We start from the raw sequence: 57,671 nt of genomic DNA on the forward strand, positions 1-57,671 counted from the left end.
ATTCTTTTACCGTTTTGATGCGACATAACAATCTTTGTTTAATTTTTAATTTGTTATGTTATGCTAAATTATGCAGTAGTACAAAGCCAATGGAAAACACATTTCCATTCCCTTTCTGATGAAGAACTCATCGAAGCATTCAATCAGGAAACCCAAAAAAAAGGCTGGACAACAGCTAGAACCTATTTCCTGAAATCCTGTATTTCGGAAATGTTGGAACGGAAATGGAACCTCAATTCATTCGTTGAATTCCATCAAAACGGCACAGTAAAATCCGTGTCATTACAAAATCCAATTCAGTTAGTAAATCAACCCCTTATTTTAAAATCGCATCAAAATGAAAACAACTAATATTCACTTCATAAGCTTACATCACAATCCAGTTCATAACAATACACACAAAGAATATAAAATCTTTGGTGCGCAACACGTCATCATCCAAAAAACAAACGTAAGTCTTAGCGATATAACGTTTGATAAAACACATCCTGTATTTTTAGAAATACAACACGACCAACTCACCACACTTTTAGATTGGACCAATTGTAAACCATACGAAATCTGGTATTTCAACGAAAAGTTGGAATTTACAGGAAAAGCTTTCAGTATCGGAGAGGCTTCAGGTAGTTTTATCATCCAAACACAAGCAAAATACATTTTGTTATGGAATACAGAACTAAATACCAAAACAAGTGAGTATTTAGCCAATTTCCGTTGCTCGTATTTCGAATGGCAAGAGACAGCCGAACACCAATTCACTAGTCAAAATTTTCCCACCCATTATGGTAGATTTCCTTATGTGATTATCAAACAGGAAAATTCACCATGTTTTACACAAATTCCGGTTCACATCAATCCAGTTTCCAATACATTACCAGGTATTTCGATTGTTATAAATGCAGAAGTAGAAATGACAGCTGAGGAAATAGAACAAATCATGGTAGAGCATGTCACTTTGGTACAACAAAAAGAAAGTGAAAAACAAAAAAGAAACGTAAAAGTGGCTTTAGTCATTAATGCAAACAAAGCCTACTATTTTGAACAAGATAAAGAACCAATACTAAATAATGTTATTACTTCGGGTGGAGTTCTTTTAGATGTAGAGGGACAAATTATCGCAAAAAATACTGAGCATTACAACCAACTGTAAAAAGCATATCAACATATGGCAACAGTAACAGAAGAAAAAATTGATTTGGCTCCAGAACTTCTGGAGCAAATCAACACCCAAGAGGAGAAACAAGTAATTGTGCATGCAAAAGCAAAAGGGATACCAAACGTTCATACCATTCGTGTATGGCCAACCATTTACTTGATTCCGAAAGGGACTTCGCATAAATGCAAATTACTGCATCACTTCAATATCGTAATGTATCCCAAATGGCAACCTATTGGACCATCTGGCCAACACAGTTTTACCTTATTGTTTGAAGGCTTACCTGCCGATTGTACCACTTTTGATATTGTTGAAATTATTGATGAAGAAGGAGCATTTGAGTACAGAAACATGCCAAGAAACGTATCTGATGTCTATCATGTAACATTTTAAGTATGAACTGCGAGTATTTAGCATATAAACCAAAAGAAGTCACACCAGGTATTTGGTTACCTGAAGATGGTATTGATTATCATTCAATATACACTTCTGTGAAAAAATACAACCCAGATGGTTTACTTTTTTATGAAATTAAAAACGGTTATGAAGAGAAAACAGTCTTTATGGATTTATTGCCAACGGCAAAGCTGATACATCATATGTTCAGTTATTTGGAAAAGAAAATAATGTATCAATATGAAAAAGGAGGTGTTTTAAAGAAAACAACTTTCATTTCTTACAGTGATAATTTTGAAGTGGAGCATACAGAAAAGAATTTTTTTTATGATAACGATAGTACCATTTGTTTACATTTCTTATACGACAAACCTTCCTATTATGATAAAACAACGCTTCTAAAAGACAAAAAAATAGTGGAATATTGGAATGCAGATAAAAGACCTTATCTAAGATATGAATATCATTATGATAATGACAAACTAATGACTTTGGTCGAATTTGAATTACCATCCAACCGAATTAAACAATTTTGGGAACACAAGTACGATGGTAATGGAAATTGTGTTGAAATGCAACGTTTCAATTATAAAAAAGAACCAGAGCATTGTTGGTTGTATTTTTTCGACGAATACAACAACTGCATCAAAGAACAAATGGTATTCGGTACTTCAAAAAGATTAGTTGAGGATATCAATTTCATACATGAATATGACGATGATGGGAATTGGAACAGGAAAGTAATTTATAAAAATGGTAGTATTCAATATTTCGTTGATAATAAAACCAACCTACTCATCAAATAAAAAAGACAAACAATTTGTAATGAAAACTATTTACATTTTAATAGCACTAGTAATTCATGTAATAACTTTTGCACAGGACGACAATCCTATTTTCGGAGCGGTTCAAGTAACCTACAGCAGTCATAACAACAAAGAAGATAGTTATTATTCTTATGAGAATGAGAGGTATTTACTTTGGGAAGAGTCCAATGGGAATATTGATTTTGCTAATGTAATTTTAGTTCAAAACTCACACAGTATGGGCAGCGTAACAAATATTAAAGTAGATAAGGCAAACCAATTCCATACGATTTATTATTTCGATTGGAAGTATTCCAATAGTTATGATGCAATAAAAGGAGTGGCTAATGTTAAATTTGAAATACATAAAAGAAAAGGAGTGGAAGAATATGACCAAGCTGTTGTTGCTATTACCGACTCAAAGGGATTAAACACTTTGTACAAAGGAAATTTAGTGTATTACAAAAACGAATTCATATTCCATTACAATTTTAAAAAAGCAATGGATAATCAAAATAAGAAGATGAAAATAAATAGAATTTTAAGAGCTGCAGTCATTGCAGTGATGTGTTTAGCTGTAGTTTTAATGTTAAAATGCATTACAAAAAAATACATTTTAAACCAGCCTAAAGTTGGAGAAAAAATAGACAGTTTCAATAACATTCCAGTCTATTACAATGGCAGTACAGCTACGAATTTAGGAAGAAATCGAAGCGCAGAAGGCTACAATTACGGACTTAAATACCAATGCGTAGAGTTTGTAAAACGCTACTATTACGACCACTTAAACCACAAAATGTCAAATACGTTCTGTCACGCAAAAGATTTTTATAATCCAAATCTGAAAGATAACGAACGCAATTCCGATAGAAATTTGCTTCAGTTTTCCAATCCAAGTAACACGAAACCAAAAATTAATGATATTCTGATTTTTGATGCCAATAGCTTTAACGCTTATGGTCACGTTGCCATTGTTTCCAAAGTAACAGATGATGAAATCGAAATTATCCAACAGAATCCAGGACGTTTTGGAAATTCAAGGGAAACAATTGATTTGATAAAAGTAAATAACAAATGGAAATTAGACAACGCATCTATTTTAGGGTGGTTACGTAAAAATTAAAGAGTATGGATAAAAACAAACATCATATCGTTTTCTTTACGGGAGCCGGCATCAGTCAAGAAAGTGGCATTAGTACTTTTCGTGATGCCAATGGATTATGGAACAATCACAAAATTGAAGAAGTAGCTTCTCCTGAAGGTTTTGAAAAAAATCCGCAGTTAGTATTAGATTTCTATAATGCAAGAAGAAGGCAACTCGATGAGGTTTTGCCAAATGAAGCACATCATTTGATTGCGCAATTAGAAACCAAATACAACGTAACCGTAATCACACAAAATATTGACGATTTACACGAAAGAGCAGGTTCCACAAACGTACTTCATTTGCATGGCGAATTAAGAAAGTCTAGAAGCAGTAAAAATCCCAATCTGATTACTGATTGTAATCAAGACATAAAACTAGGCGACCTAGCTTCCGATGGGAACCAACTCCGACCACATATTGTTTGGTTTGGAGAAGAAGTCACAGAAATTGAAAAAGCCATAGCCATAACACAATCAACCGACTTGTTTGTAATCGTCGGAACATCAATGGTAGTACATCCAGTCGCTTCGTTGTTACTAGCCGTTCCCTTTGATGCACAAACCGTTTACATCGATACAAACCCAGATGTAGAAGAAGGGATTAACCTATTGGTAATTAAAGAAAAAGCTACAATAGGAGTCAGAATGTTAGTAGAAGAATGTTTACCATATTAATTTAAAAAAGATGATTAGAACGAAAGACCATTCAGTTATAAAAGAGGGATTGCTCACAGCACAAGAAACCCAATTGTTTATCAAAGAAATGGAAGAAAAGTGTATGGAAGTAGATTTTATAGGTCTTATTGAAATACTTAATAAATATTCATTGAAAAATATAAACCAAGAAGATTATAATGACTTTATTTCCCAAGCCTTAAAGGAACATCAATTTTGGCATGAGAACGCAATGGAAATAAAAATCAATTCGGTTCAATCATTTGAATCAAAATGTATTGCTTGTTCGTTTGGTAAAACAATAAAAGCTTTTAGTGTAGAATTCCGTAAAATGAATGAAACTAAGTTACCAGGGCGTATTGTATACCAAAAAAGCTTTGCCTTAAATTTTGAAATAAATAATAACGAATTGATAGATTTTGGTTGGTGTAATGCTTTTTTGGAGCAGGAAGAAATGAAGGTGCTATTAGAGTAATATAAATCTTTGTTATTTAAAGATTTTAAAAACAAGAACTCTAATTTTTTTTCTTTTATGAAATAAGACAACTTCATTTAAATAGTACTTTAAACCAATATCCTTTAAAAAAAACTGAAATGCGGTTTTCCACATTTTTTTCTTATTATACTTTTTTATGTTTGCTAGGATATAAAATATTTGGAACAAAATCCTAATATAAAACAATCCAAAAAACTAAAATTTGAATAGTTATACAAAAAAATAAACTTGCATATCTCAAATTTTATTTGTAATTTTGAATATCAATACAAAAAAATAAAATGCAAACTAAAGTTAAAGAGATAGCAAAAATACAATTTGGACATTACAGTATTGCGGGTAAAAGTAACGATGTGCCATATCTTCAAGCGAAGCATTTTGATGATCAAGGGCAGTATTCTTATGACTGTGATACATTTCTTGAGAACAAACAAGTAATCCCTGAAAACGAATTAAAAGAGGGAGATGTGCTATTTGTTGCAAAAGGTTTTAGATTTTTTGCAACAGCTTACAAAAAAGACTGGGGTCGTGTGGTAGCTTCTTCTGTCTTTTTTGTTTTAGAAGTTGACAAGTCTAAAGTTTTGCCTGAATATTTAGCAACGGTTCTCAATTTACCGCAAAGTCAAGCTTATTTTCAGCAAGCAGCTTCATCCAGTACCATTCCATCAATCAGAAAAAATGAAATAGCCGATTTTGCTTTCAACTGCGTATCTTTAGAACAACAAAAAAAGATTGTAGCGTTAAAGCAATTACACTTAAATGAAATCAATATTGCTAAAAAAATAATCTCAGAAAAACAAAATCAAATTCAAGCAGCACTTATAAAATTAATAAATCAATAATCATGGCAGAAAATAAAATCACACAAAAAGAAATCAACAATATTGTTTGGAAAGCATGCGACAGTCTGCGTCCTGTAATGGGATCAGGTCAATACAAAGATTATGTTTTAACATTGTTGTTTGTAAAATACCTTTCAGATGTATGGAAAGATAAAGTTGTGCAATACCGTGAAAAATATCCCAATAATGAAGAAATGGTGCAACGTCAATTACAACGCGAACGCTTCATTTTACCTAAAGAAAGTAATTTCGAATTTTTATATGAAAACAGAAACGAAAACAATATTGGGGAATTAATAGACATGGCATTGGTAGCCTTAGAAGATGCCAATCGTTCAAAATTAGCTATGGTATTTCGTAGTATTTCTTTCAATGCTGAAACTGCTTTTGGGCCTACTAAACAACGAAATCAAATCCTTAAAAATTTGTTAGTTGATTTTGCAGGTTTAGATTTACAACCATCACATTTAGAGGGTAATGATATTATCGGAGATAGCTATGAATACCTAATCTCTCTTTTTGCTGGTGAAGCAGGTAAAAAAGCCGGGGAATTCTATACACCAGGCGAAGTGAGTACGTTACTAGCAAAATTAGTCGACCCGCAACCAGGGAATAGAATATGTGATCCGGCATGTGGATCAGGTTCATTATTGATAAAAGTGGCACAAGAAGTAGAAGGTAAAAACTACTCACTTTATGGGCAAGAAAACAACGGAAGTACTTGGGCACTATGCCGTATGAATATGTTCCTGCACGAGCAAGATAGTGCAACCATAGAATGGGGTGATACATTAAACAATCCAAGATTAATTGAAAACGATGGATTAATGAAATTTGATATTGTAGTAGCTAATCCTCCGTTCAGTTTAGATAAATGGGGAGCTGATAACGCAGCTGCCGATCAATACAACCGATTTTATCGTGGTGTTCCTCCAAAAGTAAAGGAGATTATGCCTTTATTACACACATGATTGAAACTACTTATGAAGATAAAGGGAAAGTAGGTGTTATTGTGCCTCATGGTGTTTTATTTAGAGGAAGTAGCGAAGGTCAAATTCGTAAAAAATTAATAGATGATAACTTATTAGAAGCAGTTATCGGTTTACCTGCCAACTTGTTTTTTGGAACTGGAATTCCGGCAGCAATATTGATTTTTAATCGTGCAAAAGGAAGTAATAAAGAAATCTTATTCATTGATGCCAGCCGAGAGTTTGAAAGTGGTAAAAATCAAAACCGCTTAAGAGATATAGACATAGAACACGTAGTTTCCGTTTATAAAAACTTCAAAGCGGCACAACCTCTAAACACAGAAAAAGGAATGGTAATAGAAGATAAATATGCATACCGAGCTACCATCTCCGATATTCAAGAAAACGATTACAACTTAAATATTCCGCGTTATGTAGATACTTTTGAAGAAGAAGCTCCTGTGGATATTAAAGCTACTCAAGAAAATATTGTGGCGTTAAAGCAAGAGTTGGTTCAAGTAGAAACGCAAATGGAAAACTATTTAAAAGAACTTAATCTGATATAAGTATGAATTCATCCATTTCATTATTACCCATTAAGCGCGATGTTGAAAACAAAGTTATCCTAAAAAAAGTAGCTAAAGCCCATCAAGCATTAGCCGAGCTAAAAGGAGCTGCAAATACGATTCCTAACGAATCCATTTTAATAAATACTTTGTCGTTACAAGAAGCAAAAGACAGTTCGGCAATAGAGAATATTATTACAACTCACGACGAATTGTTTCAAAGTGATTTCTTGGCGTATCAGTTCAAATCCATGGCTGCTAAAGAAGTTTATAATTATGCAACGGCTTTGCAATCGGGTTTTAAAAAAGTAAGACAGAATGGACTTTTGATTAATTCTTATATTCTAGAAATTCAAGCAGAACTCGAAGAAAATAACGCAGGTTATAGAAAAGTTCCTGGAACAGCTCTTAAAAATGATAAAACGGGAGAAGTAGTTTATACGCCACCTCAACATGCTGACGAAATCCTAAGTTTGATGAAAAATTTAGAGGAATTCATCAACAATCCCGAAATAAGCGACCTTGATCCTTTAGTAAAAATGGCAATCATCCACCACCAGTTCGAGAGCATTCACCCGTTTTATGATGGCAATGGTCGAACAGGACGTATAATTAATATTTTGTATTTGGTTAAAGAAGACCTTTTAAAAATTCCGATTCTATATTTGAGTAGATACATCAACGAAAATAAAGCAGATTACTACCGTTTGTTACAAGATGTAAGAGATAATGACAATTGGGAAGATTGGATTCTTTTCATGTTAGAAGGGGTAGAGCAAACATCAAAACAAACAATTGTATTAATTGAAGGCATTAAAAGAGATATGCAGCAATTTAAAAATAAAATGCGTACGGAATTACCTAAAATATACAGCCAAGATTTGCTCAATAATTTGTTTCGCCATCCCTATACCAAGATTGAATTTGTTATGAAAGAGCTTAATGTATCCCGTATTACAGCAACTCGATATTTAGATGAGTTGGTACGTATAGGATTATTGGAAAAACACAAAATAGGTAGAGACAACTACTATATTAATAATACGCTGTACACTTTGCTAAGCAATGTAAACGTAAGAGAATAAAAAAAACATATATAGAAAATAGCTTTTTTCTATATATGTTTGCCCTAATATGTATAGAAAAGTCAATCTTTCTATAGATATCAGGATGCATATGAATCAAAATTCAAAATTTCTATATATATAAAAACAACATGTATAGAAAACACAAAAAAATAAGAAAACATACTTCTTTAGATCTTCTTGCAGGAACTGGAGGAGTGGTAATAATCGACCGTAATATTAACCAATAGAAAAGTATACGCTATGCTTACAACACAACAAAAACAACAATTCAGTGAAATCCTTAATGAGTTAGGAAAATCACTTGATATTTCTGAGACGGAATTTAATGCAGCAGTTGCTAGTTATAACGCAGTTGGAAATTGGCTTTCGAGTGAAAATTCAGCACTAGCACCATACAAACCAGAAATTCTTCCACAAGGTTCATTTTTATTAGGAACTGCTATAAAGCCTATTTCAGAAAAAGACGATATTGATATTGATATTGTATGTAAATTAACAGGTAAAAATCCTATTTGGACGCAAGCTCATTTAAAGAAAATTGTAGGAGATCGATTAAAAGAAAATGAGACTTACAAGCAGATGTTAGATAAAGAAGGAAGAAGATGTTGGACTTTAGAGTATAGAAAATATTCTCAAAAGAACGACCAGTACCATATGGATGTGCTTCCAGCTATAATTGCTAGTGGATATAGTATTCTATTGGAAAAAGCATTTACTAATATGCATGACAGCAATGTAGACGCTCTCGCAATTCGTATTACAGACAATTTAGAACCAAACTATCCTAGCGAAACAAATCAAGAAAATTGGTTAAAAAGCAATCCGTTTGGATATGCAAAATGGTTTATAAATCAAGCTACCATTTCAGCTGAGAAAATGTTTTCGTTAAACGAAGCGGTTAAACCAGTACCAAAATATCAATCAAATAAACTTCCGTTACAACGTGTAGTGCAAATTCTTAAGCGACATAGAGACATAATGTTTGATGGTGATGACGAAAAACCGATTTCAATTATCATTACAACTTTGGCTGCAAGAGCATACAAAAAACAAACTGATATTTTAGAAGCTTTATTAGATGTGATTGAAAATATGCATGATTTTATCTTAGACAAACAAGATGAAAAAACTGGCGAGTGGTATAAATTTATTGAGAATCCAGTTAATAAAGTTGAAAATTTTGCCGATAAGTGGAGAGAAAATCCACGTAAGCAAAAGAAATTTTATGATTGGTTAACAGCAGTTAAAAAAGATATTCAAGAAACAACACAGCTAACAGGAAGTCACAATATAATGACCAGATTATCTGAATCATTTGGTGAAAAAGAGGTTAAAAAAGCATTCAATAATATTGGAGATAGAGCAAGATTATTAACAGAAAATGGAAATAATCGTTTTGATACAAAATTAGGAGTTATGACTGGTGCAGCTAATGTAATTAAACCACATAATTTTTATGGTGAAGAAGAATAATCACATATCAATAGCAATTCAAGCAGCAAATATTAAGAGGATGTTTCCGGATTCAACAGTTACAACTTTTCATGACCAAGAATTAACGTGGACTCACACGATTACGCCTTCTCCTTTGGGAGATAATTATGAAATTAAGTTGGTCTACAAAATAAACGGTTCAAGAAAAAGATTAGGAGCACAAAAAACAAACAGTGCACCTAAAATATATGTGTTAAATCCAAAACTGGCATTAGCAAAGGGAAAAACAAAATTACCACATTGTTATGATCAAAAGAAACAGCATTTGTGTTTATATTATCCGGATGGAAAAGAGTGGAATAAATCAATGTTATTGACATCAACGATTATTCCTTGGGCTTTTGAATGGCTATACCATTATGAAATTTGGTTAGGTACAGGAGAATGGATGGGTGGAGGAATTCATACTATTTCAAAAGTACCTAAGCTTGCGGATAATAAGTAATAAAAATTAACTAAAAAAAATAAGCAATTGATTCATTAAGCTAATAATAAACAATATAGGGTATGATTTTTAATAACAAGTTCAATTTTGAAGAATATTTAAGTAAAAATGATTTAGAAATGGTTGGTAATTATCCAGCAAGTTATCTAAAAGATCATAGAAATTATAGAATAGCTGTTTTATTAGGGACTCAAGATTTACCTCAATATCATATAAAAATTGATACTGATGCAGGTTTTCCTCTGGGAGTTATTTTTGATGAAGATAATAACCAAATAAATATAATTTCACTAAGAGAAAAACAGATATGATCAATATAAATAAAGGTCAATACAAGAAAACACCTATTGGATTAATTCCTGAAGAATGGGAGATTAAAGAATTAGGAGAAGTTACAAATTACATAAAAGGTTATGCCTTTAAATCAAATATGTTTTCTGATAAAGGTGTAAGAATAATTAGAATATCAGACACAACTTCAAATTCTATAAAAGAAGAAGGTGCTATGTATATAGATTCTAAAAATGCTTTTAATTATAAAAAATGGGAACTAAAAAGTGATGATTTAGTATTTACTACTGTTGGTTCTCGTCCTCCAATGTATGATTCAATGGTTGGTAAAGTTATTAAAATTGAAAAAAAACATGAAGGCTCTTTATTAAATCAAAATGCTGTAATTATAAGAACGAAGGATATTGCTAATCAGCAATTTGTTTTCAATCAATTTAAAGAAAAAAGATACTTAGATTTTATAGAAACAATTGTTAGAGGAAATGCAAATCAAGTTAGTATAACACTTGAAGATTTATTCAAATATCCTCTTGTATTCCCACCACTTCCAGAACAAAAAAAAATCGCCGAAATCCTTTCCACATGGGACAACGCCATTGATAACTGTAAAAAAATAATCAAAAAACTTAAAAAAAGAAACAAAGGCTTAGCGCAGCAGTTACTTTCTGGGGAAACTAGAGTTAGTGGGTTTGTAGACAGTTGGAAAATGAAACAATTAAGCGAGTGTTTAGCTTATACTCCAAGAGAAATCGACAAACCAAAAGAAAGTTTTTTAGCACTAGGTATTAGAAGTCACGGAAAAGGGGTATTTCATAAACCAAATTTTGAACCTTCTGCAATTGCAATGGAAAAATTATATGAAGTTAAAGAAAATGATTTAATAGTAAATATAACTTTTGCATGGGAACAAGCAGTGGCAATTGTATCTAAAGAAGACGAAGGTGGTTTGGTATCTCATCGTTTTCCAACTTATACCTTTAAAGTCGATAAAGCATCTCCTACATTTTTTAGGTATTTTATTCTTGAAAAACGATTTAAGTTTTTACTTGAATTAATCTCTCCGGGAGGAGCCGGTAGAAACAGAGTGATGAGTAAAACAGATTTCTTGAAGTTGGAATTAAAACTACCATCTGTTCAAGAACAAAATGCAATTGCAAATATTTTAGATAATGCAACAAATGAACTTAAACAATACGAACAAAAATTAGCAAACCTTCAGTTACAGAAAAAAGGATTAATGCAGCAGTTGTTAACAGGTAAAGTAAGAGTTAAAACAGACAACTAAAAATTATGAGTAAAACATCAATACCCGCTCCCATAAAAAATCAACTTCTTGTAAAATCAGGTGGTCGTTGTCAGTATAGAGGTTGCAATATCTCTTTGTATGATGATATTATTACAAAAAGAACATTCAATAAGTCTTATATAGCTCATATCGTCGCAGATGAGCCAGGTGGTCCGAGAGGTGATGCGATTCGATCACATCAATTATCTAAATCACTATCTAACTTGATGTTGTTGTGTGATCAATGTCATAGAAGGATTGATAAGATAGATGTGGCAGGTCATCCCGAAACGTTACTTTTGGAAATGAAAAAAGAGCATGAAGAAAGAATAGAACGTAATACCGCAATTGCTCCAAATATGGTAAGTCATATTCTTACATATAAAGCTAATGTAGGTCAGTTTACCCCAGAAATGAGTTACCAAACAGTAAGTCAATTCCTGATGCCGTCATATTATCCAGCTATTGCAGATACTATTGATTTAAGTTTGTCAAATAGTATACAAAGAGATAGAGATACTACATTTTGGTCAACTGAGGTTGAAAATTTACAAGCACAATTCAATAAAAAACTTTCGCAAAATTTTGCGAAAGGAGAAATAAAACATTTGTCGGTATTTGCATTTGCACCAATTCCATTACTTATTAAATTAGGAACACTTATAAATGATATTTATACGGCCAATATTCATCAAAAAGTACGTGATCCCGACACATGGAATTTAGACGATGATACTACAGAAGTAAAATATACTGAGATTGAACCTGAGAAAAAGCACAATAAAGTAGCCCTTAATATTTCGTTAAGTGCAACTATAACTAATGATAGAATTACACAAGTGTTAGGCGATGATTGTGATATTTATACAATTACAATAGACAAACCATTTAATGACTATTTAAAAAGCAAAAGACATTTAAAAGATTTTAGTGTTGTCATTAGACTGTTGTTTAATAGAATAAAAACCAAATATGGTGCTTCAACGCCACTACATGTTTTTCCATCTATGCCAATTGCTACTGCAATTGAATTAGGAAGAGTGTGGATGCCTAAAGCTGATATGCCTTTGTATTTGTACGACCAAAACACTGCAAACAATGGATTTACAAAAGTTATTGAAATAATCAATAATTAATTTTTATAGATATGTCAAAATTAGCTACTCTCTTAAAAAAAGCATTTCAAAAAAATGAAAGTTTTCATGCATTAATTGCGTTCAAAGGAATCAAATTAGCAGAGCTTCCTGATGAGTTAAAAGAAAAATGTATTGATTATTCATTTTGGGAAAACGATAAAATTAACGATGAAGTATTGTTTTCTAAAAAAGCAAAACTTCATCTCATTAATGAGCTTAGTTCAGCAAATGTAAATACAAGAATAATATCTTACGAAGCACTAATATATGGTTTCAAACTAGCAAAAGAGTTAGGTATTGAAGCAGATATAAAAATCATTGATTTTAATATTTTTGAATTTGCACCCAATAATTTTACCTGTGAAATTCAAAATATTGAAGATACTAGCGAACAAGCAGAAGAAATAGACGATGAGTTCTACACAGATATTGTAGCTTCAAGTTTAGTAATTAATGGTGAAACTTTTGTGCAATACAGAGATGGAGAGCTTTTAAAAAATGCTAAAAGCATAATTCCATTATTTGAAGAAGCTAACTGGGATTACAATTCTCTTGAAACTATCAAAGAAAATGACATAGATTCTAATCACTTTGTATTTAACTTCGAAACCAGAGAGTTTGTTAAAATAGTTTACGATACCATAAATCAAGAAACCAAAGAAGTTACAATCGTAGTTGATAACGTGGTAAAAACAGATTTAAGTGCTCACGAACAACTTTCAATTATTTTAGATGCTTTTGCTAAACTTGATATAACGGTTAATCTAAAGAGGATTGTTTACGATTTAACAAAATCCAAAAGACCTGAGCTAAATGATATTTTACAAAAATATTGGGGCTATCCTAGTTTTAAAACTTTAAAAGTCTATGCCGACCCAGATATTTCAAAAGAAACAATTGAAATTAGTCAAGCCGATGTAATAGAATCTATTGTTGAAGAATATGAAAATGGAAACGTACACAACAAAGCCTTTCAAGATATTTTTCTAACAGCTCCAACAGGTGCTGGTAAATCTTTATTATTCCAGGTGCCTGCCATTTATATAGGTGAAAAATACAATGCATTAAGTATTGTGGTAACGCCTTTAAAAGCTTTAATGCTAGATCAAGTAAATCAATTAAAAGGGAAAGCAAACTATAATAAAGTAGCTTTTATAAATTCGGATATCTCAATTGTAGAAAGAGATGAAATCTTAAAAGAAGTTCACAATGGTCAAATCAATATATTATATCTAGCACCAGAGTTACTACTTTCTTATGACATAAGTTACTTTTTAGATAAAAGAAGACTAGGATTATATATTGTAGACGAAGCCCATACAGTAACCACTTGGGGTAGAGACTTTAGAGTTGATTATTGGTATTTGGGATATCACATTAACAAGGTCAGAAAGTATGCTAAAGACCAAAACAATAAAAATCTAAAATTTGTGGTAGTAGCGGTTACGGCTACAGCGCCTTACGGTAAAACGCACGATGTGGTATTTGAAACTTTAAAAAGTTTACAAATGCCATATTGTAAAAAATATATTGGTTACGCTAGAAGAGATGATATTACATTTGAAATTAATCACGTAAATATTGAAGGGAATTTACAATTACAAAAAATAAATTTAGCGGTTGAAAGAATACGAGAATTTGAAGCTAATAATAAAAAAACAATTGTCTATTGTCCATATACTTCTCAAGTAAATCAATTAACAACTAAGGCTACAGAAACAAATGTAACAGTTCATCCTTTCCATAGTCAACTAGACCAAGCGACCAGAGATAGATCATACGAACAATTTAGAGAAAATGAATCGATAACAATGGTAGCTACAAAAGCTTTCGGAATGGGAATCGATGTAGACAATATTACACAAGTCTATCATTTAGCTCCAACAGGTTTACTAACGGATTACATTCAAGAAATTGGTCGTTTGGCAAGAAGACAAGATCTACAGGGTGTTGCTACAGTAGATTTTAGTAATCGTGATTTCCAATTCATAAACGTGTTACATGGCTTAAATAGAACTTTCGATTGGCAACTTCGTGAAGTAATGAGAAGGTTATATCGTTTTTATGAGGAAAATGCAAAGCAAAATCAATTAATTAATGCAGAAGATTTTGCACATATTTTTAGTTCAGAAGGCGATCAACTTCAAAATGCTTTAAAAAATGCTTTAATGCTAATAGAAAAAGATCTAAATCTAAAGTATAAGAGAATACCAGTAATAATTGCAAGACCTAAAAACTTATTTGCAACAGTTTATGCTAGTATTAAAAACGAGCAGATACCATTAATTGAAAATGAATTAAAATCTGATTCTTTTCGAATTATCAATTATCAAGGTTTAGAACAACACAACAAATCAATAATTATTTTAGAACTTGATAAAATTTGGGAAAACAACTTTAGAGATAAATCCTTTGCAATCGTAAAAAGAGATTTCTTCAATAAAAGATTGTTTGAAGATATTGACTTGGAACCTAAACTTAAAATTTCAATTACGATAAATGATTCTAAAGCTAGAATTCAAGCTGCATTACAAGATTATTTTAATAAAATTGAAATTGCTTTTACAAACCAACAAGGTTTCTTCACTCCTGAACAATTTATGCTAAATTTAGTGAGACTTGGAATTGAGAGACAATTAGCACAAACTATAGCCGATTTTATTTTGCCTATGTTTAGTCAAAGAGAAAATCTTTATAACCTAACAATAAGAGACGTGGTAGATAATGCTAATTTTTTACAATCTAAAAAATTTGAAAACGAAATCAAATATCGTGTTGTAGATGGTGCAATTACTTCAATTATTTCAAACATCAGAAGAAGTGTTAATACAATGTTTTTAACAAAAAGAGAAGTAATAAAATATGTTTCTAGAGATTCACCTCAAAAGATACATTATTCAAAAGTTGGACAGATTTTGGAAGTTTTAGATTTAGGAACTCATACTGTTTCAGGTGGCGAAAATCCAAAAATATTCGTTCGTATAAACGACCCTTTTAGATTAAGACAAGTAATAAATAGCAATTATCAAAATATCCTTTTAGCAGATGTTCGACAAAGACACGTTTCGGGTATTCAATTAATGGAAGAGTTTTTCTCTTCAAATCTTACATCTGAACAAAGATGGGATTTTATAGAAGATTATTTTTTAGGACTTAAAGTTTAATAAGTATGCAAAATATAACCCTAACCGAGGATATCATATCACAAGTACCAGCCCTGAAACTCTTAATGAACATGGGGTGGAAATACCTGTCTCAAGAGCAAGCAGTTGAAGCAAGAGGAAATAGAACATCAAATGTATTGTTAGAAGGTGTTTTGAAACAACAATTGCAAAAAATAAATACCATAAACTATAAAGGTAAAGATTTTTCATTTTCTGAAACAAACATCAATAATGCAATTGTAGCACTAAGAGATTTACCAATAAATGAAGGATTTATTGCGGCTAACAAACATTTTTATGAACTTATTACCCTAGGTAAAAGTTTAGAACAAAATATTTTAGGAGATAAGAAAAGTTTTTCTTTTCAATATATCGATTGGAAAAATCCTGAAAATAATATTTTCCATGTAACGGAAGAATACAGTGTAATCCGTTCAGAAAGAGCAGACCATTACCGTCCTGATATTGTACTATTTGTGAATGGTATCCCTATGGTTGTCATAGAATGCAAAAGTCCATTTATCAAAGAACCAGTAGAGAAAGCAATTGAACAACAGCTAAGAAATCAACAAGACGATGGAATTCGATCACTATATCAATATTCTAATCTAACATTAGCATTAGCCACTAATGATGCAAAATATGCAACAACTGCTACAGCTAAAGAGTTCTGGGGTTATTGGAAAGAAGTATTCAAAACAAAGGAGGAACAGTTAAATTGGGAAGAAAAAATAAATGCTATAAAACACCAACCCCTGCCAAATGATGAAAAAACAATTTTGTTTAAAGAGCGTTTTAAAAGTGTTTGGAATTATTTTGAGCAATTAGAAAAAGAACAACAAGTAATTACAGAACAAGATAAATTACTCTACAGCTTTTGTGTTCCTGAAAGGCTGTTAGACATCATGTTTAATTTTACATTGTTTGATGAAGGAATTAAAAAAGTAGCGAGATACCAACAATATTTTGCAATAAAAAATACATTACAAAGAATTGAAAAAACAGATAATAAAGGAAATCATATTGGAGGAGTAATCTGGCATACACAAGGAAGTGGAAAGTCACTTACTATGGTAATGTTAGCACAACTAATTGCAGCGAATCCAACAATCAAAAACCCTAAAATTATTCTAGTTACCGATCGTATTGACTTAGATGATCAAATAACGGAAACATTTCAAAAATGCCAAGTTCCAGTTGAAAATGCTCAAACAGGCAAACATTTAGTACAATTAATCAAAAGTCCAGGCGATGCAGTAATTACTACTTTAATTCACAAATTTGAAGCGGCGGTAAATCAAGAAAAACAAGGTTTTACATCATCCGAAATCTTTGTTTTAATTGATGAAGGACACCGCAGTCAATACGGTACATTCAATGTTAAAATGCAAAAGGTTTTCCCAAATGCATGTTTTATCGCTTTTACAGGTACTCCTTTAATGAAAAAAGAAAAAAGTACAGCAAATAAATTTGGAGGTCTAATCGATGTGTATTCCATTACAGATGCGGTAAATGACAAAGCTGTAGTACCTCTTTTGTACGAGGGTAGACACAACTTAATTGAAGTGAATGAAAAACCATTGGATAATTATTTCGATAAAGTCTCAGAACCTCTAACAGAATATGGCAAAGCAGCATTAAAAAGAAAATACAGTTCTAAAAATATTTTAAATAAAGCAGACCAAGTAATTTATGCAAGAGCATGGGATATTTCAGAACACTTCGAAGACAATTGGAAAGGAACCATTTATAAAGGACAACTTGTAGCTCCTAATAAAGTTTCAGCTATTCGATATAAAGAATATTTAGACGAGATTGGAAAAGTAACGTCAGAAGTAATAATTTCTGCTCCAGATATGAGAGAAGGTGAAGAAGATGCTTTTGAAATTGCTGAAGATAAAGTAAAAGCATTTTGGAAATCTCGTATGGACAAATACGGTACAACTGAAATGTATGAAAAAACAGTTATCAATTCATTCAAAAAGCAAGATACTCCTGAAATTATAATAGTAGTTGACAAATTACTTACTGGTTTTGATGCGCCAAGAAATACCGTTTTATATCTTACGAGACCTTTAAAAGAACATACGCTTTTACAAGCTATTGCACGTGTTAATCGTTTATGCCCAGGAAAAGATTATGGGTATATCATTGATTATTTTGGAAACTTAGAAAACTTACACAATGCTTTAGAAACCTATTCAGGTGATAATACTTTTGATGCGGAAGATATCGAGGGTACTTGGACTAATATTGGAGATGAAATTAAAAAGCTACCTCAAGTACATTCAGATGTTTGGGATATTTTTAAAACAATAAAAAATAAATATGACGAACCTGCCTATGAGGAATTATTAAATGATGAAGAACTAAGACATAATTTTTATGAAAAAGTTTCCATCTTTTCAAGAATTTTAAAAATGGCTTTGTCTAGTTTTGAATTTGCAACCAAAACAGACGAAAAAGTTATAGAAAAATACAAAAAGGATGCAAAATTCTTTTTAGCATTGCGTATAGCCGTAAAAAGAAGATATTCCGATGATTTAGATTATGCCGAATACGAACCACAAGTTCAAAAGCTTATTGACAAGCATATTACTACGGAAGGCGAAGTTTTAAGAATTACAGATCAAGTCAACATTTTTGACAAACAAAAAGAGAAGAAGAAGTTGAAAAACTAAGTAGTAAAGCTGCTAAAGCCGATCATATTGCCAGTAGAACTATTCGTGCTATCAATGTAAAAATGAACGAAGACCCTGTTTTTTATAAAAAATTATCAAAACTAATTAAGGAAGCAATTGAAGAATATCATCAACAACGTATTGATGAAACAGAATATTTGAAAAAAGCCAAAGAATTTGAAGAAACATTCTTAAAAGGGCAAACGGAAAATATTCCTGAGATAATAAAGAACAATCCAACAGGAATAGCAATCTTCAATTTAATAGGTGAGGTTTTTGTTAATGAGTTGAAAAACAATGACGATTTGCCAGCTAAAATGGCAAAAGAAATAGATGAGATTTTAAAAAATATCGTTTTTGATAATGGTATTTTACGTATAGATTGGCAAAAAGACCAAAATATAGAAAGTGAAATATTGAGAAGCATTGACGATTATTTCTTTGAGGCCAAAATTCGCTTTGGTATTGATTTTACGTTTGAAAAAATAGACCAAATGGTAGAAGAAGTATTGAAAATGGCTAAAACTAAATTCGTATGATAACAATGTCGGAACATTCTATAAATTACGGGTCAAAATCAATCAAATTTCATTTAGATTTTTCAGACAGAAAAACATTAGGTATTAAAGTTCATCCTGATAATTCGGTACATGTTGCAGCTCCTTTCGATTCAGAAATGGATAAGATAGAAGCTAAAGTAAAGCAAAAAGCTCGTTGGATTATAAAGCAGCAAAATGAATTTTTATCTTATCTACCTAAGTTAGCAGAAAGAAAATTTATAAATGGAGAAACACACTTGTATTTGGGGAGACAATATCTTCTAGAAATAAATCCAAGCAAAAAAAATGAAGTTAAAATTTCAAGAAATAAGCTAATTGTAAACCATATTGTTAAAAGTAAACCTGAAAGTGTATTGGAAAAATGGTATATAGAAAAAGCAGAACAACATTTTAAAAAATTGATTCATGAGGTATTGCCCTTATTTAATAAATACCAAGTCAGTACACCAACAATTCAAATTAAAAAAATGAAAAAACGCTGGGGTAGTTGTTCTGCTAATGGAAATATAATTTTAAATTTAGAATTAATTAAAGCCTCTAAAGGTTCTATTGAATATGTAATAATTCATGAACTATGCCATTTAATCCATCACAACCACACTAAAGCTTTTTACGAACTGCTAGATTCGATAATGCCAGATTGGAAGAAATGGAAAAATAAATTAGAACAGCAACTATAGTTAATAATAAGAAGCGAAAGACTCGGGCATTCTTGGTTTCCAAATACGTCATCCTGAGCTTTGTCGAAGGGCCCGCTGTCCGTTAAACACGGTATCACTCCCATCGGGGCTAGATAGTAAGCAAATGGCTTTCTTGTTTTCTTTTTTTTTAATAGGAACGCTTCGCTGAAGTAGTTTCACCCACCCAGTCCTAGTTTATCCTGGGCTTGCCGAAGGGCTCCCCACCGCACTAGTGGTATTTTGTGTGTTTTTAGCACTTGTTTTCCCCATAGTAAGTCAATAAAAAAAGGCTCCCTGTTTTTCCAACCCCTCGCGCACAGTCCGCCTTTTTTTATCCACTTACACCCAATCCAAAAAACAAACGCTAAAAACACACAAAAACCACTCCCAAGCTATTATTACATAATAAACCTTATAATTCATTCCCAACACCCCACGCAGTCCCCCTGAAAGTTATAAGGGTTATTATGTAAAATATCCGCTCCCAGCCGCACCCACCAGAAAAATAATAGGAACGCTAACGCTAACGTAATTTTCATCGTTTTTTGAAGATGCTTCCCATTTCCATCAGACTTTAACAGCAAACTGAAAACCGAGACTGCTAACTGAACTATCAAGCATCCTCAAAAATCAAACTATCACAAGAGTGTATTTTTATTTGCAACCACAACCGATACACCACGTAAGCAAATAAAAAAACACCCTTGTTCACCAGTCCCGATTGAACACCCCTAAAACCCCATTTCATAAGAACATTTGGGGTAAACATTTTTACAAAAAAAAGGATAAAAAAGAAGCCAAAGGTTTGTTCCGGGTATTCAAAAAAGCAAGTTCAAGCCTTCGGTTCTGGATAAAATCTCCACCCTCATTTTCCAGTTCACTTATTTCCTGAATACTAAAAACTGTCCACTGTACACTCCACAGTAGGGTAGTATTTTACCCGTAAAACTTGCTTTTTTGAAACCCTCCACAAGGCAAGAGGGCTTTCTTTTTTTTCCTTTTTTCTTTTGCAAAAATGTGTGTGAAATGGAGTGAAGCGGAATTCACGAACTCCTATAAAAAAACAATAGAAAACATGTGAGTAATCATCTCGGTTTCCATTCACATTTCGGGCAATCACGAAGGAAAGACGAAGGAAGTTAACCTGTTAAATCCTTGTACTATGGACACAATTTTTATTAAAACCCACCAACCTGGGGCGCATTATGCCAAACCGCACTTTTTCGTATTATCAAAAGGACTGAATAGCGGAAAACCTCAAAACGAACCCTTTACAAACAGCTTTGTACTTGTATTTCAAACTGAAGCTCAAAAAGAGGACATTTTTTGGATAGCCATGAGCCTATGGAAATCCAAATTCTGGATGCCTTTTCTTCGCGGTTCGGTTATTCCGTTCTTATCTCTCTATGAATTCAAAAAGAATTCAATCCAAAAGCAACCCGAATGATGCGAGAACACGAGCAGCACAAAAAAAACATCCATGCACTAAAGCTGTTGCAAGAGCAGGAAAACCATTTCAATAAAAACATCCACCTCATCAACGAACTCAAAAACGCTATTATGATGAGGTATAGAAATAAATAAAAGGAAGCCTGGACTAATTTGTCTAGGCTTTTTTATTTAATCAAAGAAACCATATCGAAAGAATTCATTTATATTTGGATAATAATTTGATATTAATTACTATCAATCAAAATAATTCAAAAGCATTAGTAAAACTTTACATTTGTAACATTTGACAATAATGGTAACAAACCCAATTGAAATTTAAAAACATTTAAAAAATTGAAAAGAGAATGAATTACATAGTTGAAAATGAAAAGTTAACGCTACAATATATTCCAGGAAATGGAGCTTGGACTTATCAATTGATAATTCCAAATACCAAAGACATTAAAGGTAAATGGGGTGATTTAAAAGTTTCAGGAACTATCGATGGCTATGAAGTTAAGAATAAGAATTTAGGACCAGTAAAAAATTCGGATAAAAAAATGGCTATAAATTCAGAAATTAGAAATGCAATAAACAAAAATGGCGGTGAAACCGTAATTGTAACTTTATATCTGGAAAATCAAACAGAAACAAATGATAATTCTGAAATTTTAGAGTGTTTTAAAGATGCGCATGTTTTGCATATTTTTGAGCGATTAGATAAAATAGAACAGACTCAAATTCTAAACGAAATTTCTACTGTTGCAACGGATGATCAAAAAGCAGAAAAAATAATTAAGGCAATTGAAAATCTTGAGACTAAACGAAGATGAGTGAGTAGAATATTTAATGTAATCAAACTAAATAAAACAGAGCTGTAAGATATTTACCGAAGATTAACTTGTATTTTCAAAGTGGTTCAATTTTAATAATGTTTAATTCTAAAATTCAATTTCTACTACAAGTTTCGTTACACATTACAACCGATATAGCAAAAAAGCCTGAACAAAATTCAGGCTTTCTCATACTCAGTAAAGGTTACCAATCAAAACTGAGCTTATTTCTTTTTTGAGGTTAGGCGTTTTAAAAGCACCGAAACACCAAAACTAACGACTGCTCCAATAAAGGCTAAAACTATTGTTTTCAAGACATCTGCTGAGGTTAAATTAGGAATAACACTCAATGCAAATCCTCCAAAAGTTCCTGCCCTCAAAGTTAAGGAATTATCCATTTCCTCCAACATCAGTTTCGGGCTTAACCTCATCTTTTTTGTTGCCCAGGATAGTATTATCCTTAACCTGTGCTGAGCTTGTCGAAGTATCAACGGTAATTTGGCTTACTGCTGATAAAACACCACCTGCAACGGCAGCATAACCTGCAACGGTTACAACAACAGCAGGTAAAGCTACTGGAGCAGCTACAATGCTTCCACTTACTGCTAATAAGGCTAATCCAATGGTGCGCAACACCTTAAAAAATTTCGGAGTGGGTGCCTTAGCACGTTCTACTACATTCATAATCTATCTTTTTATGTCATCCTGTAAAGGATCTATTGTACAATCAATTCTACACTTTCTTTGTTATCCAAAGCTTTATAAACTAAGTCTTTCAACTTGGTAAAAGCTTTTCTAGATAGTAAACCTAAACCAGGTCCAGAAAGTTTCGTAACAGGAGCAATACAGCCTCGCAATTCCTTTTGTGCATTATTGGCAGGATGTATCAAAATATACGTTCTGTTCGGTACATTCACCAATTCCAAATGCCATTTGTACTTCGCACTATATCGCTTTCTAATAAAATATTTCCCTTCCGGAATACAGGAAATCCCACGCTCATTTCGTTTCCACGGCAATTCAATAGTATAACTAATCAATTTGCCTTCACATTCCAATTTTCCATTCGTTCCTTCAGGGAAATAAGTTCTTGTCAAAAACAGCACCATAACTGCAAACTGAGACTGAGACTGTCAACTAATTAAACTCCTCCATCAACCGCTACAATAGATAACGGGTTAAAAGCTCCATTTTTCAATGGATACATTTGCCCATTAATTTGTTGGTAAAACTCCACACCAAGAGCCAAAACAAGTGGGTGAGTAGAGTTAGCAGTCACCGCATTACTCAAGTTGATTACAGTCGTAGCTGTAGCATCCCAAGGTAAAATTGCAGTTTCAGAAGTAGCCACTTCATACGATTCCCCAGTAAAGTCAATTGCAGCTCCACCAGAAATCACTTTAAAGTGAGTAGTTCCACTAGGAGCTGCAATCATGTTCGCAGGAACAAAAGGAGGAATCGAAACATCCAATGTACCAGCCACACGATCAATAGCAGGAGTAAAAGGAGCAAACAAAGAAGTTCCTAATTTTCCACGAATATTAAATTCGAAACCAAGAACCAATTCAATTTCCCCATCAATTACATTACGTAATCCTCTTTCACTCACAGCATCCATTTGGATAACCTTAACCATTTGTTGCGTCAAACGACTCACCATTCTACCATCCGCAGAGTTCAACAACAATGGGCGTAAAGCCGTTCTCAAAAGCTTACCTGCTTTTCCAGCTCTACCAAATTCAGAACCGTTCTCACGTGTTCTTTGAAACGCAGGGTCACTAGCAATTCTACTTGCTTCAATGCCACCTTTCTCACGAGCTAAATGCCCATCCTGCGTCTTATAAAAAGTAATATCCCCGATAGTACCTTTTAACTTAATTATGCCTTTCTGTCTAGCCATAACTTCAAAATTTTAGTTCAACATTTTTTCACTTTCATTAATCACATTCAAAACTCGGTTGCAACACTTTCTGAAATAATTACACTGCAAATTTCCCACACAAAACCCATCAAAAAACAATATCCAATACCAAATGTCCTAAATCGACACATTTGTCCTTAAACGTCCTAAAACACATTATATGAACTCTATCAATCAACGTTAAATGAAAAGATTAATTAAGTATCTTTAACCTATCTCAAAGCCAACTCAAAAGCAAGGTTAAAGTATGAATCAAGTACCAAAACGAGTTTGTATCTATCCAAAGGACATACAACGCATTACAGGTAAAAGCTATCGTCAAAGCACAAGAATATTAAATGAAATAAGAAAGTCGCTTAGAAAGCCTAAAAATAGCCTTGTAAGTGTAGAAGAGTTTTGTTTGCATACTGGCTTAAATATCGAACATGTTTTACCATTGATTGATTAGCAGTATCAACTTATTTAATTTTTAAACTACTTAATTGAAATATTTTATTATATTTGTACTGTAAGATTTGTCAGAAAAACGAATGCTTTTTTGAGGTTTAAAATCGAGACCCAAGATTTGGACAATTGAAAAAACTTTTAAAATATAGGCTTAACGAAAGAGATACGAATCCCTCTTTCTCCGCTGAGCAAGGCTCAAACGAAATCAAAACCCTTTAAATAGTAGTATTTAAAGGGTTTTTTCATTTTATATATTAGCCAATTTATTCATTTTTAATCAAAAAAAGGTGCACAATCGGTGCACTCAGGTTTCGCTCAAAAAAAGTGCACCGAATTTTTTGAAAACCCTTGCAAAATAAGGTGTTCAATGAATAAACATCTTGACCTATATTGAGAATTAAAATAAATTAATTATCAATTTAAAGGTTACCATTATGACTACAAAAATCTCTCTGATTTTCTACATTAGAAAATCAAAAATCAATGCCAATGGACAAGTTCCAATTTATCAACGCATAACTATCGAAGGAAAACGATACGAAATCAGTACCGGACAATTTGTTGAAGAAGCAAAATGGAGTTCTGAAGCAGGCAGAGTGAAAGGCAATTCAGAAGAAGCTCGTTCAATAAATAACCGACTAGATATGGTTAAATCTAAAGTATTCGATGTAGAGAGAAGATTATTCATGAGTAATACACAAATCAATTTTGAAAACTTCAAAAACGAATACTTAGGCAAAAAAGAAAGAGAACGAACATTGATTCCTATCTTCATAGAACACAATCGTAAAATTAAAGAATTAGTGGGTTCTGAATATGCTCTAGGCACATTAGAACGATACGAGACATCTTTAAAACATACCAAAGCATTTTTACAATGGAAATACAACATTTCAGATATTGACATAACCAAAATAGACCATGCTTTTATAACCGAGTATGAATTCTATCTAAGAACAGAAAGGAAATGCGCGAATAACACCGCTGTCAAATACATTAAAAATTTCCATAAAATCATCAATATCTGTTTAGCAAATGGATGGTTAATAAAAGACCCTTTTGCAAATTATAAATCGAAAGTAAAAGAAGTAATTCGAGAGTTTCTAACGGAGCAAGAAATTCAAGAAATAATGAACAAAGAATTTGTAACGGAAAGATTAGAACAAATACGAGATATATTTGTGTTTAGCTGCTTTACTGGTTTAGCATATATTGATGTTAAACAACTTACAAATAATAATATTGTATTGGGTATAGATGGTGATAAATGGATTAATAAGAATCGTCAAAAGACAGATACGAATTCAAAAATACCTTTGCTTCCAACAGCTCAATATATTTTAGACAAATATGCAGAACACCCAGTTTGTTTAAATGAAGGTAACCTCCTCCCTGTCCATCAAACCAAAAAATGAATGCATACTTAAAAGAAATAGCAGATGTTTGTGGTATTAAAAAAGACCTTACTTTCCACATGGCAAGACATACTTTTGCTACTACAGTCACTCTGAGTAATGGAGTTCCTATCGAAACAGTAAGTAAAATGTTAGGACATACAAATTTGAAAACAACTCAACATTATGCAAAGATTTTAGATAAGAAAATTAGTGAAGATATGCAGGTATTAAAATCCAAATTCAGTAATAATTTGCAAACTTCAAGCAAATCAGTGAATTACTAAAATTGTGAAAAAATAAAAGTATTTTAAGATTTTATCAACATTTATATTAATAGATTTTAGTTTAATTTGACAAACTAAAATCTATTCTTTTTATGATTACAACTATAAAAATAACTCTTTGGTAGATTTTGAAAATGAACTATGTACTATCTTAAACACGCATTCAAATGAAATAGAAAAAGCTAAAAAAATTATTAGTTTCATTGAAGAAACACTTAAACAAATTTCAAGTTGGTTAAAAAACCATGTATTTGATTCAATTCAAGATGAAATAATATTTTTTAAAGAAATTAAACCCAATATAGTAGCAAAACTAATCTTCTATAAAGAAGTCTTAATACTAATTGCTACCCAACCAATAGACAAAACAAAAAGGTAAAATACTTTGAAAAAAGATTGAATGCAATTAATCAATTCCACAGGAAAAACAGAGAATTTATTAAATATATAAAAAGTCAATCAACACATTTTGATGAGTTATATTTTACTCGAAAAAAGTATAAAGACCTTTTCTTAAACGATTGTGTAGTTATCAATCAAGATGCTAAATTATCTACTTCACATGACTATTTATTAGCTGAAGTAATTGCGTATGAATTATTAGCAATTTACATTGAAAACTGCATTGATAACCTCAACAAATCTTGTGCTATAGCAAATACAAACTTTAATTCAAATCTTCATTGGACAGCAAAAAAGATTGATCTAATTGAATTAATTTATGCTTTACACCAAGCTAAAGTATTCGACAATGGTCAAGCAGATATCAAAGAGATAACACACGTTTTAGAAAAAGCCTTTCAAATTGATTTAGGCGACAACATTACCAGAAGTTTTATCGATATCAAAAACCGTAAAACTGAACCAACACGTTTCTTAAATCAGTTACAAGCAGAACTCGAAAACAAAATCGAGAAGGATTCATATTAAATACTTCAATTTCTATCCAAATCTTATAAAAATCGTTCCCAAGTTGGTACCAACTTGGGAATTTTTATTATCCAAAAGCTATTGTTTTGTTTCAAATTAATTCAAAACATAGCATTATGAACAATTTAAACCACAAATCACTTTTTCCTGAAACGGATAACATAGAATTATTAAATCACCAAGTAGTAACAAAAAGAGATTTATTAAATTTTGGAAATTTACTCTTAAACGAACTAAAGAATGCTACTTCAAATGAAGCCACTCAAAAACAATGGCTAAAATCTTCAGAAGTTAGAAACTTATTAAAAATCTCTCCAGGTACTTTACAAAACCTTAGAATCAACGGCACTTTAAAATATAAACGTATTGGCGGAATCATTTACTACAAATACGAAGACATCGTAAAAATGCTAAATCAGTAAAAAAACGCTGCTAGTTACTATTCACTATTCACTAATTACACACGAGCCTCTTTTGAGGCGAACTGGCGTAGCAAAAAGCTAGTAAAATGAACTACATCAAACACCTTACAGGTTTCTTCGAAAAGGTAAGTATCGATTATGACCTCAACCCAACACATATTAGTCTATACATGGCCATATTTCAATTGTGGAATCAAAACCGTTTTCAAAACCCAATTAGCATTTCTCGAGATGAATTAATGAGAATTAGTAAAATCGCTTCTACGGCAACATACCATAAGTGTATTAAAGAACTTGCAGAAAGAGACTACATTATTTACAAACCATCTTACAACCCATTTAGAGGTTCATTATTAGAAGTTTGCAACTTAGATTTCTACACAAAGCCAGTAACTAAAAAAGAAATAAAAAAAATAACTGCTACATCAAAAAATGAAAAGGTTATTGAGCAAGTTTCTGAACAAGTAATAAACAAGCACCAAACAAGTAATGAACATGTACCTATTATAAACAATACAAACAGTATAAACATTAAAAAGGATAACACTCAAAATGGTAATAAAGAAAAAAGTGATTCAAAATTTTCAAAGCCTTTATTTGAAGAAACCAAAAATTATTTCCTTGAAAAAAACACACCAGAATTTGAAGCAGAAAAATTCTACAACTATTACGAAAGTAATGGTTGGTTAATTGGAGGAAAAACAAAAATGAAAGATTGGAAAGCAGCTGCAAGAAATTGGATGATCAATGCAAAGAAATTTGATAAAAATTCGTCAGCTCGAACTGATTCCAAAACAAACAATCTAACCCCAAACCAATTGCACGTTGCCAATCATAAAAACTATGACGAAGCTTTATAAAAATGAACATAACACTTAAAACTAAAAGTTATGCCACACATCAAAGATACATACACAATCCGCAACAATACTAAACATTATGATTTCCAAAAATGTTTGAACTACATCGAACAACAAGGCAAAATAATCTATGGAAGATATTTCCAGTTAGACCCTGTAGATTACCCAACCATATACAAACTAATAACCTATGCCATTCAAGACCAGGAAAAAGCAAATCAACTAAATCTTGATATCAACAAAGGAATCCTTTTATCAGGACCAATTGGCTGTGGTAAAACATCAATCATGTCATTAATAAAACCATTTTTCTACCAAAGGAACGATTATAAAATAAAAACATGCCGTGAAATCTCATTCGAATTCGCAAAAAACGGATTCGATACCATCCAACATTACACACAAAAACAACACACACAAATTAGATTATCCGGCTATTGTTTTGACGATTTAGGTGCAGAACAAAATATCAAGCACTATGGTAACGACCTCAACGTAATGGCAGAAATTATCATTTCTCGTTACGAAGATTTTGTTCAAAATAAATCTATTACTCACATTACCACTAACTTATCAGCAAGTGAAATTGAAAATCTTTACGGCAATCGTTTACGGTCTAGAATGAGATCAATGTTTAATCTGATTACTTTCAATAATCAATCTAAAGACAAAAGATAATTGTTAGATAGTCCATTTAGATTAAAAAAAGCCATGACAATTCTATCAAATACTTAATAAAAATAGTATTAAAATATTTTTATTTTTAAAAATGTTCACTATATTTGAATGTTCATTGTCAATGAACGCTTAAAAATAATGAACAGTATGTATAAGGATAATGATTTTATATATGAAGCTTTTTCAAACCTACAAGAGCTAGTAAAGACTGAAATTACTGTAGATAGTAATAGAGAACCTTATGATGCTGTTATACAGATTAAAGGTCAATCATTCTATTGCTTAGCTAAAAAAAATGCAAGAAATTCAAATCTAGGAATTATTATAAACAGTATTAATGTTTTTCAAAAATCAATTAATAGTAATAAAAAAATATTGTTTGTTGGTGAATATATAGCTAAAGATGTTGCCGAAACGTTAATGGAAAATAATATAAACTATCTAGATGTAGCAGGTAATTGTTATATAAATACGGATACAATTAAAATTATTATTGAAGGTAGAAAACAAATTAAACCAAAAAACGTAAACCAAGCTAGAGCATTCCAAGAAGCAGGTTTAAAACTACTACTCTTATTATTATCGTTAGAAGAATCTTCTGAATACTCATATAGAGTTCTTGCAGATAAGTCAAATATTGCACTAGGTTCTGTAAGTCAAATAATGAAAGAGTTAGAAGAAAATAATTTTATTCTAAAAACTAACGACAAAAGAATAATTAAAAACCGTGAAGAATTAATTGAAAGATGGGTAGTTGCTTATAATGAAACACTAAAACCTAGATTATTTAGAAAATCATATAAAGCAATTAACCTAGAAGAATTAAGGAAAACCGTAAATAATAGTGATGATAATTTAATATTTTTCGGTGGCGAACCTGCAGCTGAAAAAATAACTAATTATTTAAAACCATTAGAATACATTATCTATACAAATGAGGAGTTAAATCAACTTGGAAAACAATTAAAATTAATTCCAGACCAAGAAGGAAATGTAAAGGTTTATAATACCTGTTGGACAGAAAACCTATTCAATAAATACAGTCATGTTGCCCCATCGCTGGTAGTTTATGCAGATTTAATAGGAAGCGGAAACAACAGAAATATTGAAACTGCTAAAATGATTTTAGAAAATGAATTATAAAATCGAAAGTCAAAAAATAGAACATCCACTACTAAAACCATTATTGGCGGAGTTAATTCCTTTTTTTGAAGAAAGAGGAATTAGCTTTTTTGTAATTGGTGCTACAGCTAGAGATATAATTCTAGAAATAAGTGGTCAACAATCAGGCAGAAGAACACAAGATATTGATATAGCAATTTCTATTGATAAATGGGAGCAATTTGAAGAAATAGCCAATGAACTAATTAACTTAGAAAACTTCTCTAAAGATCCTCAACAACAACAACGCTTTTTATATTTAAATAAATTTCAAATAGATATCGTTCCTTTTGGAAATATAATGGATGAACATGACAAAATTTATTGGCCACCAGACCAAACTTTTGCCATGAACGTATTAGGCTTTGAGGAAGCTAAAAATGAAACTGTTACAATTACTTTAGATGAAGAAATTCAATTTGAAATTGTAAACTTAATCAGCATCTTCCTTTTAAAAATTGTAGCATGGAAAGATCGTCATCATAGAGGAAATAAAGACGCAGACGATATTGCGTTCATCATGCAAAATTATCTCAATATTAATGATGAAAGAGCGGCAACGGAACATTATGACGATGTGTATGGTATAGACAATTATACAGAACTAAAAGCATCTGCTTCTTTGATTGGTATAGATTTACGAGAATTAGTAAATGAAAATCCAAAACTTAAAGAATTTTTAATAAACGAATTAAATAAAGATATTGAAAAGCAAGAAGCTAGCATACTAATCAATCAAATTTTAGAAACACACAAAACATTACAATATGAAGATGTTTTGGAAAGTATAAAAATTATTAAACAACAACTAAGCAAATAACCAATTATTAAATGGCAGCAGAAGAAATTATTATCGAAGACAATCAATTAGTTTGTGTTTTAACCGATAAGCCTAAGAAAGCTACTTCACAAGAAAAGAATATTCAATCCATTATTTTAATGTTAAATGAGGAATATGGTTTTGAAATGAAAAATATTGCTCGCGATGTAAACATTGTGTTTGTTGATCCAGATACAGGAAAAAACAAAAAACAAAAAATTGAAGTAGTTGTTTACAAAGAGGACTCTGAACAAAACCAAGAAGACATCATCAGAATTGCAGCGGTTCAAGACGAAAAAATAAAAGAAAACGATAAAAAGAAAGGCGTTACTATTGCTTTAGAAAATGCTTTAGCAGCTTTGGATAATTGCGACTTCGGTCTTTGGACAAATGGTAACGATTTAAAATACCTGCAAAAAGAAGACGATGATTTTGGCTTCGATTTCAACTTTACCGATATTTCTGATTTTCCTGGAAATGGAGAAACTATCGAAGACATTGACCGTGCCGACCGATCGCACAGTAGAAAACCAGCAAACGACTCTTTAATTAAAGTCTTCAAACGTTCACACGATTACATTTACGGTAATGAAGGAAGAAAAAAAGACGCTTTTTGGCAATTATTATACCTCATCTTCTGTAAACTATACGATGAAAAACGAAGATTCAAATGCATAGAAACAGGGGAATCTTATCGAAAAAAATTCTGGGTGGGAATCAAAGAAAAAAATACAGAAGAAGGCCGAAGAGCAGTTGCAAAACGTATCAAAGATATATTTGAAGATTTAAAAAAAGAAGGAACTTTCTCAGATGTTTTTGATGGTAATGAAGCTATTGCACTAACCGATAAAGGTATTGCATTTATTGCTTCTGAATTAGCAAAATATTCCTTCTTAGATGCAACTGTCGATGTAAAAGGTTTAGCTTATGAAACCATTGTAAGCAACACGTTAAAGCAGGAAGCCGGACAATTCTTTACACCTCGTAATATTGTTCGTGCTATGGTAGAAATGCTTAATCCTAATGAAAAAACAAGAGTTTTGGACCCAGCCTGTGGTTCCGGAGGATTTTTAGTAATGGTATTAGAACACGTACGCAAACAAATTGCAAAAGAATTATATCCTGATTTAGAAGATGTTTTATTAGCTGAAAAATTCAATACTTATGAAGTAAATGAAAGAGTTCGTCAGTATGCAGAAACTAATATTTACGGTTTCGATTTTGATCCCGATTTAAAAAAGGCAGCACGTATGAACATGGTAATGGCAGGTGATGGTCATGCTAATATTTTTCACATAAACTCATTAGATTATCCTGATTGGGAAGATCCTAACGAATTAAACAAAATCAAAGCTTCTATTAAGCAGAGTTTAGAACGCATGGCAGACATCGATAACAACTATACCGATGATGCTCGTGGCAAGTTCGACATGATTTTTACCAATCCCCCATTTGGTGCAAAAGTAAAAGTAGAAAAAGAAATTGCCGATAAGTATTACTTATCGAAACATTCTGATGCCCCTGAGGTATTATTCATAGAAGCCTGTTACAATTTATTAAAACCGGGTGGTAAAATGGCAATTGTATTGCCCGATGGTATTTTAGGAAACCCTAATACTTTACCGGTAAGAGAATGGGTTTTAGAAAACTTTAAAATTCTAGCTTCGGTGGATTTAGCGGTAGAAGCCTTTTTACCACAAGTAGGGGTTCAAGCTTCATTGTTATTCTTACAAAAGAAAACCGATAACGATAAAAACATTGCGCGCGAAACCGATGAAGACTATGACGTGTTCATGGCCATTGCCGAAAAACTGGGTAAAGACCGCAGAGGCAATCCTATTTACCTCCGCGATGAAGACGGTGCCGAAATCCTTTTTACGGTAGATACCAAGTATGTAACAACCAATAAAAACAACGATAAAGAAGTAAAAATACGCAGGGAAAAACAAAAAATGTTGGATGATGATTTGCCTAAGATCGTAAATGCTTATTTCAAATTTCTAAAAGGAGAAAAAATATGAAAGTGCTACACGTTAAACAAAAATGGTTTAGTGAATCAGATCTGCGTTTAGATGCTTCTTATCATTTAAATGACGGTCCTTTAACTAAATTAAAATTAAAAAACTTGCCATATGAAGTTTCAAGTCTATTAAATGAAACAAAAAAGATTTTCAAGGGAAATATTTTTAAACGCACATATGTAAAAAATTCAGATGTTGGTTATAAATTTATGACGGCATCTGATATGATGAAGACTAATATTGATAGTGGAACTTATGTCTCAAAAAAATACACCAAAGTAGCAAACTTAATGCTAGAAAAAAACTGGATTTTAGTATCTAGATCCGGGACTTTGGGAAATACCGTCTTTACCAATGATGACTTTGAAGGAGTTTTAGGAACTGATGATTTAATAAGAATTGTGCCTTTAGAGAAAAATATTTTAAGTGGCTTTATGTATGCATTTCTTGCTTCTAAATATGGATATGGATTATTAACTCAGTCAGGATACGGTGGGGTGATACAACATATAGAGCCACATCATATAGAAGATTTGCCAATACCCATTTTTCCTGAAGAGAAACAAAAAGTAATAAATAATTTAATTATTGAAGCTAATAAACTTAGAGTTGAAGCTAATAAAGCTTTGAATGAAGCTAAGGAATTATTCAATGATTATAAAAATCTTTCCTCTAAAGAAATTTTTACAGTCAAAAAAAACACATTAAATGATAGTTGGCTTGGTAGAAATAATAGACCTGAAATTTCGGAATATGATAAGAAAGTTAAAAATGATGGTTATAAAGAACTTTCATGGTTTGCACAAAATGTGTATGCACCACCAATGTTTAAACATATCTATATAGAGAGAGATAATGGATATCCTTTCTACAATGGTGCTGAAATCTCGCGTTCTAGAAGAGTAGTTAATAGATTTTTATCTGAACGTGGAGTAAAAGACATTAATGATTATGTTGTTAAAAAAGGTACTTTATTGATATATAGACATGGGCCTAGAAATGGAATGTTAGGTGATGTTTTTATAGTAGATGACTTTCTAAACAATGCATGTTTGTCCGATCTTGTTATACGTGTTAAAACAAAACTTAATAAATATTCTTATTGGTTATTTACGTTTTTCAGCACAAAAATAGGAAGAGAAATATTACACAACATTGCTTCTGGTTCTGCAATTTTATTTTTATCCCCAAATAGACTTAATTCAATTAAAGTCCCATACAATGGAGAAAATGATATTGATTTAAACTATAAATTAATTAAACAGTACCTTGAAAAAATAAATGAAGCTAATATTAAGGAAAACCAAGCTATAGACCTAATCGAAAAAGAAATAGACGCATGGCAGTAATTGTAAAACCCACCTATTTTGATGCGGTAGTAAACGCAGGCGAACAAAAATTAATGGATTTTTTAGAAGTCAACCTTCCAGATGATTTTTTCTTAATCCCTAATATAGAATTGGTCTCTACTAATTCTTATAACAACCAAACGCAATATTGGGAATACGACCTTATTGTAGTAGCACCACATGCTATTTTCAATATCGAAAACAAAGATTGGCGTGGTCGTATCGAAGGCGATGATACCAACTGGTACCTCAACGATCAACCACGTCGTAATCCCTTGCGTACCAATCGTCAAAAAACCGCCATTTTAGCATCAAAGCTAAAAGAACAAAATAGTTATTGGGGTAAAGCTTGGGTACAAAATACATTAACCTTGTCTTACGACAATTATAGTCCGCCAATTATCACTCCCGAAGATGATAAATTAACCTTTCAATTAAACAAAAGGCTCATCAACTTTTTAACCGATGCTTCAGAACTCAATAAATCGGAAGATGCCATTGCCGATATTCAAAAAGACATTGTAAACTATCTTACCGGGCAACAAGCACAAAAAAGAGCAGTTGAAAAAAAGCAAATCTATGAGTTTGAAATTGTAAAAGTTTTACATCAAGAAAACAACTTTGTTGAATATTTAGGTAAGTATGTTGGTTCTACATCTTCACAAAGAAGAATAAAAGAATATGCGTTGCAAGTAGTAGGCTTATCTCCTCTTGAATTAAAAAACAGAGAAGATAAAATCAAAAACCAATATAACGCACTAAAAGACATTAAAGGAAAACCTTTTATTTTAAATGTTGAATTTAGAATAGATGAAGAAAACCATTTGTTTTATGAAATATCAGAATACTTTGAAGAAAATTCATTACGTTCAGAAGCAAGAATCAAAACTTTTACCTTTAAAGAAAAAGTAGAGATTATAAAAAACATAATGGTAGCGCTTAAAGAAGCTCACAATAAAAATATTTTCCATCGCGACATCAATCCCGATAATATTTTTCTAAATAGTGGTTATGCCTATTTAGGCAATTTTGGTAAATCGTATTTTGTTGACCATTCCGAAGAAGGCTATACGGTAATGCCTACTATTAACCAAAGTAATGCAACCGCTTATCATCCGTTAGAGTTAACCGTTGGTGATGCTTCTATTGCTTCTGATATTTATTCTTTAGGGGTTTTAATCTATTGGTTATTTACAGAAAAAGAACCATTTGCAACACCGTTTGAATTAAATAATTTAGGAGGAAAACTTCCAGAAAATTTATTACCATCTAAAATCAACACCAATCTCCCAAAATGGATTGATGAGGTTTGTGAAAAGTCAATTATTACAGATGAATTTCAACGTATAGAAAGCATTGAAAAGTTGATAGATATCATCGATTCAGCATTGGCTCAGAATACAAGTAATGTAAAAAGTGAAAATAACGTTCCTGCTGCTGTAAAAGCAGTTTCATTTGAGGAGATAAAAGAAGGAGACACCATTGGCGATTATGCTATTCACAAAGTATTAGGTAAAGGTGGTTATTCAAAAGTTTTCAAAGTAAAACATCGTTTACAGGATAAATTTTATACCCTTAAATTATTTAATGAAAGTGTATTTGTCAATTCTGTTAAAGACGAATACTTAGCTTTAATAGAACTTCATCACAACAACATCGTAAAGTTCAGTTGGAATGGTGAAACACCTAACGGACAGTTTTATACCGTAATGGAATATTTAGAAGGAGAAAACCTTCGTCAATACATTGCTACCGATGTAAGTATGCCTATTCATCAAGTGTATAATGTAGGAATCGACATTTTATCAGCATTAGTAGAAATGCAGAAAAAAGAAAGACCTATTATTCATCGCGATATCAAACCACAAAATATTATTTGGGATAAAGGAGAACGCTTTGTTTTAATCGACTTTAATGTGGCATCTACTATAAATGAAAACAAAGACTTTGTGGGTACAAATCCATATTTAGCTCCCGATTTAATTGAAAGTAATTATAAAGTGAATTGGGATTTCACTGCCGATTTGTTTGCACTTGGTGTTACCATGTTCGAATTAATTTGCAAACAATATCCTTGGCATCCTAATAAAATGCCATTGAGAGATAGAGCTGCTAATGAGCCTAAATCAATTGAACCTAGAATTTCTTTAGCTTTTTCAAATTTTATTGCAAAAGCAATACAAACGAATAAAAATGACAGATTTCAATCGGCGCAAGAAATGCTAAACGCATTAAAAGAAATTGAAGGAGACATTTTAGAAAATATTGAAAATAATACTACTGAAGCAAGTTCACGAAACAAATTATACCATACACAAATATCAATTATTCAAGGTACATCTTTTAATCTTAAATTATTTAATAGCAACAATACGTATGTAGATTTACACGAGGCCATTGCTAAAGCATTAGATAAGTTCAAAGAAAATATTGAAAAATATAAAACCTCCATAGATTTAGGCGATAAAATAAAACTAGTACTTAAAGTTGATGATGAAATGATCATTAATGATATGTTTTGGCAAGGTGGTGCTAGAAATTTTAATCCTGGCAATATAGAGCGTGTTTATAGTGCAATGAAAGATTTGTTTGAGCAAAACAAAGATAAAATCAAAGCACATAAAATTTCTGTAGAAGGAATTAACATGGTAGATTATGTAAACTCTTTGTACAGCCAATCCAAGCATGGTAATTTTGGTACAAGAGTTAATACAAAAACCAGTGAATTAGATAACGAAACCTACACACCTACAAAACTTGACAAAACATTATTACCAGCAATTATAGATGGTAAGTATAAATTAATAATCATAACTGGTAATGCTGGTGATGGTAAAACAGCATTTGTTAAAAAAATTGAAGGCAATCCATCAGTTAAAAATATTCAACATTTTTCACACAATAATGGAGCTCGGTTCCAAATTAATGGAGTGTATTATGAAAGCAATTATGATGGTTCTCAAGATGAAAAAGAAACGGAAAATACTAGTGTTTTAGAAAAATTTTTCGCACCATTTGAAAATCTTACCAATTACAATAGAGCTGAAGAAGGAAGAATTATTGCCATTAACGAAGGGCGTTTAGTAGAATTTTTAACCACATCTACAAAACATAAAAAATTAGCTAAAAACATAGAAGATTACTTTTATGAAGAAGGTAATGTTACTCTTCCCGATGGAATTTTAGTGATAAATTTAAATCTAAGATCCGTTGTAGCAAATAATGAAGAAGGTGATAGTTTGTTTAAGAAGCAAATGGAACAATTAACCAGAAAGGAACTTTGGAAAAATTGTGAAGGTTGCGATTTGGCTAACTCTTGTTTTATCAATTACAATGTAAAAACATTCAATAACGAAGTTTCGGGCGATGCAGTGATAAAAAGATTAGAATGGTTACTTCGCACAGTTAGTTTAAAAAGAGAATTACATATTACAATGCGTGATGTTAGGTCTTTTATAGCATTCTTATTAACTAGAGATTACGCTTGTGAAGATATTCCAAAAGTAATACAAGAAGCTAACGGTGAAGTAGAAAAATTTTGGAATCTGTTCTATTTTAATATTTCAAATCCTAAAAATATAGATTCTGGTGATAAAGATCGTTTAATAAAATTAATCAGAGAAACTGACATTGGTGAAGTTGCTATTCCGAAACTGGATAGAGAATTGTTTTTTAATAAGCATAGAGAAAAAGATTATTTATTCTTTGAAAATCGTGAGTTTAATATCATTAATGTATTTAATGAAATTAAAGCATATTTACCTGCTTATGAACAAAGTGTTGAATACATAAATAACATTAGAGAAAGGCAAAAAACATTCATTCGCCACCAATATTTTGAAGGTAAATTATTAGCCAACATAAATACAATTTTTAATAAAGAAAACGGGATTGAAAAATCAGTAGAAATTGGAAAACCAGCCTATTTATTACGCTTACCTTATAAATCTGTTTACGATTTTGTAAATGTTTTAAATAAAGAAAAACTAGATGAAAGCATTAAGAAAACTATTTCGAGAGCAGTTTCATTAAACGAAGGTTGTAACAATCCAGATTTAGACGAAAAAAATCTAGTTTTAGCTTCTACAGAAATTAAAGACCCGTATGGTAAATCATTTAAATTGTTCTCACTAGATGAATTTGACCTTTTTGTAAATAAAGCTGAACATTTGACAAAATATATTGAATACGAAGCTGATAGCTTAATTTTTAGACATAAAAAACATAAGCATATTAGTTTGACTATATCTCTCGATTTATTTGAAATGTTATATTTTATTCAAAAAGGTTTTAGTCCTTCATTAAACGATTTAAAAGGAAAATTCATAGAATTAATTGTATTTAAAAACCTCCTTGAAAATTTAAAATACGATGAAATAGTTATTACATCTAATAATAGAGAATTTTATTCTATTAAAAAAGCGGGGTCTAGCAATATTAATATTAACAAAGTAAAAATTTAAATATGGCTATTAATTTAAATAAAGAAGAAGGTGTTTTTCGTAATGAGTTAATTTTTACTGCGGATGCTAAAACTATAAATATTGATAGTACATTAGTTAACTTATTTATGTTATTAAAGCATAATGGAATAAGACCAAAACAAAGAACAAGAAGAGGTGAAAATGTATTTATTGAATTACCAAAACTCAAAGAAATTTTTCAAAAACTGGAAGAAGATGGCAGTTTATCAGGTTTTTCAGAAAACCCTGAGGCAGTTGAATTATGGTTACGAACAAATTTAACGAACTTAGTAAATAGAGGAAATTCACAAAAAGAAAGAATGTCCTCATTAAGACCCATACATTTAGAAAGCTATCGAGTTAGAAACGCTATACATACTAGGGACTATTTTAGTGCCGATCAAGTATACCTAATGTTAAGTCAAAAGCCAGCTGTAAAAAATGAACTAAAGAACTTTTTACAAGAAGGATGGGATTCAAATCAAGGACAATTTCTAAATGGGAACACTCTAGATGTAGATAGTTTAGGAATCTTACATTTAATAAAAAATATCAATCCAGGTTATTTAGAAAGTAATTCAGAATTAAATAAAATTAGACCTTTACTAAAAGAACAGGCTGAATTATATTGTGACGATATACATAAACTTTTGGTTTATAAAAATGAAATTCCTAGAAATGTATTAATCGATTATATTAAAACAATTACTTCATTTCATCTATCATTATATGCTAATAAGGTAATATACTTATTACCTAAAATGATAAGTAAGGGTACAATTGATATACAAGATGACTGGAATATTGTTTTAGATGTAACCGATAATTTTGAAAGTAAAATTTCTTCAATTGCAATTGAAGATGCCGCTAAAAATTACAACGCATTGTACAATTATATCAAAGCAACTTTTCAAATAAATGCGGTAGCTTCAAGATATAAATTAGACAAATCAGATTCAGATTCATTAACAGAGATCTTAAAAATATTAGCCAATAAAGATGAATCTTTTGAACTAAAATTTGAAACACATTGGGATTATATTTTTGGGAACTATGATAAAGAAGATAAAGAATTAATTTCAGAAATGGTTAAATACGAAACCACTTATTTTGATAGATATGTAGAATTGTTGATGAAAATTAGATCTAATTATCAATTAAAATTTTATCCAAGGTTTATGGATAGTGTTTCTCAAAAGAATAACGAAAGAGGTTATTTAGCGCAAGGAAGAAGTAAGAAACATCCTAGACGATATGTATTAGGCACAAGATTATTAGAAGCTCTTGTTCAAATACAAGTATTACATCTTGAAAATGATAAATTCATTACAAAAAGTTTGTCTATTGAAGAGTTAATAAACAATTTAAGAGAAAGATATGGACTTATAATTAATGGATTAAGCGAAGAGCGCTTTAGTAATGCTGATGTAAATACAATTTTAGCTTTTAAAGAAAATGTTGAAGCTTTCAAATTAAAATTAAGGCAAATAGGGTTTTATAATGACCTAAGTGATGCATACATTTTGCAAAAAGTAAGACCAAGATATCAAATGGATTAAAATCATTTAAAATGAAAAATAACTTCAAAGAAATATATTATTCAAAAATTGTTGAATTAATTACAAAGATTCATCAAGACGAATTAAAAAATGCAAAACCAGGCCATTGTATGAAAATCACAGGTCTTGGTGAAGAACAATTGTTCATCCTTTGGAAAGAATTAAAAGAAAATTTTTCAAATATTGATGTATTCATTATCAATGAAAAAGAAGAAAATGACACGTATATTTCTGCAACTAAACTTATAGAATTAAGAAACAACCAAGATAAACCGTTGTTAATTTTAATTCCTGCAAATAACCGAACAGCTGCAGAAGATTCTTATGGTAATGCTACCTTTAAAGAAATAGCATTAGATAATATTGAAAATGAATTATTAAAGGCATTACTTAATGAAGTACCTTCGGAATTCAAAAATGTAATTAGAGCACTAGAAGATATAGTTAAACCTTCAAAAAATAATAAGTTTAATTATATGTTATACTTGATTGGTCTATCAGAAAGCAACTATCAAGAAAATTTTTTTGGTACACTTTTATATTTTCTGGATCTTTTACCCGATGCAAAATTACTGCAAGAAAGTAATCAAATTAGATCTCGATTGACCTTAAATTTTGAAAGCTGTAGTATTTTATCATCTTTCAACAAAACACTTTATGAACGAGTTGATAGCTTAAAAATCGAAAAAGATACAATACAAAAAGACTTAATAGAACTTTTCAAAAAGGAGTTAGAAATAAAAACTAATGCTGAGCTGGTAAATACTATAGCAAACAATTATCAAAATTTATGGTTTAACAATTGGGAAATTCCAAATTTCAATTTTGAAGAAATTAAACTTGAAATAGTAGAAATAAGATCTCCCGATTTTGTGGAAGAAGAAGGTAGAAAAGTTTTAAAAGCTAAAGAAAATTCAAACTCTAGTGTTATTATTAGATTTAAAACTACACCACCGCCAAATCAAGTAGAAGAGTTGAAGTTTTACAGAGTAGTTTTAATGGAAGTAGATGGATTTTCTGGAGTAGAAATGAATACATTAAGAAAACTCAGTAACACTACTGCTAAACAAGAATATCGTGAAGCTAAAGTTGAACTAAATACAAATAATCTAGAGGAAGGTTCTTATTTCTTTAAAATAATTGCAGAAGATGAAAATGGTAATATTTTAAATAATAATGACGATTTTCAGAGTATTTCTGTTCAAGAAGCATGGGAAAAAGAAGGTAAAACTAAAGAAAGTAAAGAAAATTTTAATTATAAACTAACTTCAGATACTGAAGATTTTGAATATGAAATTACTGAAAATCCAGATAAAGAAGAAAATCAAAGAAAGGATAAATTAAATAATGTACTTCAAGGTCATTTTAAATACAATATTGAATTATTAAAAAATGGTATTGAAGCTGATTGTCCTATTCCTAGTGAATCGTCTAATATTTGGTTAAATGATGACAAACCTAAAGTAAATTCTATCTTTCATATCAATTATACTAATAAGCATAATTACCAAATAATTATGTCTTCAAAATTAAGATTAATAGAAAATGAATTATTAAAAAACGCAAAACATTTAGGATATTTAAGTACTAAAATTAGTAACAACCATACAGCTTTAGGTTTTGAAAACATTGAATTTATCTCAAGTAGTTTAAACGAATTAGTACCTAAAAAGTTAATTTCTGCTCGAGAGAAAGTATTTGAGAAAATTTCACAATCTAATAAATCACTAAGTGGTGTTTTTGAGACAACAAATATTGCAGAATTTAAAGAAGAAATTAAAGATTACTTAGACCGCTATAATACTTGGATTACAGATTTAAACAAAAAAATAAGTAACACTAAAGTTGAAGAAAGCGAGTTAGAGAAGTTAAGATTAGTGTATGCTGAAATTCAATTTCTAGACCTAGTAAAGGTAAAAACAAAATTACCTAACAATGAAAGTGTTGCAGCTGTTCTATTATCGCCTTTACATCCCCTGCGTTTATCTTGGTTTTATAGTCTTATTGAAGTATTTGAAACTTGGCAAGAGAAGTCAATGAGATACAAAGACCATGTAAAAGATTGGTCTAAATTACAAGATATTTTTCTAGGTAAAATTAATCCTAATAATAACCCTTTTGTAATAGTTGATCCTTACAATTTTGAAAATTATGAATATTCTGGTGAATTAACTTTTGGTTGGGGAATATATTTTAATGCAGACAACCTTAAAGGTAATGATAATCTTGTACCTGTTACACACCAATTAAAGCAATACTACAAATCATTATTAAACATCACAAAAGATAATTTTTCAGATAATGAAGTGAGCAAATCTCTATTGATAAAACATTTGAAAAACTTTTTAATCCAGCATCCATATACAGACAAATTAGTTATCAATTTGTTTAACGTTGGTGATGCCGATAAATTTGCGGAGGCTTTTGTTGATTTAGGAAAATCTGTAGAATATGAAAATATTAAATTTGAAGTCCGAATTTTTGTTGGTAAAACATCTCTAATAGAACCAGGTAATGCTTTAAAAGAATTAATTAACCCTGAAACAAACATTTCAGAAGAAGCAGAATTATTCTCACAGGCATCTGAAAACAGATTATTTCCTAAATTAAGATTTTCAATAAATGAAATTGAAGATTTCTTGATTACTCCTGAAGAATATAATGCACATTTAAGTTTTCTAGTAAATCCATTCAATTCAAAAATTACTTTAGTAAAACCTAATTATGATTATAAATCAGATTTTTTAAATGGAATTTTCTTTTCAAATTCGACAGAAGTTAATATTGATAAAGAAAAAGACATGATGAGATGGATTAATTACATTGATGTAAATAAATCGAAATCTTCAATCACAACAAGTTTATTTACAAGTTTTCAAAAAAATATTGCTTGTGCATTAGCATCTCATAACACTGATTCATTACCTGCAATTCAATTAGAATTAAACGACAGAGATAAAGTATTAATTTCACATTTGCATGAATATTCAGATTGGGTTATAACATTTGATAAAAACTTAGGTCCTCAAATTTTTGACCAACCTTCAGAAGAAAACGAAATACCATTTTTATTAGATTATATTCCTAGTGAAGATATTTCTGGAATATCATCATATTTAACAACAAAACCATCTTCAGAAATTATCGGTTTGTTGAGTCCGCATTTTGAAGAATTTGAATTAGATAGTTCAAATGAAAAAGATATTTTATGTATCAAAACATTATTAGAAGACTTACGAGCTATCAGTAGTTCCCTTGTTTTACAACTAAACTCATCAAAAAATAAGGCGTTTGAAGTAATTGGATCAGCTTTTTCTAAAAGAGTTTTAGAGAAAAAAGGATTGCTAGAAAATGCATTTATTGTTCCTATAGATTTGCATCAAGAATTATTTGAAAATTTAAGTTCAAATTCAAAAAGCAGAGCCGATAATTTAGTTGTAAATATTGATCCACAAAGTAGAACAATTAATATCTCAGTTCTCGAAATTAAATGTAGAACTCGTTTAAATGGAGTTGAAAGAGAAGAGTTAAAAAATAAAATTAAAAGCCAAATTGAAAATACAATTTTAGCTTTAAAAACTCATTTCGACCCGAATGATTTTAAATCTGAAGACAGATTAGATAGAGAAATAAAAAATTTAGAATTTAAGCGATTACTAGAATTTTATATTGAAAGAGCTAATCGATATAAGTACTTATCAGATAATGCATACCATTCTTATGTGAATTTTATACAAACATTAAATGATGGGTTTAATTTAAAATTTAACAAAGTAGGTTTTATTTTCGATTTCTCTTTTGAGAAGAAACATTTAAAACAAATTGATGAAGATAATAATACCATTTTCACATTTGGATATTCATTAATAAAAGAAATATTAGATATTGATTCTGATTTAAATACTCAGCGACTTGAAAATTTAGAACTATCAAAGGAATTAGCTAGCAGTATCAATACAAAAGACAAATTAAAGCCTTTTATTAAAAAATACGAACCTAAATTAAAACCGAATACAGAAGAGGTAACCCACAAAGAAAATGAAATAAAAACTGCTATTTTAGAAAACAATAATATTGATATTCCAAAAAGTATTGAAAACGACACACCAGTAATTATTGAAAAAGAAGATCATGTTAAACTAAATGAAGAAAAAGAAGATGTTGAAAAAGATATAAATATTTGCGATACAGAATCTGAAAAAAATTCTAAAGATGAGGCTGAAATTATTATGCAAGAAAATAATTTACCTCCAGAATTTGATATTTTAATTGGGAAATCATCTCCTTCAAATCAGTATGGTATTATAGGAACTTCTATACATAGTAAAAAAATTGCAATTGATTTATCTGAAACAAATACCATAAGTCTTTTTGGTGTTCAAGGTGGTGGTAAAAGTTACACAATAGGTACTGTCTCTGAAATGGTATTAAAAGAAGTTAATAATGTAAATCTATTAAAAAACCCTTTGGCAGGTGTTATATTTCATTATAGTGAAAGTATGGACTATGAACCTGAATTTACATCTATGATATATGAAAATGATGTGGAAAGGGAATTAGCTGTTTTAAAAGAAAAATACGGTGCAAATCCATCATCAATTAAAGATGTAGTTTTATTAACTCCTAGTGATAAATTGGTGGAAAGAAAAAATGAATTCCCTTCAATTGAGGTAAAACCAATAGCATTTAACTCAAGAGAATTAAATGTTCAAGATTGGATGTTTTTGTTAGGAGCAATAGGTAATGACTCAGCTTATATAAGGCAATTAAAAGCAATCATGCGTGCACAGAGAAATAATCTTTCTTTAAACGGGTTGCGGGAAAGTGTGGAAGAATCTGAATTGTTATCGTCTTCACAAAAAGCATTAGCACGTCAAAAATTAAATTTCGCACAAGAATACATTAATGACGATATCTTTATGAAAGATATTATAAAACCAGGTAGATTAATAATAGTTGATTTACGTGATGAATTTATTGTAAAAGATGAAGCATTAGGTTTATTTGTAATTATGTTAAATATTTTTTCAAGTGTTAAAAATTATAATGAGATTCCATTCAACAAGTTCATAGTTTTTGATGAAGCTCATAAATACATGGATAATAAAGATTTAACAAACAATATTGTGACGGCTATAAGGGAAATGAGACACAAAGGAGTTAGTATTATGATAGCAAGTCAAGATCCCCCAAGTTTACCTAACGAGATTATTGAGTTAAGTTCCGTTGTTTTAGTGCATAAATTTAATTCTCCTCAATGGCTAAAGCATATACAAAAGTCAATTAATCAATTGGGTAATTTATCTCCTAATGATTTAAGTATGTTAAAGCCTGGTGAAGGTTTTATTTGGGCTTCTAAGGCAACAGATAATAATATTACTAATGTTCCTGTAAAAATTAATACAAGACCTAGATTTACAAAACACGGTGGTGCAACTTTAAAAGCTGACAGAAGTTAATGAAAATTATTTCACATACTGGAATAGGAAAACGCAAAGAAAATCAGGATGTAATCTTGATAAATGATTTTGTTGATGATAATTCATTGTATCTCATTGTTGATGGTATGGGGGCTATGATAATGGAAAAGATGTTGCTGAACTAATCGCAAATTCTATCTCCGACTATTTAAGCAATTCTACTGTGTATAATTCTCTCAAAATTGAAGAAGCAATTAAGAAGGCAAATTTAGAAGTAAAGATATTTAATGATAAGTACAATTCTAAGTCAGGAGGAACTTTAGGAGGAATTTTAAAAACAAAAGAGAAATTTATTTTATTTTGGATTGGTGATGTTTCTATTTTTTTATTCAATGAGGATAATATAATTTTTAAATCCAAATCACATACTTTAATTAATGACATGAAAGACTTAAATGCCGATTTAACTCCTTCTGTACTTGAAAAGTATAAACACGTCGTTACGAAGTCAATATCAGGAAAAAGGGAATTAATTTCAATGGGCATCTATGAACTAGAAAATAATAGGTTTGATAAATTTTTAATCTGCTCTGATGGAGTATTAGACGTTTTTAATGAGTTTACATTTTTTAATAATAGTCTAGATTTTGTAAATAGTAATTTACAAGTTAATTCAAAAGACAACTATAGTTATATAGTTGGTAATAAAATAAATTAGTTTAGAATTTATAAAATATAATTTTATTCTGCATACTATCAATAAAGTTAACTTTAATTTAAATTAATGAGTCAAAAGGAAGTTTGGAAAAAATATATCATTGCACAATCCAAAATCTTAGAACATAAATCTAAACCCTTTGGAATTGACACAACAAAATCCGTTCAACTTGACGGACTTAAATTGCATCTTACCATTGACCAAGAAATTTTTAAACAAGTATTTAAAAAAGAGGTTGAAAAAATTTTCAATATTCAAAACTTTGATTTTGAAAGTGGCTATATTCAGACAGATGTTACAAATACAACAAACATAACTACTGAACAGCTTAGTAAACTAAAAGAACTTGCTGAAATTTGTTACATTGACTTTAATGAAAATCCTGTAATTGAAGGTACAATAACAGCACAAGAAAATTACAGCAAAGAAGAATTAAAAAATGTACTAGGGCAACTTCCAACAACCTATCATTTCAAAAATTCAGGATTGATATTTTTAACCTTAGACGAATGGAAAAAAGCAAACCAAATCAAAGGGTTAAAATTCAATAAAAAAGTAGGAGCAGTATTTCCAATAAAACCATCCGTTTCTTTTTTAATTTCGACTTTTTACAGAAATATTAATATTTCGCAAGAGGGTAATAAAATAACAGTTATTGGGGAATTGCATCAAATAATTCTGAACTTATTCGAAAAACATTTTGGTTTATCTGAACATGGAAATGAATTGATTTTCAGTTTTGAAAACACAGAAATTTTGAATAGTAGAGTTGGATATTTGAGAGAAAAAGGAATTTCACTTCCTAAACCAAAGGAAAATTGTCTTCATTTTAGTTACACCAAAAACTTTTACGAACAGCACGAATCAAGTATGGTTTTAGAAGCTACTAGGTTAAAACGTACTTTGAAAAAATATTTCCCAGATAATTTATTTAATTTTTCTTATAAATCAAAATATAAATTTGATAATAGGAAATTTGAAAAAGGAATTGATGAATTAGAAAGAAATGATGAATTATTTTTGAATAGATTGTTTGCTGAGATACACGGAGAAAACTTTCAAATAAGCAAAACGCATAAAACAATTTCATTTGACTTTGAAACAGAAGAAGAATTAAACGAAAAACTAAATTTTATAAACTCATTCTCATTCTTTGAAATTTACAACAGAGAAGAAAACCACAAATATAAATTCAATATTAAGTTTGAAACAGGCTTACACGAATTACAAACATTTTTGAAAAAAGAATTTTCTAATCTGAATACAAAACTTATTGCCAACGGTGAGAAGCTCATATTCCGACAATTTTATAAAACAGGAAATAAAATTGAAATTCTTGCAAGACTTCAAAATCAATTAGATGATTCTATTGATCCGGAAACTTTCTACTATTCAATAAACGATACTTTTCAGGAAAAATATCTTTGTGAGGAAAATTTTGATTTGAAAGTTGAACAAGAAGAAGAAAAACTTTCAAAACTATTAAGAGAAGAATTTTATTTTGGAAATCCAAAAGAAAAATTATATTTAGGAAAATTACAAAAAGTAGATTATCCCGATTTGTATTTTGTAGTTGATGAAGAACGAATTGAAGAAGTAAAAGAAAATCTTGAAGAAAAAAAGTAAAAGCCATTTTTCCTGACTTAAAAGGTGAAAAGGATAAAATTAAACGTTTAGAGGATACTATTTTAAAACTTGATTCAGCAGAAAAATTGCCAAACGACAATGCGAAAGCATTTTTATATGATTCATCACAAGTCAAAAGCATTGAAAATATAGAGTATTTGTTAAATAAAAAGAGTGAAGAATGGCAAGATTTTGAAAGTAATCTCTTTTCAAAAACATTAAACGAATCGCAAAAACAAGCGGTTTATAAATCGCTTTATGCAGAAGAATTAGCTTTAATTCAAGGTCCTCCTGGAACTGGTAAATCAACGGCAATTGCTGAAATAATTTGGCAACATATAAGAAAAGAGCCTAGACAAAAAATTCTTTTAACTTCTGAAACAAATCTTGCTGTTGACAATGCTATTGACAGATTAAAAAATGGAGAAAACAATGTTGTAAAGCCTATTCGTTTTGGCAATACTGAAAACTTAGAGTCGGAAGGTTATTTTTATTCACTTGAAGCTATTGAAGATTGGCAAAAAAGCCATTCTACACAAAGCAACACTGTTTCGCATTGGATAAACAATATTGCTAACAGAATTTCAAATCATGACGATGAACAAATTGATTTGGCATTAGGAAAATGGAAAAACTATTTACAAAAGCCAAATAATGAAACTAAAAAACTTTTTGCAGACAAATATTTGGAGTATGTGAATTTGATTGGTGCAACAGGTAGTTCAATCGGAAAATTAAACTCTGAAAACAAATGGACTTCGTTTTTCCGTTCTTACTTAAATGTGTTTGAGAAAAAACATTTTGAAAACAAAAACTATGATGTTTTAAATCGCACAAACATAAATTTTGATACTGTAATTATGGACGAAGCAAGTAAAGCGACACCGCCCGAACTTGCTTTGCCTGTTTTGTATGGAAAAAAATCCATTATCGTAGGCGACCACAGACAATTACCGCCAATGATTGACGGAGAGGAAATCAAAGATTTATTGGTTTCGATTGGCGAAAAGGAATTAGCTAAAACACTTTCGCATAAAGAATTTGAAACATCGCAGTTTGAACGATTATTTGTAAACATTGATGAAAGCATAAAAGGAACATTTGACACACAATACAGAATGCACCCAGCAATCAATGAAGCAATTTCACAGTTTTACAAAAATGACGGTGGTTTGAATTGCGGTTTGCCATTAGAAGAAACGTATCACAATTCATTTGACAAATGGGATTCAAGGTATCACGGTTTACAATTCAAGAACATCATTGCACCTGAAACGCATACAATTTGGGTAAATGTAACAACACCCGAAATTCAAGAAGGAACATCAAGAGTAAATTTTGGCGAAATTGAAGCGATTGACAACATTTTGGTTGTCCTCAAAAACAGCGAAGGAAAAAATGAGTTTGACAAATGGCTTTCAAATAAAAGCTTGGAAGAAAAGCAAATCGGATTGATTAGTTTTTACGGAAAGCAAATTCATTACATCAACAAAATGCTAAAAGAAAAACATAGTGAAACGCCAATTCGGTTGAGTACGGTAGATAGATTTCAAGGAATGGAACGGAATATCATTATTGTTTCAATGGTGCGAAGCAACAAATTGGCATCTTTTCAAGGTCAACAACCCGATGAAATTTATGGCGAATTAGGTTATCCGTTGCAAGAAAGTTTAGGTTTTGCAGAATCGCCAAACCGTTTAAATGTTGCTTTGTCAAGAGCAAGACGATTGCTTATTGTTGTTGGTAATAGCGAACATTTTTGCCGAAAAGATATTTACAAAAACGTTTTTGAAACCATTCAACAAAACGGAAAAATAATTAGTGCAGAAGAATTACAAAACGCAGTTGAACAAAATGGATAATATTAAAATACCATACGCAACATTTCCGTTTGAATGGACAGTCAAATCCACTTCTCACCAAATTCAGTATAGAAAGGCTTTTAATATCAATGAAATTGATGAAGTGTTTTGCTCAATTATCAATGCAAAAGGTAATGAAATAAATTTTTCAGAATTGGGAACTCTGTTAGGTTTCAATTTACAGGATTTGGCTGAAAAAGATATTCTGAACATTTACTTAAACGGACTTACAGAATACAACCTAATTGAAATTGATAAGGAAGAAATTAAACTAACTGACTTTGGACAAGAAGCGTTACAAAGTAAATTAAAATACAAATACTACTTTGCAACAACAGAATTATTTGAAAATCAAACCGCAACAGGCGAGAAATTTGATTTTTCTTTCAAAAGTGTTTTTGATTTAGAAAACAGATTGTCAAGTTGTAATAAAATTGATATTGAAGAATCAGAATACTTTGAAAAGAAACAAAAACTTCAATTTCAGCTTTTCGGAAACGATATTTACAAAGGCGAAATAGTTGAACTTTACGAATGCGAACCAAGAATAAATTACAAAAGCGTTCCGCTACAATGCGAAGTAACTAAAATTGAGAATTCGTTTCAACTTTCAATTTTCAAATCGGGAGCAAACAAACCCGACATTCAATTTTTAATAGACTTAACTGAAAACGCTGAATTAAAAAGTGTGTTGCTTAGAAAAGGAATGTATCATCACATTCTTGCAGAGAAAAGTTCTATTTCCAAGCAAGACATTGAAGCGTATCTTGATTTGTGGAATTGGAAAGAGTTGGCAGAAAATCCGAAAGTAGATTGGAACGATAAAAACGTTTTTGAATTGTTCCGTGAAAACGGAGACGGAAGTATTTGGAGCATACTTTCAGAAAAAGCACCAATTAAAAGTATTAAATCTGTAATTCAGATATACGCTGAATATTGGAATTGGACAATACTAACAGAAAGATTTGACGACAATTTCATTAAAGAACAAATTGAAACCTTTGATTGGGATTTTGAAGAACTTTCATACAAAGAATCCAAACTTGTTACCTCGTTACTTTCAAATTCAAAACTCAGAGAGAAAGATTGGGATTGGAATTACTTGTCAAAAAATTTACCTGACAAATTTATTGAAGATAGAATTGAAGATTTTCCTTGGGATTTTTATGTGATTACTGAAAGTAAGAATGAAGTTTTCAAAAATACCTTTATTAAGTACCGTGATAAGCTTGAAACACTAATTTCTAAAAATTGGAATTGGCAATTCATTTCGGAAGAAATCAATCTTAATTTTCTACACAAAAACATTTCAGGACTTGCAAGCAAAGTAATTTGGGAAACTGTTTTAAATCGTTTTTTTAGTAATGAAGGAATAACAGCAAAATGTCTAAAAGATGAATCATTTGAAACGCTTTTAATACAATATTTGCCAGAAAATTTTATTATTGCTCATCAAAAATATATTTGGACATTGGACTTGATAGACTTTTTTGAAAAGCAAAGTTTAATTCAATGGGAAACTCAATCTTATATTCAAGGATTTGATACAAACGAAAATGTTGTATGGAGTAAATCTATTTTTCAAAAGTATCACAATCGCATAATGACTGAAAGTGGTTTTTTGAATGTAAGCCGACAAATTTCTGATTACAAATTAATAACCGAATTCCCTTGTTTTACATGGAATTGGCAAGGAATTTCACAAAATAAAAATCTAATTAGCAACGCAACATTTGTTGAAAATGCTTTTAAGGGTAAGTTTTCATTTTCAAATAATCTGATATGGAATGAAATCTTGCAACAATCAAATTTGAGTGTTGATTTTTGGAATAAACATTTAGAAGCGTTTTTCAACATAACAGAAAGTGAAAAGCATCTTGCATTTTGGCATTTGCTAACGCAAAAAGAAAGCATTGATTTTATTTTTGAAAACTATCATTTCCCTTGGGATTGGAGTTTTATCACCCAAATCAGTTCAGCCGAAACTATTTTTGACAGTTTTGAAAATGAAGAATTAGCCGAAAAATGGAATTGGGAAATAGCGACCAAGAAACTTGATAAAGAAACCATTCTTGACTACATAGAAGATTTAACACGTTATATTGATTGGAAATACCTAATAAACGAAGTCTTTGAAGTTGAAAAAGAACTATTATTGAAAAAAGAACTTCCGAGAATTTCTGCTTGTATATCAGTTTTGAATCCTGAAGACAGAAAAGAAATTTGGAAAGTTTTAACGGCAAAATATCCATTTGAAACTCTTTTCAACTATGTTGAATTAACCAAACAATTAGAAGAGTTTGAATGGGATTGGGATTTTATTTCCAATCATCAACTTTTTCCAACAGATATTAGAACTCTTAATCAGTTCAAAGAAAGAATTAATTGGGCTATTTTATCTGAAAGTAAAGCCATTCAACAAAAATTTAATCCAGATAGTTGGGATGATGGCAATCAATGGTTCAGTAACATTGACCGTTATTTACAAAAATTTAAAAACAATTGGGATTGGCAAAATTTATCCCGTAACAGAAATATCAATTACAATAGGTCTTTATTAAAGAAATACAAAACTGAAAATTGGGATTGGAATTATTTGACTGAATTTGGTGGATTTCTAATTGAACAGAAAAGAGATAGGGGCAACAAAAACTATTTAGAAGAAGTTATAAAACAATTTTCAAAAATAAAATTTGAAATACTTTCAAAACGGAAGGACATTATAATTGACAGTAAGTTAATTCTTGAATTGAGAGACAAAAATTGGGATTGGCAGGTTCTATCGGAAAACGAAAAAACAGAAATTTCGAATGAACTAATTATTGAATTAAAAAACAAGAATTGGAATTGGCAGGCACTATCAAAAGAAAAAAAATGAGTTCAGTAATGATATACTTTTACAATTATTAGACAAAGATTGGGATTGGAATTATTTATCTGGAAACGTTAATCTTGAATTTAACGCTGAATTTATTGAAAAAACAAAAGCTAAATCATGGAATTGGAAATCAGTTTCACGACATAAATCATTCATTCCAACAGTAGAAATACTAACGCTTACCAAAGAATTTAATTTGGATTGGGAATACTTATCAAAACATTCAAGCCTAATTCCAACCAAAGAAATACTTGCCAAATTTGAAAACAAATGGCATTGGAAAAGTATTACAGAAAATTCCCAAATCAATTTTACAGATATTGATTTTGTTGAGCGTTTTGTCGACAAATGGAATTGGTATTTTATATGTGAATCAGGTAAATTGACTTTGAATAATAAAATTCTAAATAAGTTCAAAGATTTTTTAGATTGGAATTTGATTTCTTCAAATACAAATTTAAATTTTACAATAGATATTATTCAAGAGTTTAAACAGTTTTGGAATTGGACTGCACTCAAAGAAAATAAACGAGTTGAAGAACTTTTAGGGAGCTATGTTGCAGATGAATTAAACAAAAACGCAACTTTAAACTTCATTGATAAAATTGAACAACAACGGTCTAAATGGAAAGGAAGTATTTATCACTTTTCACATATTGACAATGCAGTCGAAATAATAAAAAACAGAAAAATTCAAAGTAGAAATAGAGCAAAAATACAAGGTGATGCTGCAGGAAATGTTGTTCATCGGAGAGGCGATGCTCACGATTATGCACGTTTTTATTTTAGACCGCAAACACCAACGCAGTTTTATAATGAGTTCTTAGGTAAAAACCAAACGGACAAGTTTTTTGAAAAGGCAAGAAATTTAGGTTTTCCAAAATGTCCAATTCCAATATTTTTTAGGTTTTCATTGAAAGAAGTTCTTTTTAAGAATGAGAAAAAATGTTGTGTAAGCAATGGAAATATGCAAAAAAATGCAACACAATTTAAACCTGTTGATCAGATGTTAGACAAGTTCAATTTTCAATATTTGTATTCTGATATAGAAGATGATTTAGAAAACTATATGAACTATTCCCAACAAGAATTTTTAGTTAAAGATGAACTTTCTTTTCAAGACTTGTTCGATTTTGAGATTGTTTGTTCATCGGAATCAGACAGGACACTACTCATAAATTTAATAGGAAATGAGCATAAAGGCATTATTTCAAAAATTATAGTAGATAGAAGTTTTTATAACAATGAAAATCCAAGGGTGAGAATTGAAGAAGAAGATTCAGAACTACATGTTTCAACTGATTTTAATGGAAACGGTTATTTTGTTTTAAATGTAAATAATGACATTAAAGAAATTGAAATTATTTCTGGAAATGTAAGCAAAATAGAAAAGGACAAAATTATTTTCAATTCTTATGTATCTCTTGGAAATGTAAAACAAAAAATACAATTAAACTTTATTGATGAATCAAACAGAAATTGGTTTATTTATTTAAAATAATAAGCTTCAAATTTGTTTTAACTTTATAAATTATACAGAACAGAAAATGGCAATAAAACATATTAATGGCAATATTTTTAATTCAAAGTGTCAAACAATTGTAAACACTGTGAATTGTGTTGGTGTAATGGGAAAAGGAATTGCGTTGGTGCATAAACTTCGTTATCCAAAAATGTATGAAGAATATAAAATACACTGTAAAAGCAAACTAATAAAAACTGGTATATTATGGCTTTATACCAAACAAGAAAATGCACCTTGGATTTTGAGTTTTCCAACTAAATTTCATTGGAAATACCCAAGTAAAATGGAGTGGATTGAACAAGGGTTACAAAAATTTGTAGAAACATATGAGAAAAAGGAATTACTTCAATTGCTTTTCCTTTGCTTGGAACTCACAATGGTGGTTTAGATACGAACGAAGTCAAACGACTTATGGACGAGTATTTAGGAAAATGTTCTATAGACATTGAAATTTACGACTACGATCCAAATGCACCTGATGATTTGTTCGAATCATTTAAAGCAAAATGGTTGTCATTAGATGAAAAAACAATCAAAGCAGAAACAGGTATACAACCACAATACGCTAAAAAAATATCAGAGATAATTCAAAGCGGTGAAATAAATTCTATGATTGCGTTGGCAAACTATGACGGTATTGGAGAAAAAACATTAGAAAAAGCATTTGGTTACATTTTAAACGCCTAAAAATAAATACGTAATTATTAAACTTAATTATCATGAATTTTAATGAACGAATTGAAAACATTTGCAATAAAGTTCCATTTTTTATTCCATTGTACAATGCTCGTGTAAGGCATTATGTTATAAAACAGCATATACTAAATGTTTATAATCAATTTCAAAAATATTTTAGCAAGAGCTTTGAAAAAAATGAAATGGAATGGTTCGTATTATTTTTGCTTTTGCACGACATAGGAAAATCTATAGCTTATAAAAAGGGTAATATAAACAATCAAATTATTGAAACAATTATATTGCTTGAACAATATGCTTCTGATTTAGATATATCAAAAGAAAATTTAGTAATATTCAATGCTCTTTTAAGGTCTAGTCTAATAGGTAAATATATGGAATCAAAAATTTCATTGAATGATACATATGATAACATTGTTGAACAAAGTAAAGTTGCCGATATGTCAATTGATAGGTTTTTTTATTTTTTATCGGTTTATTACCAATGTGACGTAGCTAGTTATACTGGCGATGCAGGTGGCATTCCATATTTAGAGCATTTGTTTGATTATAAAAATGGACAAAAAGTATACTGTGAAGAAACCAAATTATTAAAATTTTCCGAAGTTTATACTTCAAAATATAATGAACTTTCTAAGAAGATAAAAGAAGAATATAGACTTGAGGACAACAAATACAAAACTGAAATTCCAATTCAATCAAATCTAAAAATTGTTGGTAAAATAGACCTTTCAAAATTTGAAAAGTCAAAAAAAGAAATTGTGAATAATAAAGAAAATATTTATATAATAGATACTAATGTTTTTGTTGATTACCCAGATATAATTTCGAAAATTGATGAAAAATATAGTGTAGTTATCTCTGCAAAAGTGATAGACGAATTAGATTATTTAAAAGTTTCATTAACTGAAGAACAAAAACGGAATGTACAAAAGGCTTTGAGATTAATTAACGAAAGTATAGATAAACGTGGTATAAAAATGGATATTGCAGATTTATCATTACTCCCAAATGATTTTAATAAAAAGACACCTGATAATTTGATTTTAACAGTTGCACTAAAATACAAAGAAGAAAACCCAATTATCTTAACTTCTGATAATGGTTTACAAATCAAGTCCAAGGGCTTAGGTGTAACTACAATTACATTAAAAGAATTTTTAAAACAAAGAAAATATTAAATTATTGTAAATAAACTTTTATTATTAAGATAAAATGGGAAACATCTTAGTATCATTATGTCGCTCTTGTGGTTTCAAGAACGAATTCAGAATCGGCGGCGGTAGATTCAATTATCAAACCTATTGTCCTGTTCCTGCTATTAATAAAGAATCATTAGAATTTGAACAAATAAATTATTACGAACACAAGAATTCTGATAAGTATTTATTCTATTCTGATGCCGCTTTAAAAGGTGAAAACAAGAATGATAGAACTATCAATAATTTTGATTTATACTTCAATGAGGAAGGAAATTATTGTCCAAATTGTAAAAACAAAACCCTAGCTTTTAGAGTTACAAAATATCTCGATTAAATTTTTATAATATGAAAAACGATAAAAAAAACCTTTTAAAAAAATTAGAAGAAAACTTTGATGTAATTCATATTAAAAACTCTGTAAGAGAAACAATACTTGATAGCTTTTTAAATATGAATATTCCATATTTAGAAAATCTACTACCTGAGTCCTGTCATATGCATAAAGATTACAAAACTTTATTTTTAAATGAAATAGAAATAATTTTTAATAGATGTAAAGAATTGGGTGATAGTTATTTTATTAAACAATCCTCTAAATGCTGTGGTGAAAATTGTTATAAAGCTAGAAATTCATTCCTTTTGATAGGAAATAATTCAAAATATGCTTTCAATCTAATCCTTATTGAAGATTTAAAAGAAGATAATTATTGTCATTATGCTATTTGTAGATTTTTTTCATGTAATACAATTCAAAATTACACCATCTTGGATGAAACGGTAAATTATTGCTTTACTAATCAAGAAATAGATGATATTCCATTTTAATAGATAAAATTTAAATCTAAAAAGTTTATCTCTGTCTCTTTGTAACGGCGATAATCACCGCAATGAATCAAATCTGCAAACTATACAAAACCTATTAAATTAGTAAAGCAATCAAGCGGTCTCACTCCTTATTTCACTTTGTTCCGTTCGGCTGTTCCAGTCAGTCGTGCCTCCTTCCGTTCCACAGTACACAAATAAAAAAGCAGTAAATAAGCTATCAAGCCCATTTCCTGCTTTTACATATTGTCCTCATCTTCACACGTTCAAGGGCGTCGTTCGTCGGGGCTAGTATGTCCATAGCAGCAGCTTCCTTTTAGTCAGCTCCTACTTTATGTCCATCGCCCCTTGTGTTATGGGCGGTTGCTCCCTGTTCGTTCAGTACTCCCTGACAAGTGTGGCAAAGCCACAATTTGATAGTCTGATAACACTTCGTGTTACAACAGGGTTATGCTTTCAGCACACTGCCCC

46 protein-coding genes and 3 pseudogenes are annotated in these 57,671 nt (G+C 30.5%); 45 read left to right on the plus strand and 4 right to left on the minus strand.

The genetic code is table 11. The features are described 5' to 3' along the window. Nucleotides 1–60: 60 nt before the first annotated feature. The 21 genes and pseudogenes from GCU34_RS00565 to GCU34_RS00660 all read left to right on the plus strand — a co-directional run bounded on the left by GCU34_RS00565 (nucleotide 61) and on the right by GCU34_RS00660 (nucleotide 22,139). Nucleotides 61–351 carry a hypothetical protein gene (locus GCU34_RS00565; RefSeq protein WP_072780790.1) on the plus strand — a complete coding sequence of 97 codons (291 nt, stop codon included), beginning with the start codon at nucleotides 61–63 and terminating at the stop codon, nucleotides 349–351. Next, nucleotides 338–1,150, plus strand: a complete 813-nt coding sequence (locus tag GCU34_RS00570; protein ID WP_072780787.1) for a hypothetical protein — start codon at nucleotides 338–340, stop codon at nucleotides 1,148–1,150. The genes GCU34_RS00565 and GCU34_RS00570 overlap by 14 nt, the downstream gene beginning before the upstream one ends. 15 nt (nucleotides 1,151–1,165) lie before the next feature. Further along, nucleotides 1,166–1,549, plus strand: a complete 384-nt coding sequence (locus tag GCU34_RS00575) for a hypothetical protein (RefSeq protein WP_072780785.1) — start codon at nucleotides 1,166–1,168, stop codon at nucleotides 1,547–1,549. Between the two features lie 2 nt (nucleotides 1,550–1,551). After that, nucleotides 1,552–2,358, plus strand: a complete 807-nt coding sequence (locus tag GCU34_RS00580; RefSeq protein WP_072780779.1) for a hypothetical protein — start codon at nucleotides 1,552–1,554, stop codon at nucleotides 2,356–2,358. Next, nucleotides 2,306–3,481: a CHAP domain-containing protein gene (locus tag GCU34_RS13730; RefSeq protein ID WP_227658701.1), complete on the plus strand. Its 1,176-nt coding sequence runs from the start codon at nucleotides 2,306–2,308 to the stop codon at nucleotides 3,479–3,481. Before GCU34_RS00580 ends, GCU34_RS13730 begins: the two co-directional genes overlap by 53 nt. Nucleotides 3,482–3,486: 5 nt before the next feature. Further along, nucleotides 3,487–4,179: an SIR2 family NAD-dependent protein deacylase gene (locus GCU34_RS00590; protein WP_072780774.1), complete on the plus strand. Its 693-nt coding sequence runs from the start codon at nucleotides 3,487–3,489 to the stop codon at nucleotides 4,177–4,179. 10 nt (nucleotides 4,180–4,189) lie between these two features. Continuing rightward, nucleotides 4,190–4,654 carry a hypothetical protein gene (locus tag GCU34_RS00595; protein ID WP_072780772.1) on the plus strand — a complete coding sequence of 155 codons (465 nt, stop codon included), beginning with the start codon at nucleotides 4,190–4,192 and terminating at the stop codon, nucleotides 4,652–4,654. Nucleotides 4,655–4,956: 302 nt separating this feature from the next. Beyond that, a complete protein-coding gene (locus tag GCU34_RS00600; protein WP_072780770.1) occupies nucleotides 4,957–5,517 on the plus strand; it encodes a restriction endonuclease subunit S in 561 nt (186 codons plus the stop codon). A gap of 77 nt (nucleotides 5,518–5,594) precedes the next feature. Beyond that, a pseudogene (locus tag GCU34_RS00605) lies at nucleotides 5,595–7,051 on the plus strand (type I restriction-modification system subunit M). A 2-nt stretch (nucleotides 7,052–7,053) separates the two neighbouring features. After that, nucleotides 7,054–8,136 carry a Fic family protein gene (locus GCU34_RS00610; RefSeq protein WP_072780764.1) on the plus strand — a complete coding sequence of 361 codons (1,083 nt, stop codon included), beginning with the start codon at nucleotides 7,054–7,056 and terminating at the stop codon, nucleotides 8,134–8,136. Nucleotides 8,137–8,379: 243 nt separating this feature from the next. Next, nucleotides 8,380–9,612 carry a nucleotidyltransferase domain-containing protein gene (locus GCU34_RS00615; protein ID WP_072780761.1) on the plus strand — a complete coding sequence of 411 codons (1,233 nt, stop codon included), beginning with the start codon at nucleotides 8,380–8,382 and terminating at the stop codon, nucleotides 9,610–9,612. Nucleotides 9,613–9,652: 40 nt separating this feature from the next. After that, nucleotides 9,653–10,078: a hypothetical protein gene (locus GCU34_RS13540; protein WP_218587724.1), complete on the plus strand. Its 426-nt coding sequence runs from the start codon at nucleotides 9,653–9,655 to the stop codon at nucleotides 10,076–10,078. 62 nt (nucleotides 10,079–10,140) lie between these two features. Further along, a complete protein-coding gene (locus tag GCU34_RS00625) occupies nucleotides 10,141–10,389 on the plus strand; it encodes a hypothetical protein (RefSeq protein WP_072780755.1) in 249 nt (82 codons plus the stop codon). Next, a complete protein-coding gene (locus tag GCU34_RS00630; protein ID WP_072780752.1) occupies nucleotides 10,386–11,654 on the plus strand; it encodes a restriction endonuclease subunit S in 1,269 nt (422 codons plus the stop codon). The genes GCU34_RS00625 and GCU34_RS00630 overlap by 4 nt, the downstream gene beginning before the upstream one ends. A 5-nt stretch (nucleotides 11,655–11,659) precedes the next feature. Continuing rightward, nucleotides 11,660–12,790 carry an SAVED domain-containing protein gene (locus GCU34_RS00635; protein ID WP_072780749.1) on the plus strand — a complete coding sequence of 377 codons (1,131 nt, stop codon included), beginning with the start codon at nucleotides 11,660–11,662 and terminating at the stop codon, nucleotides 12,788–12,790. Between the two features lie 11 nt (nucleotides 12,791–12,801). Further along, nucleotides 12,802–15,954, plus strand: coding sequence for a helicase-related protein (locus GCU34_RS00640; protein ID WP_072780746.1), 3,153 nt, complete (start codon nucleotides 12,802–12,804; stop codon nucleotides 15,952–15,954). A gap of 71 nt (nucleotides 15,955–16,025) precedes the next feature. Continuing rightward, a complete protein-coding gene (locus GCU34_RS00645; RefSeq protein ID WP_262884247.1) occupies nucleotides 16,026–18,635 on the plus strand; it encodes a type I restriction endonuclease subunit R in 2,610 nt (869 codons plus the stop codon). A gap of 62 nt (nucleotides 18,636–18,697) precedes the next feature. After that, nucleotides 18,698–19,174 (plus strand): hypothetical protein, encoded by a 477-nt coding sequence (locus GCU34_RS13735; protein WP_227658703.1) that lies wholly within the window; start codon nucleotides 18,698–18,700, stop codon nucleotides 19,172–19,174. A 5-nt stretch (nucleotides 19,175–19,179) separates the two neighbouring features. After that, complete coding sequence (locus tag GCU34_RS00650; RefSeq protein WP_143146189.1) at nucleotides 19,180–19,875, plus strand: M48 family metallopeptidase; 696 nt, start codon at nucleotides 19,180–19,182, stop codon at nucleotides 19,873–19,875. A gap of 1,162 nt (nucleotides 19,876–21,037) precedes the next feature. Further along, a pseudogene (locus tag GCU34_RS00655) lies at nucleotides 21,038–21,459 on the plus strand (DUF6943 family protein). A gap of 212 nt (nucleotides 21,460–21,671) precedes the next feature. Beyond that, complete coding sequence (locus GCU34_RS00660) at nucleotides 21,672–22,139, plus strand: DUF1905 domain-containing protein (RefSeq protein WP_072780730.1); 468 nt, start codon at nucleotides 21,672–21,674, stop codon at nucleotides 22,137–22,139. A gap of 224 nt (nucleotides 22,140–22,363) precedes the next feature. Here the strand turns inward: GCU34_RS00660 and GCU34_RS13545 are convergent, their stop codons facing one another. Genes GCU34_RS13545 through GCU34_RS00675 form a run of 4 tightly spaced genes read right to left on the minus strand, consistent with a single transcriptional unit; the run spans nucleotide 22,364 to nucleotide 24,039 of the window. Further along, complete coding sequence (locus tag GCU34_RS13545) at nucleotides 22,364–22,537, minus strand: hypothetical protein (protein WP_178138323.1); 174 nt, start codon at nucleotides 22,535–22,537, stop codon at nucleotides 22,364–22,366. Continuing rightward, entirely contained in the window at nucleotides 22,530–22,823 is a 294-nt protein-coding gene (locus GCU34_RS00665) for a hypothetical protein (protein WP_072780729.1), read from the minus strand. Before GCU34_RS00665 ends, GCU34_RS13545 begins: the two co-directional genes overlap by 8 nt. 32 nt (nucleotides 22,824–22,855) lie before the next feature. After that, a complete protein-coding gene (locus GCU34_RS00670) occupies nucleotides 22,856–23,248 on the minus strand; it encodes a DUF5675 family protein (protein WP_072780726.1) in 393 nt (130 codons plus the stop codon). A gap of 32 nt (nucleotides 23,249–23,280) precedes the next feature. Further along, a complete protein-coding gene (locus tag GCU34_RS00675; RefSeq protein WP_072780723.1) occupies nucleotides 23,281–24,039 on the minus strand; it encodes a hypothetical protein in 759 nt (252 codons plus the stop codon). A 902-nt stretch (nucleotides 24,040–24,941) separates the two neighbouring features. Between GCU34_RS00675 and GCU34_RS00685 the strand changes: the two are divergent. The 24 genes and pseudogenes from GCU34_RS00685 to GCU34_RS00790 all read left to right on the plus strand — a co-directional run bounded on the left by GCU34_RS00685 (nucleotide 24,942) and on the right by GCU34_RS00790 (nucleotide 57,203). After that, a pseudogene (locus tag GCU34_RS00685) lies at nucleotides 24,942–26,188 on the plus strand (site-specific integrase). A gap of 118 nt (nucleotides 26,189–26,306) precedes the next feature. Next, nucleotides 26,307–26,567 (plus strand): hypothetical protein, encoded by a 261-nt coding sequence (locus GCU34_RS00690; RefSeq protein WP_152378321.1) that lies wholly within the window; start codon nucleotides 26,307–26,309, stop codon nucleotides 26,565–26,567. A 17-nt stretch (nucleotides 26,568–26,584) separates the two neighbouring features. After that, a complete protein-coding gene (locus GCU34_RS00695; protein WP_152378322.1) occupies nucleotides 26,585–27,118 on the plus strand; it encodes an RteC domain-containing protein in 534 nt (177 codons plus the stop codon). A gap of 116 nt (nucleotides 27,119–27,234) precedes the next feature. Continuing rightward, complete coding sequence (locus GCU34_RS00700; RefSeq protein ID WP_072780711.1) at nucleotides 27,235–27,540, plus strand: helix-turn-helix domain-containing protein; 306 nt, start codon at nucleotides 27,235–27,237, stop codon at nucleotides 27,538–27,540. Between the two features lie 86 nt (nucleotides 27,541–27,626). Continuing rightward, nucleotides 27,627–28,400 carry a hypothetical protein gene (locus GCU34_RS00705; RefSeq protein WP_072780708.1) on the plus strand — a complete coding sequence of 258 codons (774 nt, stop codon included), beginning with the start codon at nucleotides 27,627–27,629 and terminating at the stop codon, nucleotides 28,398–28,400. Between the two features lie 30 nt (nucleotides 28,401–28,430). Then, nucleotides 28,431–29,078, plus strand: a complete 648-nt coding sequence (locus GCU34_RS00710) for a P-loop NTPase family protein (protein ID WP_072780705.1) — start codon at nucleotides 28,431–28,433, stop codon at nucleotides 29,076–29,078. Between the two features lie 147 nt (nucleotides 29,079–29,225). After that, a complete protein-coding gene (locus tag GCU34_RS00715) occupies nucleotides 29,226–30,221 on the plus strand; it encodes a type IV toxin-antitoxin system AbiEi family antitoxin (protein ID WP_072783349.1) in 996 nt (331 codons plus the stop codon). Beyond that, the gene (locus tag GCU34_RS00720; protein WP_072780702.1) at nucleotides 30,211–31,059 is read left to right on the plus strand and encodes a nucleotidyl transferase AbiEii/AbiGii toxin family protein; all 849 of its coding nucleotides are present in this window, start codon (nucleotides 30,211–30,213) and stop codon (nucleotides 31,057–31,059) included. The genes GCU34_RS00715 and GCU34_RS00720 overlap by 11 nt, the downstream gene beginning before the upstream one ends. Nucleotides 31,060–31,070: 11 nt before the next feature. Then, nucleotides 31,071–33,080 (plus strand): methylation-associated defense system DNA methyltransferase MAD2, encoded by a 2,010-nt coding sequence (gene mads2, locus GCU34_RS00725; RefSeq protein WP_072780699.1) that lies wholly within the window; start codon nucleotides 31,071–31,073, stop codon nucleotides 33,078–33,080. Continuing rightward, nucleotides 33,077–34,429: a methylation-associated defense system restriction endonuclease subunit S MAD5 gene (gene mads5 / locus GCU34_RS00730; RefSeq protein WP_072780696.1), complete on the plus strand. Its 1,353-nt coding sequence runs from the start codon at nucleotides 33,077–33,079 to the stop codon at nucleotides 34,427–34,429. The genes mads2 and mads5 overlap by 4 nt, the downstream gene beginning before the upstream one ends. Next, nucleotides 34,420–38,892, plus strand: coding sequence for a methylation-associated defense system protein kinase MAD6 (gene mads6 / locus GCU34_RS00735; protein WP_072780693.1), 4,473 nt, complete (start codon nucleotides 34,420–34,422; stop codon nucleotides 38,890–38,892). Before mads5 ends, mads6 begins: the two co-directional genes overlap by 10 nt. A gap of 2 nt (nucleotides 38,893–38,894) precedes the next feature. Further along, a complete protein-coding gene (gene mads7 / locus GCU34_RS00740) occupies nucleotides 38,895–40,451 on the plus strand; it encodes a methylation-associated defense system protein MAD7 (RefSeq protein ID WP_072780690.1) in 1,557 nt (518 codons plus the stop codon). An 11-nt stretch (nucleotides 40,452–40,462) separates the two neighbouring features. Beyond that, nucleotides 40,463–45,910, plus strand: a complete 5,448-nt coding sequence (gene mads8 / locus GCU34_RS00745; protein WP_072780687.1) for a methylation-associated defense system ATP-binding protein MAD8 — start codon at nucleotides 40,463–40,465, stop codon at nucleotides 45,908–45,910. Beyond that, a complete protein-coding gene (locus GCU34_RS13550) occupies nucleotides 45,910–46,056 on the plus strand; it encodes a hypothetical protein (RefSeq protein ID WP_193702253.1) in 147 nt (48 codons plus the stop codon). The genes mads8 and GCU34_RS13550 overlap by 1 nt, the downstream gene beginning before the upstream one ends. 38 nt (nucleotides 46,057–46,094) lie before the next feature. Next, nucleotides 46,095–46,589: a protein phosphatase 2C domain-containing protein gene (locus tag GCU34_RS00750; protein WP_193702254.1), complete on the plus strand. Its 495-nt coding sequence runs from the start codon at nucleotides 46,095–46,097 to the stop codon at nucleotides 46,587–46,589. 66 nt (nucleotides 46,590–46,655) lie between these two features. Beyond that, nucleotides 46,656–48,215 carry a hypothetical protein gene (locus tag GCU34_RS00755; protein ID WP_152378324.1) on the plus strand — a complete coding sequence of 520 codons (1,560 nt, stop codon included), beginning with the start codon at nucleotides 46,656–46,658 and terminating at the stop codon, nucleotides 48,213–48,215. A gap of 86 nt (nucleotides 48,216–48,301) precedes the next feature. Further along, nucleotides 48,302–50,077, plus strand: coding sequence for a DEAD/DEAH box helicase (locus GCU34_RS00760; RefSeq protein ID WP_152378325.1), 1,776 nt, complete (start codon nucleotides 48,302–48,304; stop codon nucleotides 50,075–50,077). Beyond that, nucleotides 50,070–52,955 (plus strand): hypothetical protein, encoded by a 2,886-nt coding sequence (locus GCU34_RS00765; protein ID WP_152378326.1) that lies wholly within the window; start codon nucleotides 50,070–50,072, stop codon nucleotides 52,953–52,955. Before GCU34_RS00760 ends, GCU34_RS00765 begins: the two co-directional genes overlap by 8 nt. A 196-nt stretch (nucleotides 52,956–53,151) precedes the next feature. Beyond that, nucleotides 53,152–54,456: a DarT ssDNA thymidine ADP-ribosyltransferase family protein gene (locus tag GCU34_RS00770; protein WP_193702255.1), complete on the plus strand. Its 1,305-nt coding sequence runs from the start codon at nucleotides 53,152–53,154 to the stop codon at nucleotides 54,454–54,456. A 46-nt stretch (nucleotides 54,457–54,502) separates the two neighbouring features. Then, the gene (locus tag GCU34_RS13740; protein ID WP_227658705.1) at nucleotides 54,503–54,868 is read left to right on the plus strand and encodes a macro domain-containing protein; all 366 of its coding nucleotides are present in this window, start codon (nucleotides 54,503–54,505) and stop codon (nucleotides 54,866–54,868) included. Then, on the plus strand, nucleotides 54,841–55,167 hold the full coding sequence (locus GCU34_RS13745; RefSeq protein ID WP_227658706.1) for a hypothetical protein: 327 nt from the start codon (nucleotides 54,841–54,843) through the stop codon (nucleotides 55,165–55,167). The genes GCU34_RS13740 and GCU34_RS13745 overlap by 28 nt, the downstream gene beginning before the upstream one ends. 32 nt (nucleotides 55,168–55,199) lie before the next feature. Next, a complete protein-coding gene (locus GCU34_RS00780; RefSeq protein ID WP_072780674.1) occupies nucleotides 55,200–56,357 on the plus strand; it encodes a PIN domain-containing protein in 1,158 nt (385 codons plus the stop codon). A gap of 34 nt (nucleotides 56,358–56,391) precedes the next feature. Further along, on the plus strand, nucleotides 56,392–56,712 hold the full coding sequence (locus GCU34_RS00785) for a hypothetical protein (RefSeq protein WP_072780672.1): 321 nt from the start codon (nucleotides 56,392–56,394) through the stop codon (nucleotides 56,710–56,712). A gap of 11 nt (nucleotides 56,713–56,723) precedes the next feature. Then, the gene (locus tag GCU34_RS00790; protein ID WP_072780670.1) at nucleotides 56,724–57,203 is read left to right on the plus strand and encodes a hypothetical protein; all 480 of its coding nucleotides are present in this window, start codon (nucleotides 56,724–56,726) and stop codon (nucleotides 57,201–57,203) included. Nucleotides 57,204–57,671: the final 468 nt, after the last annotated feature.

The sequence above is a fragment of the Flavobacterium haoranii genome, from assembly GCF_009363055.1.
Taxonomy (GTDB): Bacteria; Bacteroidota; Bacteroidia; order Flavobacteriales; family Flavobacteriaceae; genus Flavobacterium; species Flavobacterium haoranii.

What these genes read in the sequence shown, in the direction of transcription:
- GCU34_RS00565 (WP_072780790.1), top strand. Translation starts at nt 61, where the DNA reads ATGCTAAATTATGCAGTAGTACAAAGCCAATGGAAAACACATTTCCAT.
- GCU34_RS00570 (WP_072780787.1), top strand. Translation starts at nt 338, where the DNA reads ATGAAAACAACTAATATTCACTTCATAAGCTTACATCACAATCCAGTT.
- GCU34_RS00575 (WP_072780785.1), top strand. Translation starts at nt 1,166, where the DNA reads ATGGCAACAGTAACAGAAGAAAAAATTGATTTGGCTCCAGAACTTCTG.
- GCU34_RS00580 (WP_072780779.1), top strand. Translation starts at nt 1,552, where the DNA reads ATGAACTGCGAGTATTTAGCATATAAACCAAAAGAAGTCACACCAGGT.
- GCU34_RS13730 (WP_227658701.1), top strand. Translation starts at nt 2,306, where the DNA reads ATGGTAGTATTCAATATTTCGTTGATAATAAAACCAACCTACTCATCA.
- GCU34_RS00590 (WP_072780774.1), top strand. Translation starts at nt 3,487, where the DNA reads ATGGATAAAAACAAACATCATATCGTTTTCTTTACGGGAGCCGGCATC.
- GCU34_RS00595 (WP_072780772.1), top strand. Translation starts at nt 4,190, where the DNA reads ATGATTAGAACGAAAGACCATTCAGTTATAAAAGAGGGATTGCTCACA.
- GCU34_RS00600 (WP_072780770.1), top strand. Translation starts at nt 4,957, where the DNA reads ATGCAAACTAAAGTTAAAGAGATAGCAAAAATACAATTTGGACATTAC.
- GCU34_RS00610 (WP_072780764.1), top strand. Translation starts at nt 7,054, where the DNA reads ATGAATTCATCCATTTCATTATTACCCATTAAGCGCGATGTTGAAAAC.
- GCU34_RS00615 (WP_072780761.1), top strand. Translation starts at nt 8,380, where the DNA reads ATGCTTACAACACAACAAAAACAACAATTCAGTGAAATCCTTAATGAG.
- GCU34_RS13540 (WP_218587724.1), top strand. Translation starts at nt 9,653, where the DNA reads ATGTTTCCGGATTCAACAGTTACAACTTTTCATGACCAAGAATTAACG.
- GCU34_RS00625 (WP_072780755.1), top strand. Translation starts at nt 10,141, where the DNA reads ATGATTTTTAATAACAAGTTCAATTTTGAAGAATATTTAAGTAAAAAT.
- GCU34_RS00630 (WP_072780752.1), top strand. Translation starts at nt 10,386, where the DNA reads ATGATCAATATAAATAAAGGTCAATACAAGAAAACACCTATTGGATTA.
- GCU34_RS00635 (WP_072780749.1), top strand. Translation starts at nt 11,660, where the DNA reads ATGAGTAAAACATCAATACCCGCTCCCATAAAAAATCAACTTCTTGTA.
- GCU34_RS00640 (WP_072780746.1), top strand. Translation starts at nt 12,802, where the DNA reads ATGTCAAAATTAGCTACTCTCTTAAAAAAAGCATTTCAAAAAAATGAA.
- GCU34_RS00645 (WP_262884247.1), top strand. Translation starts at nt 16,026, where the DNA reads ATGGGGTGGAAATACCTGTCTCAAGAGCAAGCAGTTGAAGCAAGAGGA.
- GCU34_RS13735 (WP_227658703.1), top strand. Translation starts at nt 18,698, where the DNA reads ATGAACGAAGACCCTGTTTTTTATAAAAAATTATCAAAACTAATTAAG.
- GCU34_RS00650 (WP_143146189.1), top strand. Translation starts at nt 19,180, where the DNA reads ATGTCGGAACATTCTATAAATTACGGGTCAAAATCAATCAAATTTCAT.
- GCU34_RS00660 (WP_072780730.1), top strand. Translation starts at nt 21,672, where the DNA reads ATGAATTACATAGTTGAAAATGAAAAGTTAACGCTACAATATATTCCA.
- GCU34_RS13545 (WP_178138323.1), bottom strand. Translation starts at nt 22,537, where the DNA reads ATGGATAATTCCTTAACTTTGAGGGCAGGAACTTTTGGAGGATTTGCA.
- GCU34_RS00665 (WP_072780729.1), bottom strand. Translation starts at nt 22,823, where the DNA reads ATGAATGTAGTAGAACGTGCTAAGGCACCCACTCCGAAATTTTTTAAG.
- GCU34_RS00670 (WP_072780726.1), bottom strand. Translation starts at nt 23,248, where the DNA reads ATGGTGCTGTTTTTGACAAGAACTTATTTCCCTGAAGGAACGAATGGA.
- GCU34_RS00675 (WP_072780723.1), bottom strand. Translation starts at nt 24,039, where the DNA reads ATGGCTAGACAGAAAGGCATAATTAAGTTAAAAGGTACTATCGGGGAT.
- GCU34_RS00700 (WP_072780711.1), top strand. Translation starts at nt 27,235, where the DNA reads ATGAACAATTTAAACCACAAATCACTTTTTCCTGAAACGGATAACATA.
- GCU34_RS00705 (WP_072780708.1), top strand. Translation starts at nt 27,627, where the DNA reads ATGAACTACATCAAACACCTTACAGGTTTCTTCGAAAAGGTAAGTATC.
- GCU34_RS00710 (WP_072780705.1), top strand. Translation starts at nt 28,431, where the DNA reads ATGCCACACATCAAAGATACATACACAATCCGCAACAATACTAAACAT.
- GCU34_RS00715 (WP_072783349.1), top strand. Translation starts at nt 29,226, where the DNA reads ATGTATAAGGATAATGATTTTATATATGAAGCTTTTTCAAACCTACAA.
- GCU34_RS00720 (WP_072780702.1), top strand. Translation starts at nt 30,211, where the DNA reads ATGAATTATAAAATCGAAAGTCAAAAAATAGAACATCCACTACTAAAA.
- mads2 (WP_072780699.1), top strand. Translation starts at nt 31,071, where the DNA reads ATGGCAGCAGAAGAAATTATTATCGAAGACAATCAATTAGTTTGTGTT.
- mads5 (WP_072780696.1), top strand. Translation starts at nt 33,077, where the DNA reads ATGAAAGTGCTACACGTTAAACAAAAATGGTTTAGTGAATCAGATCTG.
- mads6 (WP_072780693.1), top strand. Translation starts at nt 34,420, where the DNA reads ATGGCAGTAATTGTAAAACCCACCTATTTTGATGCGGTAGTAAACGCA.
- mads7 (WP_072780690.1), top strand. Translation starts at nt 38,895, where the DNA reads ATGGCTATTAATTTAAATAAAGAAGAAGGTGTTTTTCGTAATGAGTTA.
- mads8 (WP_072780687.1), top strand. Translation starts at nt 40,463, where the DNA reads ATGAAAAATAACTTCAAAGAAATATATTATTCAAAAATTGTTGAATTA.
- GCU34_RS13550 (WP_193702253.1), top strand. Translation starts at nt 45,910, where the DNA reads ATGAAAATTATTTCACATACTGGAATAGGAAAACGCAAAGAAAATCAG.
- GCU34_RS00755 (WP_152378324.1), top strand. Translation starts at nt 46,656, where the DNA reads ATGAGTCAAAAGGAAGTTTGGAAAAAATATATCATTGCACAATCCAAA.
- GCU34_RS00765 (WP_152378326.1), top strand. Translation starts at nt 50,070, where the DNA reads ATGGATAATATTAAAATACCATACGCAACATTTCCGTTTGAATGGACA.
- GCU34_RS13740 (WP_227658705.1), top strand. Translation starts at nt 54,503, where the DNA reads ATGGCAATAAAACATATTAATGGCAATATTTTTAATTCAAAGTGTCAA.
- GCU34_RS00780 (WP_072780674.1), top strand. Translation starts at nt 55,200, where the DNA reads ATGAATTTTAATGAACGAATTGAAAACATTTGCAATAAAGTTCCATTT.
- GCU34_RS00785 (WP_072780672.1), top strand. Translation starts at nt 56,392, where the DNA reads ATGGGAAACATCTTAGTATCATTATGTCGCTCTTGTGGTTTCAAGAAC.
- GCU34_RS00790 (WP_072780670.1), top strand. Translation starts at nt 56,724, where the DNA reads ATGAAAAACGATAAAAAAAACCTTTTAAAAAAATTAGAAGAAAACTTT.